38 protein-coding genes, 1 other RNA gene and 2 pseudogenes are annotated in these 44,756 nt (G+C 39.5%); 20 read left to right on the forward strand and 21 right to left on the reverse strand.

Annotation, left to right across the window (positions count from 1 at the left end; all coding sequences use genetic code 11):
- Positions 1–88: 88 nt before the first annotated feature.
- Positions 89–865, reverse strand: a complete 777-nt coding sequence (locus AC1M9D_RS10665) for a DcaP family trimeric outer membrane transporter (protein WP_481612149.1) — start codon at positions 863–865, stop codon at positions 89–91.
- A gap of 194 nt (positions 866–1,059) precedes the next feature.
- Between AC1M9D_RS10665 and AC1M9D_RS10670 the strand changes: the two are divergent.
- A pseudogene (locus AC1M9D_RS10670) lies at positions 1,060–1,992 on the forward strand (IS5 family transposase).
- 180 nt (positions 1,993–2,172) lie between these two features.
- Here the strand turns inward: AC1M9D_RS10670 and ssrA are convergent.
- Positions 2,173–2,533: a transfer-messenger RNA gene (ssrA, locus tag AC1M9D_RS10675) on the reverse strand.
- 132 nt (positions 2,534–2,665) lie between these two features.
- Here ssrA and glpK point away from each other — a divergent pair.
- Positions 2,666–4,150: a glycerol kinase GlpK gene (gene glpK / locus AC1M9D_RS10680; protein ID WP_481612150.1), complete on the forward strand. Its 1,485-nt coding sequence runs from the start codon at positions 2,666–2,668 to the stop codon at positions 4,148–4,150.
- A gap of 52 nt (positions 4,151–4,202) precedes the next feature.
- On the opposite strand, the gene AC1M9D_RS10685 is transcribed toward glpK, so the two are convergent.
- Positions 4,203–4,700, reverse strand: a complete 498-nt coding sequence (locus AC1M9D_RS10685) for a thioesterase family protein (RefSeq protein WP_035266285.1) — start codon at positions 4,698–4,700, stop codon at positions 4,203–4,205.
- 108 nt (positions 4,701–4,808) lie between these two features.
- Between AC1M9D_RS10685 and hemB the strand changes: the two genes are divergently transcribed.
- The gene (hemB, locus tag AC1M9D_RS10690) at positions 4,809–5,819 is read left to right on the forward strand and encodes a porphobilinogen synthase (RefSeq protein ID WP_481612151.1); all 1,011 of its coding nucleotides are present in this window, start codon (positions 4,809–4,811) and stop codon (positions 5,817–5,819) included.
- 200 nt (positions 5,820–6,019) lie between these two features.
- On the forward strand, positions 6,020–7,126 hold the full coding sequence (gene thiO, locus AC1M9D_RS10695) for a glycine oxidase ThiO (RefSeq protein WP_481612152.1): 1,107 nt from the start codon (positions 6,020–6,022) through the stop codon (positions 7,124–7,126).
- Here thiO and AC1M9D_RS10700 read toward each other — a convergent pair.
- Both AC1M9D_RS10700 and AC1M9D_RS10705 read right to left on the reverse strand, forming a co-directional pair.
- A pseudogene (locus AC1M9D_RS10700) lies at positions 7,123–8,033 on the reverse strand (TIGR01777 family oxidoreductase). The gene thiO and the pseudogene AC1M9D_RS10700 sit on opposite strands and share 4 nt — an antisense overlap.
- A gap of 64 nt (positions 8,034–8,097) precedes the next feature.
- A complete protein-coding gene (locus AC1M9D_RS10705) occupies positions 8,098–8,550 on the reverse strand; it encodes an ABZJ_00895 family protein (protein WP_035266293.1) in 453 nt (150 codons plus the stop codon).
- A 364-nt stretch (positions 8,551–8,914) separates the two neighbouring features.
- On the opposite strand from AC1M9D_RS10705, the gene AC1M9D_RS10710 reads away from it, so the two are divergent.
- From AC1M9D_RS10710 to AC1M9D_RS10720, 3 genes are all read left to right on the forward strand, one after another.
- Positions 8,915–10,048 carry a hypothetical protein gene (locus tag AC1M9D_RS10710; RefSeq protein ID WP_481612153.1) on the forward strand — a complete coding sequence of 378 codons (1,134 nt, stop codon included), beginning with the start codon at positions 8,915–8,917 and terminating at the stop codon, positions 10,046–10,048.
- 95 nt (positions 10,049–10,143) lie between these two features.
- Positions 10,144–11,391 carry an exonuclease SbcCD subunit D gene (locus AC1M9D_RS10715; RefSeq protein ID WP_481612154.1) on the forward strand — a complete coding sequence of 416 codons (1,248 nt, stop codon included), beginning with the start codon at positions 10,144–10,146 and terminating at the stop codon, positions 11,389–11,391.
- Positions 11,392–11,400: 9 nt separating this feature from the next.
- Positions 11,401–15,000 carry an AAA family ATPase gene (locus AC1M9D_RS10720; protein WP_481612155.1) on the forward strand — a complete coding sequence of 1,200 codons (3,600 nt, stop codon included), beginning with the start codon at positions 11,401–11,403 and terminating at the stop codon, positions 14,998–15,000.
- A 44-nt stretch (positions 15,001–15,044) separates the two neighbouring features.
- Here AC1M9D_RS10720 and AC1M9D_RS10725 read toward each other — a convergent pair whose 3' ends face one another.
- Positions 15,045–15,842 (reverse strand): thioesterase family protein, encoded by a 798-nt coding sequence (locus tag AC1M9D_RS10725; RefSeq protein WP_481612156.1) that lies wholly within the window; start codon positions 15,840–15,842, stop codon positions 15,045–15,047.
- Positions 15,843–15,958: 116 nt separating this feature from the next.
- Positions 15,959–16,645, reverse strand: coding sequence for a YggS family pyridoxal phosphate-dependent enzyme (locus AC1M9D_RS10730; protein WP_035267462.1), 687 nt, complete (start codon positions 16,643–16,645; stop codon positions 15,959–15,961).
- 122 nt (positions 16,646–16,767) lie between these two features.
- Here AC1M9D_RS10730 and AC1M9D_RS10735 point away from each other — a divergent pair, with 122 nt between their 5' ends.
- Together AC1M9D_RS10735 and AC1M9D_RS10740 are read left to right on the forward strand one after the other, a co-directional pair.
- Positions 16,768–17,805, forward strand: a complete 1,038-nt coding sequence (locus AC1M9D_RS10735) for a type IV pilus twitching motility protein PilT (RefSeq protein ID WP_092768204.1) — start codon at positions 16,768–16,770, stop codon at positions 17,803–17,805.
- 34 nt (positions 17,806–17,839) lie between these two features.
- Positions 17,840–18,964: a PilT/PilU family type 4a pilus ATPase gene (locus AC1M9D_RS10740; protein ID WP_481587875.1), complete on the forward strand. Its 1,125-nt coding sequence runs from the start codon at positions 17,840–17,842 to the stop codon at positions 18,962–18,964.
- 55 nt (positions 18,965–19,019) lie between these two features.
- Here the strand turns inward: AC1M9D_RS10740 and fur are convergent, their stop codons facing one another.
- A complete protein-coding gene (gene fur / locus AC1M9D_RS10745; RefSeq protein ID WP_035267453.1) occupies positions 19,020–19,457 on the reverse strand; it encodes a ferric iron uptake transcriptional regulator in 438 nt (145 codons plus the stop codon).
- A gap of 112 nt (positions 19,458–19,569) precedes the next feature.
- Here fur and AC1M9D_RS10750 point away from each other — a divergent pair, with 112 nt between their 5' ends.
- Positions 19,570–19,968 carry an outer membrane protein assembly factor BamE gene (locus tag AC1M9D_RS10750; RefSeq protein WP_092768200.1) on the forward strand — a complete coding sequence of 133 codons (399 nt, stop codon included), beginning with the start codon at positions 19,570–19,572 and terminating at the stop codon, positions 19,966–19,968.
- A 45-nt stretch (positions 19,969–20,013) separates the two neighbouring features.
- Here the strand turns inward: AC1M9D_RS10750 and AC1M9D_RS10755 are convergent, their stop codons facing one another.
- The 8 genes from AC1M9D_RS10755 to AC1M9D_RS10790 all read right to left on the reverse strand — a co-directional run bounded on the left by AC1M9D_RS10755 (position 20,014) and on the right by AC1M9D_RS10790 (position 28,404).
- Positions 20,014–20,337, reverse strand: a complete 324-nt coding sequence (locus AC1M9D_RS10755) for an RnfH family protein (protein WP_481612157.1) — start codon at positions 20,335–20,337, stop codon at positions 20,014–20,016.
- Positions 20,334–21,416: a hypothetical protein gene (locus tag AC1M9D_RS10760; RefSeq protein ID WP_481590779.1), complete on the reverse strand. Its 1,083-nt coding sequence runs from the start codon at positions 21,414–21,416 to the stop codon at positions 20,334–20,336. The genes AC1M9D_RS10755 and AC1M9D_RS10760 overlap by 4 nt, the downstream gene beginning before the upstream one ends.
- A 109-nt stretch (positions 21,417–21,525) precedes the next feature.
- Positions 21,526–22,374, reverse strand: coding sequence for a class II glutamine amidotransferase (locus AC1M9D_RS10765; protein ID WP_180028753.1), 849 nt, complete (start codon positions 22,372–22,374; stop codon positions 21,526–21,528).
- A 172-nt stretch (positions 22,375–22,546) separates the two neighbouring features.
- Positions 22,547–23,452, reverse strand: coding sequence for an acetylglutamate kinase (gene argB, locus AC1M9D_RS10770; protein ID WP_481612158.1), 906 nt, complete (start codon positions 23,450–23,452; stop codon positions 22,547–22,549).
- 22 nt (positions 23,453–23,474) lie between these two features.
- The gene (locus AC1M9D_RS10775) at positions 23,475–24,899 is read right to left on the reverse strand and encodes a phosphomannomutase/phosphoglucomutase (protein ID WP_481612159.1); all 1,425 of its coding nucleotides are present in this window, start codon (positions 24,897–24,899) and stop codon (positions 23,475–23,477) included.
- 195 nt (positions 24,900–25,094) lie between these two features.
- Positions 25,095–25,547, reverse strand: coding sequence for a dUTP diphosphatase (gene dut / locus AC1M9D_RS10780; RefSeq protein ID WP_481612160.1), 453 nt, complete (start codon positions 25,545–25,547; stop codon positions 25,095–25,097).
- A 24-nt stretch (positions 25,548–25,571) separates the two neighbouring features.
- Positions 25,572–27,611, reverse strand: coding sequence for a UvrD-helicase domain-containing protein (locus AC1M9D_RS10785; protein WP_035267404.1), 2,040 nt, complete (start codon positions 27,609–27,611; stop codon positions 25,572–25,574).
- Between the two features lie 139 nt (positions 27,612–27,750).
- Positions 27,751–28,404 carry a YiaD family glycine zipper/OmpA-like lipoprotein gene (locus tag AC1M9D_RS10790; protein WP_092768184.1) on the reverse strand — a complete coding sequence of 218 codons (654 nt, stop codon included), beginning with the start codon at positions 28,402–28,404 and terminating at the stop codon, positions 27,751–27,753.
- A gap of 244 nt (positions 28,405–28,648) precedes the next feature.
- On the opposite strand from AC1M9D_RS10790, the gene AC1M9D_RS10795 reads away from it, so the two are divergent.
- The 6 genes from AC1M9D_RS10795 to AC1M9D_RS10820 all read left to right on the forward strand — a co-directional run bounded on the left by AC1M9D_RS10795 (position 28,649) and on the right by AC1M9D_RS10820 (position 33,106).
- Positions 28,649–29,578 carry an acyltransferase gene (locus AC1M9D_RS10795; protein ID WP_035267399.1) on the forward strand — a complete coding sequence of 310 codons (930 nt, stop codon included), beginning with the start codon at positions 28,649–28,651 and terminating at the stop codon, positions 29,576–29,578.
- Positions 29,579–29,601: 23 nt separating this feature from the next.
- Positions 29,602–30,651 carry a hypothetical protein gene (locus AC1M9D_RS10800; protein WP_035267397.1) on the forward strand — a complete coding sequence of 350 codons (1,050 nt, stop codon included), beginning with the start codon at positions 29,602–29,604 and terminating at the stop codon, positions 30,649–30,651.
- Between the two features lie 116 nt (positions 30,652–30,767).
- Positions 30,768–31,481 (forward strand): septum site-determining protein MinC, encoded by a 714-nt coding sequence (minC, locus tag AC1M9D_RS10805; protein WP_180000266.1) that lies wholly within the window; start codon positions 30,768–30,770, stop codon positions 31,479–31,481.
- A 61-nt stretch (positions 31,482–31,542) separates the two neighbouring features.
- Positions 31,543–32,355, forward strand: coding sequence for a septum site-determining protein MinD (minD, locus tag AC1M9D_RS10810; protein WP_035267390.1), 813 nt, complete (start codon positions 31,543–31,545; stop codon positions 32,353–32,355).
- Positions 32,356–32,357: 2 nt separating this feature from the next.
- On the forward strand, positions 32,358–32,630 hold the full coding sequence (gene minE, locus AC1M9D_RS10815) for a cell division topological specificity factor MinE (RefSeq protein WP_035267388.1): 273 nt from the start codon (positions 32,358–32,360) through the stop codon (positions 32,628–32,630).
- A gap of 188 nt (positions 32,631–32,818) precedes the next feature.
- Positions 32,819–33,106, forward strand: a complete 288-nt coding sequence (locus AC1M9D_RS10820) for a PA4642 family protein (RefSeq protein WP_035267385.1) — start codon at positions 32,819–32,821, stop codon at positions 33,104–33,106.
- Positions 33,107–33,218: 112 nt separating this feature from the next.
- On the opposite strand, the gene AC1M9D_RS10825 is transcribed toward AC1M9D_RS10820, so the two are convergent.
- Positions 33,219–35,576 carry a YadA-like family protein gene (locus AC1M9D_RS10825; RefSeq protein WP_481612161.1) on the reverse strand — a complete coding sequence of 786 codons (2,358 nt, stop codon included), beginning with the start codon at positions 35,574–35,576 and terminating at the stop codon, positions 33,219–33,221.
- A gap of 359 nt (positions 35,577–35,935) precedes the next feature.
- Between AC1M9D_RS10825 and AC1M9D_RS10830 the strand changes: the two genes are divergently transcribed.
- Positions 35,936–36,913 carry a helix-turn-helix transcriptional regulator gene (locus tag AC1M9D_RS10830; RefSeq protein ID WP_481612162.1) on the forward strand — a complete coding sequence of 326 codons (978 nt, stop codon included), beginning with the start codon at positions 35,936–35,938 and terminating at the stop codon, positions 36,911–36,913.
- A 45-nt stretch (positions 36,914–36,958) separates the two neighbouring features.
- Here AC1M9D_RS10830 and AC1M9D_RS10835 read toward each other — a convergent pair whose 3' ends face one another.
- Positions 36,959–40,111: a DNA translocase FtsK 4TM domain-containing protein gene (locus AC1M9D_RS10835; protein ID WP_481612163.1), complete on the reverse strand. Its 3,153-nt coding sequence runs from the start codon at positions 40,109–40,111 to the stop codon at positions 36,959–36,961.
- 261 nt (positions 40,112–40,372) lie between these two features.
- Between AC1M9D_RS10835 and trxB the strand changes: the two genes are divergently transcribed.
- The 3 genes from trxB to AC1M9D_RS10850 all read left to right on the forward strand — a co-directional run bounded on the left by trxB (position 40,373) and on the right by AC1M9D_RS10850 (position 43,000).
- On the forward strand, positions 40,373–41,320 hold the full coding sequence (gene trxB, locus AC1M9D_RS10840; protein ID WP_035267378.1) for a thioredoxin-disulfide reductase: 948 nt from the start codon (positions 40,373–40,375) through the stop codon (positions 41,318–41,320).
- Positions 41,321–41,435: 115 nt separating this feature from the next.
- Positions 41,436–42,167, forward strand: a complete 732-nt coding sequence (aat, locus tag AC1M9D_RS10845; RefSeq protein ID WP_481594471.1) for a leucyl/phenylalanyl-tRNA--protein transferase — start codon at positions 41,436–41,438, stop codon at positions 42,165–42,167.
- A 17-nt stretch (positions 42,168–42,184) separates the two neighbouring features.
- Entirely contained in the window at positions 42,185–43,000 is an 816-nt protein-coding gene (locus AC1M9D_RS10850; protein ID WP_180028761.1) for an arginyltransferase, read from the forward strand.
- Between the two features lie 14 nt (positions 43,001–43,014).
- Here the strand turns inward: AC1M9D_RS10850 and rimI are convergent, their stop codons facing one another.
- The 3 genes from rimI to AC1M9D_RS10865 form a co-directional block, all read right to left on the reverse strand.
- On the reverse strand, positions 43,015–43,473 hold the full coding sequence (gene rimI / locus AC1M9D_RS10855) for a ribosomal protein S18-alanine N-acetyltransferase (protein WP_481610654.1): 459 nt from the start codon (positions 43,471–43,473) through the stop codon (positions 43,015–43,017).
- A 104-nt stretch (positions 43,474–43,577) separates the two neighbouring features.
- Positions 43,578–44,459 carry a metal-dependent hydrolase gene (locus AC1M9D_RS10860; RefSeq protein ID WP_481612164.1) on the reverse strand — a complete coding sequence of 294 codons (882 nt, stop codon included), beginning with the start codon at positions 44,457–44,459 and terminating at the stop codon, positions 43,578–43,580.
- 206 nt (positions 44,460–44,665) lie between these two features.
- The coding region (locus AC1M9D_RS10865; RefSeq protein ID WP_019509660.1) for an EF-Tu C-terminal domain-related protein at positions 44,666–44,756 on the reverse strand (91 nt) is incomplete at its 5' end.

The following is a 44,756-nucleotide window of genomic DNA, read 5'->3' on the forward strand; positions in this document are numbered from 1 at the left end:
ACTAAAACGTTTAGCCATTTCTTGAATCTCCAAAGATTAAAGTTACGTTATCTTTAGAGGGACGTGCTGTCCATTATTTTGGCTAGGATCAATCCGCTAAATGTGCTCGTTTTTCATTAACAAATCCCTGTACGAGCCCTGTAATGTCACCATGTTTATAAGTATATTTTGCTGTTAGTGCTGGTAGCTCAGAAGAACGGCTGTTCACATATTCCAAAGCAACTTTTAAATTATGATGTTCATCCAAAGTAAAATTATATCTAACCTGAGGTACGCGAACCCATGCTGTACCAAGAAATGCCGTATAATCAACGCTTTCTGTAGCTGTTTCCAAATTTCCTGTTAGAGAAACAGTTTGACCTAATAGCCAATTATTATAATCGATATAAGCATGACGTATTCTTAGCTTGCCATCACCTGAACCGCCATCCCAAAAGTCGGTTTCGATCTTAGCGTTTAAATCCTTACCATTGATATTTTTCTTTAAATCCACACCTAATCTTGAAGCTGTTAAGTTAAATTCTGATCGGTTTCCATTTGTTCCTTCTAATGGCACCGAGTTTAACTTCCCAAATGTCCCACCGTTAGATGACTCGAAATCAATTGCTCCATCTAAACGTAATTGTCCGTAAAATTTCAAATCATGTTCTGAAAATTGTGACTTAGAGTTATTATTTTTAAGTTGATCTTTTTTAATTTCCTGCTGTTGACTAACTAGAGACTGGCGAACTTTACGATCTTCCTCCATTTGCTGTTTTAATAATAAAATTTGATTTTCTAATTCTAGAATCTTTGAGTCGACCTGATTAGCATATGCTGGTGATACCATAATTCCCAACATACAGATAACGAATTTTTTCTTCATCACATATTCCTTAATATTTTCTATCCATTTCTATGCTTTGCATAGACAAACATAAGATCAGATAAATATAGGCCTAGTGTCTAATATTGTTTGGATATCATCTAAATATTGATTTAGTATTTGTTTTATTTATAGAAAAGGGCTTTGTTGCACAAAGCTATTCTTAAGGGCTTCTTCAGCCATATAATTTTCAAATGAAGAAGCCTACACACAAAATCTACCGCACAACCAATTGGCCCGCATATAACCGAGCACTCATTAATCGCGGAAATATTGCCATTTGGTTTGATCCTACTACGCAATAGTATGCTCTATCAAAAGGCAAACAAGGACGAAATAAAACCTACTCCGACGCAGCTATCCAATGCTGCTTAATGATTAAATCCTTATTTCGTCTGTCTTTACGTATGGTCACTGGCTTTGTGCAAAGTCTGATTAAACTTTGCGGATTAAATTGGACAGCGCCAGATTACAGTACGCTTTGTAAAAGACAAAAGTATATTGATATTGCAATCAGCTACCAAAAAAGTTGCTATGGGCTGCATCTACACATGGACTCTACAGGCTTGAAGTTTCTAGGTGAGGGCGAATGGAAACGCAAGAAACATGGACCTGAATATCGTCGCCAATGGCGTAAGCTACATATTGCTATAGATGCTGAAACTCTTCAAATACGTGCTATTCAGCTCACAACCAATAATATCAGTGATTCACAGGTACTAGGTGATTTACTTAATCAGATTCCACAAGATGAGCAGATTGACTCTGTTTATACCGATGGAGCTTATGACACCAAGCAATGCCGTCAGGTCATTGCAGATCGGCAAGCGCATGCGGTGATTCCACCTAGAAAAAATGCGAAACCATGGAAAGATACAAAGAGCAGCTCGCTAAAGCGAAATGAATTACTTCGAACAGTTAAGCGTTTAGGCAGGACACTATGGAAAAAATGGTCAGGCTATCATCGCCGAAGTTTGGTTGAGACTAAAATGCACTGCATCAAATTATTAGGAGATAAACTCAGTGCAAGGAGCTTTGATAGCCAAGTCAATGAGGTTCATGCACGTGTAGCGGTCCTCAACAGATTTACGGAATTAGGTCGACCACTTACCCAAGTTACGCCTTAAATTTGGCTCAATTAGGGGCGCTTTGCCTTTCAAATCTTTGTGCAACAAAGCCCCCACTAAAGGCAAAAATTGGGTCACACAGCTTAGGATAAGGTCGGATAAGACAGCCAATAAAAAAGCCCTTAAACTTAATGTTTAAGGGCTTTTTTACATTCAGTCAAACTTCTCTGAATTGAATTTTGGTGGAGATGGCGGGAGTCGAACCCGCGTCCGCAAGCACTACACTCGAGATTACTACATGCTTAGATATCGTCTATTATTTTAACCCTCAAAGACCCGACGAACAGGGTTAAGAGAGCGATCCTTTAAGTTTAGTACAACACCCCAAGGCTTGATGTTATACGGACTTGTGTGCGTGCGCTTCAGTCGGGATCTCTAACCACAAGTATTCAGAGATGCGGACAAGCTGCCCTTAGGCAGCTAGAGCGTAAGATTCGTCGTTTGCGACTATTTAAAATGCAAATTTTATTTACGAGAGAAAATGCGCTCTCGGCATGCATCTATGAGTTTCATCACCAGCGTCGAAGCCAGGAACATCCCCAAAGTACAACGCAATCATAGCATAAAAGTTTGAAAATACGACCTCTAATTTCACAACAATTAAACATACACATGCGCTTATTCCAATAATTGAGATAAAATCTCTTTTTTCAAGTTCAAAATTGCATATTTTATGAGTTATTTACTTGCACTAGATCAAGGGACGACGTCAAGTCGTGCGATCATTTTTGATGAACATGGAAACGTTCATGCAACAGCTCAAAGAGAAACTAAAATACGAACACCAAAGTCAGGCTGGGTAGAGCAAAATGCACAAGAGATTTGGAGTTCACAAATCGCAGTAGTGCAGCAAGCAATTGCTGATGCGCGATTACTGCCTAAAGATATCAAAGCTTTAGGCCTAACCAATCAACGCGAAACGACAGTGATTTGGGATAAAAAAACTGGTGAACCTCTAGCCCCTGCGATTATTTGGCAAGATCGCAGAGCAAGTGATTGGTGTAATTCCCTCATTCACCAAGACTTACAAACCAAGATAAATTACACCACAGGACTCCGCATTGATCCTTATTTCAGTGCTGGAAAATTAGTGTGGTTACTTGAAAATATTGATGGTTTAAGAGCTCGTGCGGAACAAGGCGAAGTGGCTTTTGGCACCATTGATAGCTGGTTAGTTTGGAATCTCACTCAAGGTGCTGAACACGTAATTGAGGTCTCTAATGCTTCAAGAACCATGTTAATGAATTTGCATACCCAGCAATGGGACGACGAGTTACTCGCACTATTTAACATCCCAAAAGCAATACTACCCAAAATCGTAGCCTCTGATTGCCATATTGCCAATACAGCCAAAGGTCTCTTAGGTGCAGAAATTCCGATTACAGGGATTCTAGGTGATCAACAATCAGCGTTATTTGGTCAATCATGTTTTGACGTAGGCTCAGCTAAAAACACCTATGGTACTGGCTGCTTTATGTTATTCAATACAGGTGATCAAATTCAACTGAGTCAAAATCAACTCCTCTCCACTTTAGCTTGGCAATGCAAAGAACACACCTCGTATGCGCTTGAAGGTAGTGTTTTTATGGCTGGTGCAATTGTACAATGGTTACGTGATGGACTTCGAATTATTCAAACTAGCCAAGAAGTTGAACAATTGGCGTGTCAAGTTAACAGTACCGATGGTGTCGTACTTGTTCCTGCCTTTACAGGCTTAGGAGCACCTCATTGGGATACGGATGCCCGCGCATTATTATGTGGTATGTCTAGAGGGACAAATAAAGCACATATTGCGCGAGCAGCTCTCGAGTCAATCGCGTTTCAAGTCGCTGACGTTTTAAATGCTATGCAATCTGATATTCAAAATCCTTTAAAAGAATTACGTGTAGATGGTGGTGCGAGTCAAAATGATATGTTGATGCAGTTTCAAGCCGACTTACTGAATGTTCCTGTATTAAGACCGCAACTTTTGGAGTCAACGGCTTGGGGAGCTGCGGCAATGGCGGGTTTAACTGCAGGTGTATTTAAAAATCCGTCTGATATTGCAGCATCATGGAAATTGGAAAGAGCTTTTGAGCCAACAATGTCTGAAGATCAACGTCAATTCCATTTACATCAATGGAATAGTGCTTTAAAACGTTCAAGATCAGATATTTAGTATAAAAAACCGCCTACAAGGGCGGTTTTTTTATAAGAGATACATAGATTTTTCAATATGCGTATGAAGCAATACCTGTTGCAATTGCTTTACCTTCATCATTCACCATATTCATACGCATCGTACAACCTTTGCGACCCATGCGTAGCACTTCAGCAGTGGCAATAAAATACTTTCCGCGCCCTGGTGATAAATAATCCACTCGCATATCTACTGTTGCTAAACGTGAAACTTTCTTTAAAGTTTCAGGCAACATATCAGGTTCTGCACGCTTGTAAAGCTCCCCCATTGCAACAATCCCGCCAATACTATCGAGTAATGTTGCCGCTACACCGCCATGCAAAATCTGGAAAGAAATGTTACCAATGAGATTAGGTTTCATCTCAATATAACCTTGGATTTCACCTTCTACGACACGCATTTGCATTTCGTTGTAAGCGAAATAAGGAGAGGTATTAAATACTTGAGTGAGTTGATTTAATACCACTTCAAGATCTGGTTTAGCACCTAAATGGAGGTTACCCATCCATTTTTTTTGGGAATCGTTCATACAAAACTCAAATTAACATCATGAGAAAAAACCATCAGCATTTTCCCAAAAACCGCCTTAAGGAGGCTACAATTAGACCCAAGTAAAATACCAAACATCGAGATTGTGATGACTTATACGTTTAATCGCCCTGCTTTTCCTGCAACACGCATGCGCCGTATTCGAAAAAATGACAAACTCAGAGCGATGGTGAGAGAAACACATCTTTCTGCTGAACATCTCATTTATCCGGTATTTGTTCTACCAGGTCAAAATCAAACCCAAGAAATACCTAGTATGCCAAATATTCACCGTCTTTCAGCTGATTTGTTGTTAAACAAAGCTGAAAAACTTTTGGAATTAGGTGTATCTAAATTAGCTTTATTTCCAGTTACCCCACAAGAAGACAAAAGTTTAACTGCTGAAGCAGCATGGAGAGATGATGGTTTAGTTCAAAGCACTGTCCGTCTTCTAAAAAAAGAATTACCAGAAATGGTACTCATCACTGATGGCGCTTTAGACCCTTATACAACACATGGTCAGGATGGCATCATCGATGAAACAGGTTATGTCCTGAATGATGAAACTGTTGAGTGTCTGATTAAACAAGGTTTAAGCCATGCAGAAGCAGGAGCCGATGTTTTCGCACCGAGTGATATGATGGATGGTCGTATTGCTGCGATTCGTCAAGCATTTGAAGCAAATGGTCATATTTATACCAATATCATGGCTTATTCTGCCAAATATGCATCAAGCTTCTATGGTCCTTTCCGTGATGCTGTGGGTTCAGCTTCTAATTTAAAAGGTGGTAACAAGTACAACTACCAAATGGACGTTGGCAACCGAGCTGAAGCTCTTCACGAAATTGCACTAGATATTCAAGAAGGCGCAGACATGGTGATCGTAAAACCAGGGATGCCATATCTAGATATTGTACGTGAAGTTAAAGACACATTTGGCATTCCAACATTTGTTTATCAAGTGAGTGGTGAATATGCCATGTTGGCAGCAGCACTCCAAAATGGCTGGCTTTCTGAAAGTGTGATTTTAGAATCATTGATGAGCTGTCGTCGTGCTGGTGCAGATGGAATTTGGACCTATTTTGCTGAAGATGCTGCAAAAATGCTTAAAGATCTGTAATACACTATTGAATCAAAAGCGCTTTTCCATAAAGCGCTTTTTTTCTACTAAAATCATCATCATTGTATTCGAGACCCAACTTTTAACTCACTCATTTAACATCTTACATCTCATCGATCTCTTTACATCATTGAGATTATTTGCACGATTAGAGCTTGAATATGGTCTAATACACCCCGTCATTTTGAAGGTGGATAAAAATGCACGTTGCCATCATTGGATGTGGAATTAGCGGCTTACTAACAGCGCTTGAATTACTCGAACAAGGTTGTGAAATTACCCTCATTGATCAAAAACAAGCAGCTAAAGCTGCATCTTGGGCAGGTGGTGGTATTTTGTCACCTATGTATCCTTGGCGTTATCCCAAAGCAGTCAATCAATTGGCACAACATGGTAAATCGTTATATCAATCTTGGAATCAAAAAATTCAACCATTGAGTGGCATTGATTTCGAAATTCACGATTCAGGCATGTTAATTTTTGATGAAGATGATTTTGAGATTGGACTCAGTTATAAGGCGCAATATAACGAACCGATGCAGCATTGCGATTTACTCGACGAGACTCAATTAAGAAATCTGAATCCACGAGTTTCTAATACTTTCAAGCAGGCTTTGCATTTTCCACAATTGTCTAATGTTCGTAATCCTCGTCTTTTAAAGTCTATTCTGACTTATCTTAAATCACATTCAAAAGTAAAGATTATCGAGCATAAGTGGGTAGAAAAATTACTGATTCAAAATCAGCAAGTGCAATCCATTGTTCTGCATGATCAACATCAAATTAAAGCTGATCAGTATGTTATCGCTACTGGAGCTTGGTCGGCACATTGGGCATCACAACTTGATTTCAATATTCCTGTTCAACCTGTTCAGGGGCAGATGATCCTATTCAAAACCCCTGAAAACTGGCTACCCACAATGTGTATGTATAAGGTCATGTATATGATTCCACGTCGAGATGGCCATATCGTCTGTGGTTCCAGTATGGCGGAATTAGGTTTTGAACATCGCCCAAATTTGAAAACACAACAATCCATTTACCAAGCATGCATTCAACTCATACCTGAACTTAAAAATTTCCCGATTGTGCAACAATGGGCAGGCTTGAGACCTAGTTCACCTGATGGAATTCCATATATTGGTTTAATGCCTGAAATGAAAAACTTATGGGCGAATTTTGGTCATTTTAGAAATGGTTTATGCATGGGGCCAGCTGCAGCGCAGTTACTACGACAACTCATACTGAATCAGACCACCCTCGTTGATCCTAGACCCTATGACCCATCTTTGAAGTTTCAAGTTTAATGTGATGGAAGTAGTTGCTCCAACGCCATTTTGAGTTCTGGATACTGAAATGTATAACCTGCTTGAATAAGTGCTTCTGGTATAACGTATTGTCCATTTAAAACCAATTGAGACTGCTCACCTAACATGATTTTAAACAATGAATCAGGCAGACTTAAAAGCGGTTTCTTGTTTAAAATTTTTGCTGCGGTGCGAACAAAATACACCTGATTCGTTTGTTCAGGAGCAACGAAATTAAAAACTTCGTTTGGAGTGTCATTCAACATCAGAAATTCAATCGCCTGAATCACGTCCTGAATATGAATCCATGCTAAGGGCTGCTGACCTGAACCAATTTTACCCACCAGATTAAATCGAATCGGTAAGAGTAATTGTTGTAAAATTCCTCCGCCATGCCCAAACACCACGCCTAAACGAATGACCTTAATATCAAACTGATTTTTGTATTGGAGCGCCGACCTCTCCCACTCTTGGCAAAGTTCGGACATAAAGATCGGTTGAGATGATCCCTGCTCATTGTTTTTTTTGACCATTCTTGATCAGGATCAATACCATAATATCCTACAGCAGAACCAGAAATAATTCGCTTGGGATGTTGCTGATGGGTCAGCAGATAATGAAATAATGCATCGGTCGTATTCACTCGGCTGTCGATGAGTTTTTGTTTTCGCCTTTGCGTCCAGCGACCATCACCAATACTTTCACCCGCTAAGTTAATAACATAGTCAATTTGAGCGTGTTGGATATCATCGAAAGATTGAACCCATGTCAAACGTGGATGCTTCATTTTTGGATTGGACTGTCGGCTTAAACCAATCACTTGATAATCTTGATCTAGCAAATATGCAACCAAATAAGATCCAATAAAACCTGTTGCACCAGTAACCAAAACGCAAGGATGATACATAGAAATACTCTTATGATCTGATCTCTCTATCATGGTGAAAGATGCCTTTGAGCTCAATTCATGATTACTTATTTACCACCAATTTATTCGCCATGCGCTTCGCTTGTGGACCATAAAACCAAAAGGTAATTAAATATAATGGTATCGCCAGCATCAAAATCATAATTGCACTGAGACTTAAGAAACTGGAATTTTGGACATAGAGTAAAAAGTTCTGCCAAATTTCAGGGTCTTTTCTCGAAAAAAATAAAATACTTAAAAAAACACCAAGAAAGTTATAGCCCCAAAAGATCAAGGTAAAACCTAATGTGAATTTTTTACGTTCTTGATCCGAAGGTGCGCGTTGTTGTTGATGAATAAATTTATATAAAACAACAATCATCGCTATTAAATATGGAAGTGCAGTGACTATTCCTGCAATTGCCGAAGGCAATAACGCTGCCAATATACCTGCAACCAGCGTTAATCCTAAGCAAAGTAAAAAGAACCATAAAAAATATTTTCTTAAAGAAACCATAACTCTCAGACGCGATAAAATCCTGTCACAAAGCATAACCGAAAATAAATCAAATATTTTTAATTTTCTTGTCAACCGAATCACAACCTTATGCGTTATATAAGGTACAAGGTCAGTAGCAACCGCGTAGTCATTGCACCGGCATCCGCAATGATACACGGTGACCTTATACCCCAATGAGACCTATAAATCATGCTTCTTGCAGAAAATTTAGTTTAGCAGCCTAAATTTGAATGACTGAAGTATTTTGGCCGACGATTTCACATCACTCGAATCGTCGGCTTTATTTTTGTAATTTATAAATTTTCTAAATATACTTTTATCCATAGAGATGAGATAACAATCAGAATAAAACCTAGTCCAAATGCATAAAGAAAAAATTAAACATAAAATAAGTCTAAAAAATCGTCTAAATTTTAAATCAGACTTTTGGGATGTATTGAATTATCCCTTCACTCGCTTTCTTATCGGTATCGTATTAATTTGCTATTGCTTTGTTTTTCTTAAAGCTTTTCTTAATCATCAATTTCACATACCGCTTACAATCATCAGTTTACTCTGTGGTGTTTTTTATCAAAGTTATCAAATCATTAAAAACAAAGAAAAAATCTTAATTTATTCAATTTTAAGTCTATTTGTGAGTGCACTTTCATTTATTTCTATACAGAATTCTAGCTCGAATCCATTAATAATTTGGGTCTATCTCTATCTTGGTGCTTACTTAATGATTTTTTCTGTAGAGCATCATCAGAGTTTAACCACACCTTTTGGTGAAGGGCTTAGTTTTTTATTCGCACTTGGAATTTGCTATTGGTTTTTCGAAAAACAGATGCTTAGTGTTGATACAGTATTATCGACATTCATCACAATAATCTTGTTAATATTTTTACTCTATTCGATTTTACATGCCTTTTTTGAAATTAAGCATCATCATTTAAGCCGTTTTCTACTGAGTTTCTTTACTTGTTGTTCAATTTTAATTTTGTCTATTAATCAAATTATAGAACTTTATTCACAGGGCGATATTACATCTGAGCATCGTTGGGTTGAGCGTTTAATTTTATTATTTCGATATTTTTTACTCGGTTTATCGTCTTTATATCTTTTTCAAAACTTAATGCTGCTTCTCAGCTATTTTCCCAATAAATACACGCGTTCTTATTTTTCAGATGTCAAACAAAATACGCTGATCCATATCAAACGTTTTTCAGAAGATCAAAGTTCTAAAACAGAAGCTTGGTTTGCACTCATTTTTACGGTTTCAGTCTATTCTTTAAATTATATCTATCAAATAATTCCCATCAATATGAGTATTTGGCTAAGCATTCTATTGGTACCCTTAGTCATCCAATCTTTTTTTCATCATAAAATAGATCAATCGTTAACAGCAGCTAAACTGCATGCATCCTCTTCTCATAAGCAAATCTCGATCAACTCGAGAATCAAAAATAGAAACAAGAGAAAAAGACGAAAAAAGAGTAAATCGAATAAAAAATAGCGATTAAAAGCTGTCTTATAGAGATGTTAAAAATTTCGATGTTTTAAAGTCCGATATTGGATAAGATGACAATTGAGATGTTTTGGGGTTCGGTAATGGCAGTGCGTTTTTTTCATACTTCAGATTGGCATTTGGGGCAATTTTTTCACAATCATGATCGTGACTATGAACACACACAATTTTTAAACTGGCTACTTGCGCAAATTCAACAAAAACAACCGAATGCCCTGCTGATTGCCGGTGATATTTTTGATGTGGTCAATCCTGCATCATCTGCTCAAAAACAGTTATACCAGTTTCTCACCGATGCCCATGCCATTGCCCCGCATATGCAAACCTTAATGATCGCAGGTAATCATGATTCCGGTTACCGCATTGAACAGGTTGAACCTTTTTTAGCGAAATTCAATGCCAAAGCGGTCGGTATTATTGGCAAACAGGATGGTGAATTTGACCTCGATCGTTTGTTGGTACCTATTTATGATGCTGATAAAAATATCGTTGCTTGGTGCTTAACCCTGCCTTTTTTACGCAGTGCCGAAATTACAGGCTTAAATGAAAATACCACCAACAGCCAAAATGCCATTGCCTATTTACACCAACAACTTATTGCGGAAGCTAAAGCGCGTAAACAACCCAATCAAGCCTTAATTTTGATGTCACATGCCCATATGCAAGGCGGTGAAACCTCAGATTCCGAACGTCCGATTGTGATTGGTAACGAAGAGGCTTTATCCACTGCATTATTTGATGATGTCATTGATTATGTGGCACTCGGTCATTTGCATAAACCGCAAAAAGTTGGACAGGAACATATTCGCTACAGTGGCTCACCTATTCCACTGTCTTTTAGTGAACGCAACTATAAACATCAAGTGGTTGAAGTCACCATTGACCCCGAAGCTGATGAACAAAATCATTTTCAATATCAAGCGCACATTATTCCACGTACCGTGGATTTGATTCGAATTCGTGAACCCTTGTCTGAATTAATCACTACGGTACATGCCCTGCCAAAAGGCGAAATTGACAATCTCAATGCACGACATTTTCTAGAAATTGAATATACGACAGATGCCCCACCGCCTGTAGACTTACGTCAGCAGATTGAACTGGCACTGCCACCAAATCGTTATCGTTTACTGCGTATAGCTCGAATTTATCAAAAAGCAACGGAGCAAAACGATGAAAGTCACAAAGTCGATTTAGCGCCCCCCACCCCTGAAAAATTATTTTTAAGCTTGTGGGAAAAAATGGGCTATGAGCAGGATGAATCGGTGAAGCGTGATTTCTTCACTTTACTTGAAGCGGCACAACACGATTTGGATCAAAAAGCGCACTAAGGACAGGTCATGAAAATTATTCGACTCAGTTTAAACAACTTGGCCTCTTTAGCCGGTGAACAACATATCCATTTTGAACAAGCGCCATTGGCTCAGGCAGGTCTGATTGCCATTACTGGTAAAACAGGTGCAGGAAAATCGACGCTGCTCGATGCCATGTGTTTAGCTTTGTACGATGAAATCCCACGTTTACGTGGCGCAGCTGGCAGCATGAAAGATGTAGGAGGTAAAGACATTTCAATTAAAGATTCGAAGAATATTCTGCGTCGTGGTACCACCGCTGGTTTTTCTGAACTTGAATTTCTTGCCCTTGATGGTAAACGCTATTTGGCGCGGTGGGACATTAGCCGTGCGCGTAAAAAAGTTGATGGCAATTTAAAAGTCGAGCGCTTTGTTCAATGTTTAGATGATGGCGCGACCTTAACGCAAAAAATCTCGGAAGTGACGCCACTGATTGAAAAGCTGATTGGTCTCAGTTTTGAGCAATTTACCCGTGCAGTCCTGTTAGCACAGTCTGAAGTGGGGGCATTTTTAAAAGCCAAAGACCATGAACGTGCAGACTTACTCGAATATTTAACCAATTCGCAAATTTTTAGTGAAGTCAGTAAAAAAGCCGCTGATAAATTTAGTGAAATTAAACAGCAACGTAATGAATTAGAAAAAGATATTGGACGCATTGATATTCTCAGTGAAGAACAACTTGCGGCTTTAAATCAACAACATCAGCAGCTAAAACAACAACTCGTGCATTTAGCACAATCAGAAAAGCTGCTTGAAAATGAACGTAAATGGTATCTTGAGCGTGATCAATTGTATGCTGAAGTCCATGGCAAAAAAGAGATTTATGAAGTTCAGCTTGATGCCGTAAATAAATCCGCAGCACAACAACAATTGCTACAACAGCTTGATGCATTTCAAGCCATTCGTGAACAATATGTACAGCGTGCACGTTTAGAACCACAAAAACTTGAGGTGCAACAAAAACAACTGGCCTTTCAAGCTGAGTTTGTCTCTTTACAACAACAAGCTACTACTGAACAACAGCGCTTAAAAGCCTATGAACATGCCCAAGCGCAATTTGAGCAGCAACGTTTGGATATTAAGCCTCATCTTGAACAAGGCTTAAAGTTGGATCATGACATTCACAGTATTTCTGAACAGTATAAAAAACTCAGTGTAGATAAAGATCAGCTTGTACGCAATGAATTAGAACCGTCAAAACATGCTGTTGAGCAACAACAGACCAGCGTATTGGCTTGGCAAAACAAACAGCAACAAATCAACTTTGAGTTAACCCAAAGCCAATTTTTACAATGCTTTGACCAAGAACCACAAAGTACTTTGCAGGCGCTACAACATTATGTCGAGCAATATCAGTTGCTTCATCAACAAGAGCCAGAACTATTACAACAATCCTTTGCAACGTTAGAACAGCAACAGCAAACCATTGTACAACGTCTGCAAAGCTATGTGGCTCAACATGAAAGTCTTGGCGCTTTGACACAATCGCTAAAAAACATCCAACAACAGCGTGAACATCAGCAAAGTACGGTATTACGACTGCAACATCAACAGCAGCAGCTTGATCAAGTCATTACCCATATCAGCGAAATACACGACCTGACAGGCTCAATCGCTGAACAACAAAAGCAACTGCAGATTATTCAACAGACCCTTGAAAAACGCCTGAGCGAAAAAGCCACACAAGAAGCTGCTTATACTCAACTACAACGCATCTTGGAGGCACAGCGTCTATTACATAGCGAAAACGTGCAGCATTTACGTGAACAGCTAAAAGCCAATCAACCTTGTATGGTCTGTGGTAGCCATGAACATCCGTTTTTAGACCATCATCAACGCTTAGAACAAGGTTTATTGCAACTACACGAGCACCAATTGCAAGAGGCTCGTCAACAATTGGAACAGGTCAATCATGAGGTACAGCAAGCACAGATTGAGCAATCCAAAGTACAGACCTTACTTGAACAGCAACAACAGCGTATGGAACAGCTCACGCAATTCACTCAGCAACAGCTCGAGCACATTCAAGCAGCATTACAACAACTGGGTTCAAATCTCGACACGGCAGACCCGATTCAGTTGCAGCAGCGCATAATGCAGCAGATCGAAACACTGCAATCGCACATTGAACAACAACAGGTGCAAGAACAAGAACTTAGTCAATTGCTTGAGCAATGGCGTAAAGATCAGCAGCAACAACAGCAATTACTATTGAATATTCAACGTCGTGTACAGCTTGAACAAGGTATTCAACCTATTGTGCAGTTACTGCCTGCTCGCTATCAGCAAGACACACCAATACATTGGATTGCCGAATTGCAACAACAGCTGCAGCAGCGTGTTGCATTGCTCACGACGCAAAAACAAGTAGACACATCACTGCTGCAAGCACAGCAAGAACTTGAAAAAATGACGCTACGCTTTGAAGCAGCACAAAAACATGAACAACGCCTGACACAACAGATTGAGCAACTGATTGAGCAAGGCAAAATGTTACGCTCGAAACTTGCTGAACTGACCCAAGACTATGCCGGTCAAAGCTATCGTTATGCTGCAGATTGGCAAAAACATTTAGAAGAAACAGCTGTTGCTCATGCCAATGAGGTGCATGCACAACGCAGTAAAACTGCATATGCTGAACAACAGCTAAATGCAGCCAATCTACAACAGCAGCAGTTGCTCAGTGATTTACATCATCTTGAACAGGCATTACAGCAAGTACAACAGGCTATTCAGCAATGGCAACTGAGCCATCCAACCGTAACCACAGATCACATTGCCACATGGTTAAGCATTGATTTAGCGCAGCATCAACAAATACGCCATGAGTTAAATACTCAGCGACAACTTTTAGAGAATGCCAAAACCGCTTGGCAAGTTTTAGAAGAACGTTATCAGGCACATTTAAAACATCAGCCTGAACATGATCTCAGCATGCTCGAGCAGCAACTTGCGAACTTGCAAACGGAAAAGCTCGCTCAACAAGAAGCGCTCACCGATACAGAAACTCAATTACGCATGAATTCCGCCAATCAAGCCAACTATGCCAAGTATCAAAGCCAAATTGAACAAATTAAAGCGGAGGAATATCGTTGGGGTCGTATCTACGATTTGATTGGGCATAAGGAAGGCACCAAGTTTAAAAAGATTGCTCAAGAGCATCATTTAGATATTTTGGTGGAATATGCCAATCAGCAATTACAGCCGCTTGCGCCACGTTATCAGTTGCATCGTATTCCTGACAGTTTAAGTTTGGCCATTATTGACCTAGATATGAACAGCGAAGTTCGACCTGTGTTGTCCTTATCAGGTGGTGAAACTTTCTTAGTGTCTTTAGCCCTTGCTTTAGCGATTGCTAACATGGCATCAGGTTCAATGAAACTTGAATCACTGTTTATTGATGAAGGCTTTGGCACGCTCGATCCTGCATCACTACATATGGTGATGAATGCCCTCGATCATTTACAAAGTCAGGGACGTAAGGTCGTGCTCATCTCTCATGTACAAGAAATGCATGAACGTATTCCGGTACAGATTCAAGTCAAACCTGTAGGTGCAGGTGCGAGTACCATTAATATTGTCGGTTAATGGTTAATGATAATAAGTTGAAGCCGTCAAATGACGGCTTTAATCTAAGCCAGTTTTCTTAAAGTTAAAATTTGCTCAGCTCGTCCAAAAGGTCCGTTCAGATCATGAAGAATAGATGAAGTTAACCCGATACCGTCATCACCATATTGTTGCACTGTTTCCAGACCTAGCCACTTACCTATTGGCATACGATAGAGATGTATCTGTAAATCTAAATTTGGGAAAGTATAGTTAAACGGCCAACCTTGTCGTGTGACAATTCCATTCGCTGTATCGACCATTCCCATCAACTTCACAAAGTCTGAATGTATTTGTCCTTCAACCATGTCATAAGGATTGGTTAGCCATACAATGCCCTTGCCTGCCCGTCGATCTAAACGGCGTGCCTCAAGTGATTGAATATAGCCTCCAGGCCAGTTTCTAATTTCTTCCCATAAGATCCCCTCGTCAGGATCAGCAACTTTTTGATCTTCTAATCCTGCGACTGCCTGAGTATCACTCATCATCATTCGCCAAGTACGTGCCTGAATGCAGCTTTTAGCATGTGCAGACATGGTCGACTCGATCAATTCAATGGTTTTTCCAGGTCGAATAATTCGAGTTTCAATTTGAAACTCCCCAGCGGGTATCAGGCCCAAAATATCTAAACTTATACGTCCAATCCGTAGGTCAGACCGAGCAGAAAAGTGATCCAACTCTGCACAAATAATCCCTGTTGCGGGCGCCATATGCTGTTCATGCGCATTCCATGCGCCTTGAGCATGTATAGTCGACTTATACTTAGCCAGTACTGATCCATCATCACACAATTTTCGTTCTAAAAGCTGATAATACGAACTCATCCAATTCTTCCCTGTTTTATGATTATGTGAAATATATTGGTTTATTTTTATACATAAAAAGTTGTATTTACAATAACAGTGACTGAACCCGAAAGTTCAGTGCAGACTGAATCCAATCATTTTGAGTAATCTCGCGCCCCAAATAAGGCCGTCCCTATGCGAACCATAGTCGATCCAGCGCTAATCGCATCTTGTAAATCACCCGACATTCCCATACTCAAGGTATCCCAATCAGAAGGATGTGCATGATGCTCTTTCATCTGATCAAAAAGTGTCTTGGCATCATAGAGTGCATCTACATTGCCAGGTGCTGGAATGACCATTAATCCTCGTAATCGAAGTCGAGGTAATATGCTCATTTGAGCAACCAGATCTTCGACCTCTGAAACTGCACAACCATCTTTGCTTTCTTGAGCATCAATATTCACTTGAAGACAAATATTGATAGGCTCCTGTTCGATTGTGCGTTGATTAGAGAGTCGCTCTGCGATAATAAAGCGATCAACCCCATGCACCCATGCAAATTGTTCAGCCAACTGTTTGGTTTTATTGCGTTGTACATGACCAATAAAATGCCATTCGATGTCTAAATCATTCAGCGCTTTGATTTTATCTAATGCTTCTTGCAGGTAATTCTCACCAAATGCTCGTTGACCAGTCTGATACATTTCTCTCAAAATATCCGCTGGATGCGTTTTGGAAACAGCAAGGAGTTTAACCTCGTTAGATTGTCGTTGAGCAACTTCACAGGCTTGTTCAATTTGTTGAATGACACTATTTCTCGCTTGCTCTAGACTCATCATGTATAGCTATCTCAGTTAATTCATCTTTTTTTACTTTCTTGCACGCTAACTGTTGGTTAAGCTGTAGGAAAGCCTTATTATTCTATCAAAATAATTACGATTTTAATGCGTTCGGGGAATTTATGGATATTACAGAATTACTGGCATTTTCAGTGAAAAACGGGGCGTCTGACTTGCACCTTTCTGCAGGAATGCCACCGATGATTCGTGTTGATGGTGAAGTTCGTCGTATTAACTTACCAGCCTTAGAACACAAAGAAGTACACCGCTTAATCTACGACATCATGAATGATAAACAACGTCGCGATTATGAAGAAAAATTAGAAACCGATTTCTCATTTGAAGTACCTGGTGTAGCACGCTTCCGTGTCAACGCATTCAACCAAAATCGTGGCGCTGGCGCGGTATTCCGTACCATTCCTTCTCAAGTGATTTCTATGGAAGACTTGGGCATGGGGCAAATTTTCAAAGACATTTGCGCCTATCCACGAGGAATTGTTTTGGTCACAGGACCAACAGGTTCAGGTAAATCGACTACGCTTGCGGCGATGATGGATTACATTAACGACAACCGTTACGACCATATTTTAACCGTCGAAGATCCAATTGAATTTGTGCACCAATCCAAAAAGTGTTTGATTAACCAGCGTGAAGTGCATCGTGACACACACGGTTTTAATGAAGCGCTACGCTCTGCACTGCGTGAAGATCCAGATATTATTCTCGTCGGTGAAATGCGTGACCTCGAAACCATTCGACTTGCACTCACTGCTGCGGAAACTGGTCACTTGGTGTTTGGAACACTGCATACCACATCTGCCGCAAAAACAATTGACCGTATTATCGACGTGTTTCCTGCCGATGAGAAAGACATGGTTCGTGCCATGCTTTCTGAATCGCTTCAAGCCGTCATCTCTCAAACACTTTTAAAGAAAACAGGTGGCGGTCGGGTAGCTGCTCACGAAATTATGATTGGAATTCCAGCGATTCGAAATCTCATCCGTGAGAACAAAGTTGCACAAATGTATTCTGCAATACAAACCGGTGCAAATTATGGCATGACCACTCTCGATCAAAGTCTCAAAAATCTTGTCGCGAAAGGCATTATTACCCCGCAAGTTGCACGTACTGCGGCTAAACAACCAGAATCATTTTTATAAAAAAGTGAACGTCATTTGATTTAGGGGAATCAAAATGGATTTTAATGACCTGCTCGACATGATGATTGCGCGCAAGGCTTCAGATTTATTTATCAGTGCAGATATTGAACCATCAATGAAAATTAATGGTGAAATTGTGCCTGTAGTTAAAACAAAGCTCACTGGTGAAATCATAGGTCAATTGATTCACTCGATTATGAGTGAAAGACAACGAATCGAATTTGCTGCAACACACGAATGTAATTTTGCTATTGCCAATCGCGATAAAACTGCACGTTTTCGTGTCAGTGCTTTTCAGCAACGTGATCAACCTGGCATGGTTTTACGTCGGATTGAAACTGTCATTCCAAGTATTGATGAGCTGAAACTACCGCCCGTACTTAAAGATCTGGCAATGACTAAGCGCGGGATCATCTTATTTGTAGGTGCTACTGGTACAGGTAAATCCACTTCGCTTGCCGCAATGATCGGTCATCGTAATCAAAATTCTAAAGGTCACATCATTACCATTGAAGACCCAATCGAATTTATTCATCAACATCAAGGCTGTATCATTACTCAACGTGAAGTTGGCATTGATACAGACTCTTTTGAAATTGCACTGAAAAACACACTCCGCCAAGCACCTGATGTCATTCTTATTGGTGAGATCCGCTCACGTGAAACCATGAACTATGCGATTAGTTTCGCTGAAACAGGACATTTAGTATTTGCGACCTTACATGCAAATAATGCCAACCAAGCCTTAGATCGTATTATTCATTTCTTTGAGACAGATCGTCACAGCCAACTGTTTATGGACCTCTCACTTAATTTGAAGGCGATCATTGCACAACAGTTAATTGCGACTCCTGATAAAAAATCACGTCATCCTGCAATTGAAATCTTAATCAATTCTCCACTGATTTCAGACTTAGTGCGTAAAGGCGAAGTTCATGAAATTAAGGAAGTCATGAAGCGTTCCCGTGAAATTGGAATGCAGACGTTTGATCAAGCGCTATTTGACTTATATAAAGCTGAGAAAATCACTTATGACGAAGCATTACGTCATGCTGACTCTGCCAACGATTTACGCTTACAAATCAAACTCTCTGAAGAAGATCCAAACTATCTGTTGAATTCTGGCCCCCGCCTCACTTTTGATGGTCAAGATGATTAATCAATAGTGAATAAAAAAGGAGCAATCATTGCTCCTTCTTTAATGCAATCAAGATTTATTTTTTACGGTATGCTTCTTGGCATTCAGGCGCATCGCAATAACCATATAAATTCAAAGAGTGACCTGTTAAAACAAAACCAAGTTGTTCAGCAACGTTATGTTGTTCTTGTTCAATCAAATCATTGTGGAATTCAACAACTTTGTTGCAGTTCTGGCAGACCATATGATCGTGGTGATCATCTTGCATGATTTCGAATACAGAGTGATTATTCTCGAAATGATGACGTTGGATAATACCAGCAGCTTCAAACTGAGTTAACACACGATATACAGTTGCTAGACCGACATCTTCGCCCTGCTCAAGTAAGGTCTTATAGATATCTTCCGCGCTCAAATGATGCTGTCTTGAATTTTCTAATAATTCCAAAATCTTGATTCGTGGAAGGGTAACTTTAAGTCCAGCTTTGCGTAAATCTTGATTTGAAATAGGCATATAAAAAGGTCTCTCAACAAATTTTAAGTTGGAATATGCAACAGAGTTGAGATGCAGTATGATCTATCCTTGGATCAATTGCATCATAATTAATTTGGGATAGTGTAGCAAAATGCAAAAAATCATGCTGACGTTATTCGTCGCTTCTTTACTGGGTGGTTGTTCTGTCTTTGGTGTATACAAAGTTGATATTCCTCAAGGAACACCATTAACCCAAGCGCAAGCTTCAAAAATTCAAGTCGGGATGACTTACCAACAAGTTCGTTTTTTACTTGGTAGCCCAACCATTTCAGATCCTTTGAATCCTTTACGTTGGGATTACATCTACAATTATACCCCAGGTACATATGCTAAAAAAGCAAATATTCCTGCAACTCAAGGTCAGCATCTAAAAGTATATTTCGATGGTTCTGGCGTCGTGAATAAAATCGAAGGTTTAGAAACTATCCCAGAAACTCAACCTGGTTTACCAGGTTCGAAAGATGCGATTTTGAACGCGCCACCACTATAAAGAATTAGACATAAAAGAAAACCCCTCAAAGAGGGGTTTTTCATATCATTTCAATTGTTTAAAGCGATTGCCACGACAATAGCGCCCAACTGGATTCGCTGCCGCTCGCTTACGGCGAATATCTTTTGGATTAATCGTTAATGCCCGATAGATTTCCACCCGATCACCCGCTTGCAGAACATACGATTGATCTTGTACTTTCATCCCAAAAATTCCAACAGCATACTCATCTGGCAACTGCGTACACGACGCAATACCACTTTGTGTAATAGCATCCGCAACAGACATGCCTTCCACAAATTCAAGTTCAATGTGAAACTGCTGGTCTACAGCAGCATAAGCAACCCAAACTTTTGCATTTTGGATCATGGTAATAATTGACCTAAGTAAGAAATCATAGCAACCACAATTGCTAAAGGTGTCACAATACGCACAGCCACACGCCAGATATTATAAAAAGCTTCATTACTAAAATTCAGCGCTTTACGTAAATGACTAATTTTCATGATCCAACCCACGAAAATTGCATAGATTAAACAAATGCTTAATCCCCAAAGCATTAAAATCGGAGTTAAAAATAGATCGGCTGCAGGGAATACCCAAATTAAAAGTGGTGCAAGCAATAAAATATATTGCACCGCTTGAGCTAATCCACGATGTACGAGTTGTTCCTTGCCAAGTTGCAGGAGTAAAGCTACTGCAAATATTGTCGCGATTAAAACGATATATGCTGGAATTGCAGCACTAATTGCAAAATATCCAAATCCAGCCACAGCCACCAGTTGCGCTAGCCAAATCGGTAAAGTTTTTGGCGTTGCAGCATCTTGTTTCTCTTGATTGAGATTTGTCTGCCAATATAATCCAAGCCCGAGACCAGAAGCCACTAAAGCGAGAATAGTTGCATTGCCCCACTCTTTAAACTCAACAGGAGTCAGCTGCCAATCATTGACTTGGACACCAAAAACTTGAGCCGCGATTAAACTTGCAATCGTTGCAATCGCAGTAAGTACAACCAATACAGAACGTTGAAGAAATGATAAACCAAATGCAATGAATGCTGCGATACCCATCAAAATATTTGAACCAATACCAAAATCATTTTGTTGTGCTACAGCATTAGAAGTATTAAGTAATATACCGCCTGCTAAGAATGGAATAAAAATAACAGCAAGCCAGCCCACTACTCTCCAACGTTGGTTTGCATCGGCTTCACGGGTCAATTTTGATAATGCGTTCAGCGCTGAAGTTTGAGCTCGTTTCGCCAATCCAATTTCTAAATAAATAATTGGCAACGCTAAAAACAACATCGTTGCAAACCAAAGTAACCAAAAATCGAGTTGTCGATCAATTTGCAAGCCTAAGCTTGGTGCTAGACCCACAATAATGATAAATGACAAACAAAATGCCATCAGCGGCGATAACCATCGTGACATAGCGGTGTCCTGCATGAGGTATTCCATTAAAAAGTTTTACGCTATTTTGCCTAGCTCAATCATTAAAATCAAAGTCTAGCGTAAAAAAAATAAGTGTAGATCTTAGCCACTTCAAATTAAATTTTTAATACTGATCCGCGCGAGTAACACGCTTCAAGCTTGGGTCACGAGCTTCTCTGACCAATCGCTCAACGTGAGTTATGGTACGTAGTGTTGGCTTACCATCCTGAAATAAAATCATTTCGCCGGGCGTATATGCAAACCAAGCTTCATTATCTGTTAATGGTTCTGTCGTGATCACAGCCACACGATCCTCAGGTGTCGTGACCTGACTAAAATCGACCTCAACATCAATATCAATTAATCGTGCAGGTTGAAATGGATATTCGCGAACAATCCAGTGTAATTTTGTGGTCGCATAACTATACAAAGCCTGTCCATTTGATAAACAAAAATTGAATGTCCCATGTTCTGCTATTGTTGGTGAAATTTCTTCTAAGGCATGAAATACATCTTGGACACTTGGCTCTACATAACTAAACTTTTGTACGAGATGTTCTAATAAATAGCAAAATGCAAGCTCACTATCTGTATTACCTACTGGTGTGAACTGTCCCGACAACCTTGGATGAAAATCATGCAAATCACCATTATGCGCGAAAATCCATTGTCTCCCCCACAATTCACGAATAAACGGATGAGAATTTTCTAAAGTAATTTTTCCCTGTGTTGCTTTACGAATATGGGCAATGACATTACGCGATTTAATCGGATAATTACGAACGAATTCTGCAATTGGAGACTCGACTGCAGATTGGTTATCAACAAATAAGCGGCATGCCTTATCCTCAAAGAAAGCGATGCCAAAACCATCTGAGTGATCTGACGTTATTCCAGCGCGCTGAGAAAAACCACGAAAAGAAAACGTAATATCCGTAGGGGTGGCACAATTCATTCCAAGTAGTTGGCACATAATCTTTCATTTTGCTTTAGTTATCAGTTTTATTGTGCATCAGCCTTATAGATGTTGCAAATATGAATATGGCAATTGAATATGTTTTATGCTGGATATATGGGACATAAAACGATTATTCTTATCAAACAAAAAAAGCCACCGAAGTGACTTTTTATGATGTGATTATGAATTAGTACGCCGACTTAGAACGATTGGTAATCAATGTTCCAACACCGTGATCCGTAAAAATTTCCAACAAAGTCGCATGTGGAACACGACCATCCACAATATGCGCGCTCACTACACCACCTTTCACCGCATCAAGCGCACATCCCACTTTCGGAATCATACCGCCGTAGATCACACCTGTATCGATCAAGCGATCGACTTCTTGTGTTGTTAGTCCAGTGAGTAGGTTTTTATTCTCATCCAATACACCACTGATATTCGTAAGAAGAATTAACTTTTCTGCACCCAAAGCTTCAGCAACTTTACCAGCAACTAAATCTGCATTGATATTGTAAGTATTACCTTCCTCATCAACACCAAGTGGAGCAATCACTGGAATAAAATCACTTTGAGTGAACATTTCCAGAACGTCAGTTTTTACACCGACCACTTCACCCACTAACCCAAGATCAATTTGTTGAACAGATCCATCCTCTTGGGTTTTTTCCATCAACAACTTTTGAGCACGAATTAAGTTACCGTCTTTACCCGTTAATCCAATTGCACGACCACCATGTTGATTGATCAAATTCACAATAGACTTATTTACACTTCCGCCCAACACCATTTCTACAACTTCCATAGTTGCAGGATCAGTTACACGCATTCCATCAATACGGTCTGATTCACGCCCAAGTTGTTTCAAAAATGAATCGACTTGAGGACCACCACCATGAACCACAATCGGATTAAGACCAACTGTTTTCAATAGCACGATATCACGGGCAAACGAACTTTCTAATGCAGGATCAGTCATTGCATTGCCGCCATATTTCACTACAAGTGTTTTACCTGTAAATCTTTGGATGTATGGCAAAGCTTCTGTCAAAATTTGAGCTTTGTCGATGCCAGTTTGTTGGTGTGGCATTCGCCTCTCCTTCATTCCTACATTAGTGTGCATTCAAAATACTTTGAGCAAGCACAGGATATTTTTCATTTAAAATTTTTACAAAATGCTGGCGAATTTCATAAAGTTTCGATGGGCTATCTGCATCAAACCGTACCGTGAAGTATTCACCAGTATTTGATGCTCGCATAATGCCAAATCCGTAGTCAAAATCAAGGCGAATACCATCGATTTTACTCATTTTAGCCCCAGTACTTTTACAATTCTGCTCTATCAAGGCTAGGACGTCTTGCGGATTTGCATCTTGCGTTTCAATATAGGTATCTTCAGTACCAAAGCGATCTGGGAATTGAGCGAGATATTCAGATAGCGTGATATTAAGTTGACTCAATGCCTCCATGACCCGTAATGCTGCATAGATACCATCATCGTAACCAAAACCACGACCATCATTGAAGACATAATGACCCGCATATTCTCCCCCAAAAACAGCTCGACCTTTGGATTGGGAAATATAACGGCGCATGAAACTGCTGCCAGTACGAATCATTTTTGCGATGCCTTGTAATTGTTCAATGGTTTTTGACACCATCGTTGAACATTTTACGTCATAAACAATTTCATGATGCGGATGCTGAGTTAAACACAATGATGCGAATAATGCTAACAAGCGATCAGCAGACACAATGTGAGCATTCTCATCCAAAATGACGGCACGATCACCATCACCATCAAGAGCAATCCCCAAATCCGCCTGATGCAACAAAATTTTTTCTTTTAGCTGCGTCAAATGCTTCGCTTGTGAAGGGTCTGGAGGATGATCAGGAAACTCTCCATTTTCACGACAACGTATTGAAATGACTTCACATCCCATTTTTTGTAGTACTAAATCAGCACAACGCCCAGCGGCACCATGCATACCATCTAATACAACCTTGAGTGGACGCTTTAATTGAATATCCTTGAGCAAAGCATGCTGATAAGCCAAGCAATACTCTGATTTAATCTGATGTGTCAGTTGAGGTGGCGTTGGAAAGTGATCATGTTGAAAATAGAAACCTTCTGCATACTCCCCAACATTTTGAATCATGTCTGGACAAGGTGGTTCGTATTCAATAATCCATTTAATCCCATTATCATGTTTAGGGTTATGACTCGCGGTCACCATGATGCCATTGCCATTTTTATGTCGAGCAGCAAAATACATTTGTGGGGTTGAACAACATCCAATGTTCTCGACATTCATCCCTTGGTTTTTGAAGACTGATTCAATAATCCAAGCAAAAGTAGGCCCAGTCAATCGAGCATCGTAACCTAGCACAATACTTTTCTGGCCACGTGATTGATACTGAGCAGCAAGCCCATGCGCAATCGCATAAATTGTTCTTGTATCCAATTGACTGACTTTTCCGCGAATATCATAAGCGCGGAAAATTTGTCTTGGAAAAATAAGTGGTTGGGTATTCATTCTTAATTAACACCGTTGACTGCTGAGTCAGAACAGCGTGATGAGAGTTGATCCAAATAAATTTTGAATATATTGAGTAATAAAAAATATCGTTATTCTTTATATAACGTGTACCAATTTCAATTTATATAATCTTTGTTAATATTTTGCAACATATAAATAAAAGCCTGATTTTACAGGCTTTTATCCAAAATACTATTGTTTTCCAGTGTGTCCGAATCCACCAGCTCCTCGCTCACTTGCCTTGAATTCGTCAACTAAATCAAATTTAGCTTGTAAAACAGGAACCAATACGTATTGAGCCAATCGCTCACCCGGCTCTAATGTAAATGCATTTTGACTGCGGTTCCAAACTGAAACCATTAATTCACCTTGATAATCTGAATCAATTAGACCGACGAGATTTCCTAATACAATCCCGTGTTTATGACCTAAGCCAGAACGAGGCAAAATCAAACCCGCATAACTTGGGTCTTCGATATAAATTGCCATACCTGTTTTAACTAAAACAGTCTGACCAGGCTCAATAGTGATCGCTTCATCTACACATGCACGTAAATCTAAACCTGCCGATCCTGTTGTTGCATAAGTAGGTAATGGCCATTCTTGACCAAGTCGTTGGTCGAGTACTTTCACTTGAACTTTCATATTCAATCCTGTTTTAAAATGTAATTAACGTTTGAGTAAAGCTTTCAGATTTTGCAGATAATGCTGTGCCTGTAATTTTGGATCGATATTTTCAGCCAATTTCTTTTTTCGACCTAGCCAATCGACTTCATCTTGTGGCAATTCATCCAAGAAGCGACTTGGTGTCATTTGTTTCATCTGACCGCCATTTTTACGCTGTTCTGCAAGCGTCAAAGTCAGACCTTGTTTGGCACGGGTAATACCAACGTACATCAGTCGACGTTCTTCTTCGATGGTATCAGCCACAATTGAATTCTTGTGCGGAAGCAACTCTTCCTCAAGCCCCATAATATAAACAAATGGGAATTCCAGGCCTTTAGAAGCATGCAAAGTCAGTAAGTTTACTTTATCGATATCTTCATCTTCTTGCTGTTGCTCCAACATATCCAGCAACACCATCTTACGAATGACACTTTCGATATTTTTTTCATCGACATCTTCAGCACGATTGATCAAACTTTGAATACTGCTATAAAGCACTTCAATATTGTCAATTTTAGTTTTTTCTTGTGCTGGCGTCGCTGCCGTTTCTTTGATGTAGTCGATATATCCTGCCTCAACCATCATTTGGCGGACTTTAGGCACAGGTTCATCATCATCTAACAGTTCACGCGTAAAACCTTCGATAAAATCAGCAAACTCAGCCAATTGAGATGTCGCCTTCTTCGGTAATACCATACTTAGGCGCTGATCATTCGCGGCACCTAGTAAAGAAAGATTATTCTCTTGCGCAAATAAACCTAGTTTTTCTAAAGTCACAGGTCCTATGGCACGTTTAGGTGTGTTAATAATGCGTAAGAAAGCACTGTCATCTTCAGGGTTAATAATGAGACGTAGATAGCTCATAATATCCTTGATTTCAGCACGACCAAAGAACGACTGACCACCAGAAAGTTTGTAGGGAATCTGCATCTGACGAAGTTGTGTTTCTAAAACACGTGCTTGGAAGTTTCCACGGTATAACACGGCGTAATCTTTCCAATTTTTACCATTCATCAATTTATGAGTCAGCAAATCTTTAACAACGCGTTCCGCTTCATCATCATCATTACGACAAGTAATAATGCGGATCACCTCACCATGACCTTTATCACTCCACAATTTTTTATCAAAAATATGTGGGTTATTCTCAATCACATGGTTTGCAGCTTTTAAAATACGACTGGTTGAACGATAGTTTTGCTCAAGCTTAATGACTTTTAAATTGGGGAAATCTTCCTTCAATAAGGCCATATTTTCTGGCTTTGCCCCCCGCCAAGCATAAATTGATTGGTCATCATCCCCTACAGCCGTAAATTGTCCCATGACACCAACAAGCAGTTTGACCAAGATATATTGGGCGGTATTGGTATCTTGATATTCATCAACCAACAAATAACGTACACGGTTTTGCCATTTATCACGGACTTCAGCATTTTCTTGAAGAAGGCGTGTCGGCATTACGATTAAATCGTCAAAATCGACCGCATTATAGGCACGTAAATTACGCTCATAAAGTTGATAGAGATGCGCAAATTGAACATCTTCAGCCGTTTCACAAGTCGTATGTGCTTGCTCCGGCAAAATTAGATCGTTTTTCCAATCTGAGATCATCTTCATCGCTTTTGCGATCAGCTCTTTACTTTCTGCACCAGACAAATTATCTCGGTGCATTAAATCCATTAAAATACGCTTACAGTCATCAGCATCTAAAATGGAAAAGTTTGCTTTAAGTGGCGTATGTTTTAATTCTAGTCTTAATAAATTCAAACCAAAGGTGTGAAAGGTAGAAACAGATAAACCCTTTCCATCCTCTTTACCAAGCAATTTACCGACACGCTCTTTCATCTCTCGTGCAGCTTTGTTGGTAAAAGTCATCGCAGTAATACGATGTGCTGGTATACCGCATTTTTTGACTAAATATGCAATTTTCTGTGTGATTACAGAGGTCTTACCTGAGCCTGCCCCAGCAAGTACTAACAAGGGTCCTTGAGTGTATTTCATGGCTTCAAGTTGCTTGTCGTTCAAATGACTGGCTGATGACATATTCTTTCCTCTTTTCCTTCAGCGCTCGATTATAGTCATCTGCTTCGAATATGACTAACGTTAAATTTAATGAAGGTATATTTGAATAAATTTCAGACATAAAAAAACCACCCGAAGGTGGCTTTTTTAAGATCATGTATTATTGAACTGCGTAAACAGCAATCTCTACACGACGGTTTTGTTCTTTACCTGCTGCAGTTGTGTTATCAGCAATTGGGTTTGAAGAACCTAAACCTTGAGCATTAATACGTGCTGTAGAAACACCCTTAGATGCTAAATAGCTAGCAACAGATTGAGCACGTGCTTGTGACAATGGGATGTTAATCGCATCATTACCTGAACTATCAGTATAACCAGTTACAAGGATACCGCTCTTGTTGTCTTCAGTTAAAACTTGTGCAACACGGTTTAAAGTGTCATAGAAGTTTGGCTTGATATTTGATTTATTTGTATCAAACGTGATAGCACCTGGCATTACTAAGTTAATAGAGCCATCTGGATTACGGTTTACATCAATACCTGTACCAGCAGTTGCTTGGCGTAATTTTTTCTCTTTATTGTCGAGATATACGCCTGCAGCACCACCTAATACAGCACCAATCGCTGCTGCACGGTTATTTTGACGGCTAGTGTTCGCATTACCTTTAGAAACACCGTAACCAGCTGCTGCACCAATTAAAGCACCCAATGCAGTTTTGTCATACTCGACGCCACCAATATTGTTACCAGTTGTTTGACAACCAGAAAGTACCATTGCCCCAACCACTGCAGCTGAAATAGCTAATGCACGCATGGGATGACTCCTTTTATATGTTTTTGTATGTGATGAATAATGATTTGTTAGAAACAATTTAACCATTACTATTTTGTTAATAATAAACAGTTTATTAACAATATGTAATCTTTTGTAGCATCTTTCGTTAATGCTTCATCATATTTTATACATAGTTAAGAAAACGGGCTTTGTGATTTGAGCGACTCGATTTATAGTGTTTTAAAAATTTCAATCACATGCAATCACTTTTTAGGACTGTGCAATGGCAGCAGAGAAGCAGAAACAACCTATTTTAAAAAAAATTTCTAAGGGTTTAACCGTAGGTTCTGTGATCACAGGAAGTACATTTTTTCGTGGCCCACCTATTCTTGCATTAGGTTTGACTAAACTCGTAAAAAAATCATCAAAAATCGATGAAACCAATATCAATATCGCCAATGGTTGGATTGGTACGAATAACTGGCTCATTGAAAAAGTTCTCCCTGAGCTTAAATGGCACATCACGATTGATGAAGATCTAGATCTCAATCTACAAGGTCGTTACATCATGACCTGTAATCACCAAAGCTGGGTAGATACAACTGTTACTCAATATTTTGGTCTTAAACGTATGCCGCTCACACGTTTTTTTACGAAATGGGAACTCATTTTTATTCCTTTTGTTGGGCAAGCATTCAAGATCCTTGGTTTTCCTATGATGAAGCGTCATACCAAAGCGCAAATCGAAAAAAATCCTGCGCTGAAATATCGTGATATGGAAGAAGCGCGTAAATCGTGTGAACAACTGCTCAGCCAACCTTTTACCTTATTAAATTATTTAGAAGGTACGCGCTATACGCCCGAAAAACATGCTCAACAAAAATCTCCGTATAAAAATTTACTCAAGCCTAAAGCGGGTGGTCTAGCACTTGCCCTAAATATTCTAGGAAGTGAAATTGATGCACTAGTCGATATGACCATTGTCTATCCAGATGGTGTGCCAGGTTATGGAGATTTTTGGTTAGGAGAAGTTTCTCAAATTGCCGTGAATTTAAGAAAAATTGAAATTCCTGCTTGGGTTCATAGCGGCAATTATGAGGATGATGCCGACTATCGCGCTCGTTTCCAAAAATGGGTTGATGAGCTTTGGACAGAAAAAGATCAGTTAATTACACAGTTAAAACAACAGCTTCAAGCTGAATCTGTAAATTAAGCTGTCCTCAGAATGTATTGCATATGACAGAACGCATGACTAATTCTCGAAAAACTTTCCGTCCACAGCGTCACGATACGTTATTTTGGAAGATGTTCCTGATTTATGACATCTTTATGATGCTCATTATTTTAGTCAATTTGTTTTGTCTATGTGCCAATGCATTTTTAATGAGTAATTTTGGCTCATGGGTATTTGACACGGTTCAATTACCTCAAATTCTGGAGTTTTATAAATCCGAGCTTCACCCATGGGTCATCATTACTGAAAGTTGGTTTATCACATTTTTAATTGTTGAACTCGCTGTAAGATGGCTGATTGCAATCGTCAATAAACATCATCAGCGTTGGTTTTTCTTTCCCTTCATTCATTGGTATGAAATATTAGCTATTATCCCTTACCTTCGCTTTTTACGTTTAATTCGCGTCGGAGTGATTGCCTATAGACTGCATGAGCTAGGCTATAAAGTCATACCTAATAAATGGTTCAGACGTCTTAATTTTTACTATAACGTGATCATGGAAGAGCTCTCTGATCGTGTGGTGATTACTGTCATTGATAGTGTAAAAAAAGAGTTAGACACTAGCTCAACCCATAAAAAAATCATTCATGATCTGGTGAATCACCATCGAGACATGTTTGCCACGACATTAGCGCAAGTCTTACAAGAATCTTTAGCAACCGAATTAAAACTTCAAAAAGATAATATCTCGCAAGGCGTTGGTCACATTGTCATTAAAGCAATTGAAGACACACCAGAGCTAACACAGCTCTTAAAGCTGATTCCATTGGTGGGTGGTCGTATAGAACAGCAAATCCACAACATTGGTCAACGATTAGGTGAAAATATTACCGACGGTTTAGTTGAACCTTTTATTTCTGGAACCATTGATAAACCGAATGCGCATTATCAACTCATTGCTGAAAAAATTAGCCAGCTCAATATTGATAATCATGCATTAGAACAACTCGTTGAATCTGTCGTTTATGAAAGTCTTGAGTCTTTAAGAAAACAGGTGGCAGTAAAACAATGGCAAATAGAGTTATCAAAAAACAATCAAGTCAAGGAATGATCATTTCTCTATTAATTTAATATATCCGCTAGAGAATTCTTGAGAATTGAACTAGCATTTGCACAATTAACAATTTTTACTTCGATTATAAAGCGCGAAGCAAGCAAGGAATGAATATGGCAGATATTCGGATTACCGGTAGAATGGTGAATTTTACCCGAATTACCTTTGACACCAATGATCATAATGTTATCCGCCAACAATTAAGTGCCATGATGAGTGAAACCTCTTATGAAGGTGCGCTTGTCATTCTAGACACAACCGTTGAACAAGAACTCATTGGACTCATTCAATTGGTCATCAGTTTAGGGTTACAGCCCATGGCTGTCGTTGATGGTTTAATGGGTGATGAAGCACGTGCGATCCAATTCCCAGTTCTTGCGGCTGATCGTCCTTTGCAGCGCATCAAAGCAACAAAAGAACAAGTGGTAGAAGCCCCAGCAAATACCCCTGAAGCTGAGAAGGCTCCAACACACATAGCTCCTGCAACCACACATAAAACTTCGTATCACGATGAAGTGCTTAGAACAGGACAATGTCTGGTACAAGATCACGGCGATATTATTTTAACTGCTGGAATTAATAGTGGCTCTGAAATCATCGCTTCAGGAAATATACATATTTATGGCTCTGCTCGTGGTAGAGTCATCGCCGGCGCCGGTGGCAATACAGCAGCACGAATTTTCTGTCATGTTTTAGAAGCTGAATTAGTATCTATCGCAGGAACATATTGTGTTGCAGATGATATTCCACCACATATGCTAAAAAAGTCAGTACATATCTATTTAAATGATGCTCAAGAGCTTGTCTTTGAAGCACTCGAATTTTAATGTATAACTAAACATGAGAACCCCTATAGTATTGGGGATAAACATAACAGGAGTGGATTCGGTGGCGAAAATTGTTGTCGTAACATCAGGTAAAGGTGGCGTAGGTAAAACAACTACCAGTGCATCTTTTGCAACAGGTTTAGCCCTTCGTGGCCACAAAACTGTTGTAATCGATTTTGACGTAGGTTTACGTAACCTCGACCTTATCATGGGTTGTGAGCGTCGTGTTGTTTATGATTTTGTGAATGTATTAAATAACGAAGCGAGATTACAACAAGCACTTATTCGCGATAAAGAAATCGAAAATCTATATATTTTACCTGCATCACAAACCCGTGATAAAGATGCGTTGACCGATGAAGGTGTTGCACGTGTTATGGACGAACTTTCTCAAGAGTTCGACTACATCATTTGTGACTCTCCTGCAGGTATTGAACGTGGTGCGATTTTAGCAATGTACCATGCTGATGAAGCAATCATTGTAACGAACCCTGAAATTTCATCTGTCCGAGATTCCGATCGTATTATTGGTATGTTGGACAGTAAAACGAAGAAAGTAGAAAATAACGAAGGTCGTATTCGTAAGCATCTTTGTATCACACGCTTCAACCCTGAACGTGCTGACAAGCAAGAAATGTTAACAGTCGATGATATTTCTAAAGATATCCTTCGCGTGCCAACGCTCGGTGTAATTCCTGAATGTAAAAGCGTGTTACAAGCTTCGAATGAAGGTAAGCCTGTTATTCTTTATACTGAAGAAGCAGCTGGACAAGCTTATGACGATCTTGTTGCACGCTTCCTTGGTGAAGAACGTCCATATCGTCACATCTCTGTGAAGCCGAAAGGCTGGTTAGCACGTTTATTTGGAGCATAAAGATGGCAGGATTCTGGAGTAAACTTTTTAGTAGTGATGACAAACCATCAAGTGCACAAACAGCTAAAGATCGCTTAAAAGTTATCGTGGCATCTGAAAATGGTCTAGGTAAGCGTTTAAGCCAAGATAAAATTGATTTAATGAAAAAAGAAATCATGCAAGTTGTGAATCGTTATGTGCGTGGTGTAGATGAACAGCATATACAAATGTCGGTTCGCTCAGAAGCAAATATCGAAATGCTAGAAATGAATATCAATTTGCCTGAAGAACGTTAATCTGATTTTTGATTAGTCAAGCAAATTGAATCAGGGCAAAATATGAGAGTGGCAGAAATAGGCTATTAGCTATATTCCGCCCACTTGAAGCAGAGCTTCAAGTCTTGCGACTAGACAAAGCAGTGCTTTGCTCATCTAGTCTCATATTTTGCCCTTTTTTATTGATTAAAAATACCAAGGAGATTGTGATGGCATTATCACAGCCAGCCACGTTCAATGAAGAATGGTCAGACGAGCGTGTTTTTGCCTATTTAAATCAGTTACCTCCTGAAGGTGTAAACGCTGATTTTCATGTTCTCTATCATGCTTTTAAACATATGCGTGCTAATGACTATGAGCGTTTACTCACTAAATTTATAGCAGATGGTCGTGATCTTAACGCTCAAAATCCTGAAGGCAAACGTATTCATGATGTGATCGCAGAATTCCCACGCCAAAGTGCAGAATTCCTTGCTGTTTTAGCAAAATTTGCCTAAAAAACAGATAAAAAAGCCTGCTTGAGCAGGCTTTTTTGATTTAAATCTATCTTATACCTGTTAAAAAATAGTTTCGTATTAAGGTTACTTTTACGTTTGGGTGAAACTTAGATTATTTCCATTGCCAACCCAATGCAATAGCACCACCAACATCACCTTGTGAACTTGCGGTTCCAGATGCTTTATAGACAAAGCGATTCGTTTCAGAAACCCCACTAAATCCAATGGCAATACCTTGCTCACCATCCCATGTACCAGCAGCTGCACTGAACATACTTGCACCAGCATAAGTTGGCTGGGGTAATGAAGCGACAGCCAAAGATGCTGCAATAGCTGCTCGAGTGTCACGTCGTTCATCGGCAAAACTCTGTTCTAAAGCATTTACACGTCGACTAGTATACTCATTGGCCTGATTCAATATTTCATTGGTTCGTATATTCGTATATTCCTGTGCATCGCTCAAAACTTGCTGATCTGCTTGACGCATTTGTTTTACATTGACTGCGTCGGTATCCGCTGTACCTGCTGCCACATTAACAATTTGGCGTTGTTGCGTAGAGGAACCCACTGAAACCGTATTGTCCCGATCGGTAGACGAAGCATTTCCTAAAAGAACAGCATTATTTGCGTCAGACGTTATATTATTCCCAAGAGCTACAGTACTATTTCCTGAAATATTGTTGAAATTACCAACTGAATGCGTATTTTCACCCGTAACCGTATTGTGATTTCCTAAAGCTGTTGCATGTTCACCAGCGACTTGTGATTCAGCCCCAATTACAATACTCTCACGACCCGATGCTACTGATGAACTTCCGATTGCAAGAGCATCTTCACCTGTTGCATTTGGTAATATTGCATTTTCACTAGGATTTGTTCCAACAGATATTGCGACAGTTCCACCACTAGCCAAAGACGTTAGCCACTGTTGTTCGGTGCCATTAAAGCCATTTTGTACAGCAATCTCAAAAGCACTAAATCCTTGATCACCTTTGTCACCTTTTAAGCCTTGAAGTCCTTGATCACCTTTATCGCCCTTGTCGCCTTTTAAGCCTTGAAGTCCTTGATCACCTTGATCTCCCTTATCACCTTTCAATCCTTGAGGACCTTGGTCACCTTTATCTCCTTTGAGTGACGTCAGCCAATCTTGCTCTGTTCCTACAAATCCATTATTCACCGCCACTTGGTAAGCACTATCACCTTGTGGTCCTACACCGCCACCAGGTCCACCGCTTGTACCTGGTATACCTTGATCCCCTTTATCTCCCTTATCGCCTTTTTCACCTTTTAATGATGTAAGCCAATCTGTTTCAGAGCCCTCAAATCCATTACTCACAGCAACCTCGTACGCACTTGCTCCAGCTGGTCCTGTTGCACCCGTGCCTGCTCCACTGCCTGCACCATTATTTTCGAGTGCAGACACACGGTCTTTTAACGCTGTAAATTCAATATCAATCCCTCTAATTGTTTGATTTACGTTTTGGTATGTATAGCCTTGCATTTCAAATGAAAGGGGCATCACACTCCCCTGAAACATAGTCACCCCAGTACCCAGAATTCTTTGTAAATTGTCTGTCAATTGATCAACATTAATAGCATCATGAGTATCTAATCCCCATGCTAAGTTCATGATTCGGCGTTTTAATTGATCACTACCGACTGAAATAACATTCTCTCGATCTGCAACCGATGCACTACCTAAAGCAACAGAATTGCTCGCATAAACCTGACTCAGCTCACCAATCGCTACTGACTCTCTTACGGATGTATAATTTGGTCCTGGTCGAATAATAATAGAACCACCGACAGCCACATTAGTGTGACCTTGCACATTACTGTTGGAGGCAAATATATGAGAACTCGTCGCACCAACCTCATTAAATCCACCAAAAATCATCGAGCCATTAGTGTTGACGTCGTGAATATTATTCATACCAACAACAACAGATTTTACAGACGAGTTTAAATTTGAAATACCTATAGAGATGCCCCCTTCAGCAGTATTTGAACTACCGATCGCAATACTCCCTTCCCCCTTAACCACTTGATTATTACCAATGGCAATATTACTTGTATGATGCGTTGTGTTTTGATTTCCAATGACCACATTATTTTGCGTTGTCATTACAGCGTTTGGTGTAACGGTATTATTCAAACCAAAAACAGTATGATTCATCCCAATATTGACGTTATTGCTTTGTCCCATAACCACACTGTTCGGTGCAACCACTGAATTATTTTCACCACAGATGAAAGACGTAGTATCTGAGTTCGTCGCTGTGCCTGTTGAGCCCTCACATTCATCAGCTTGCACCTGACTCGTCATTGCAGTTAATGCCCCAATTAAAATCAGATAACCTGTCGTCATTCCAATATTTTTTAAAGATTGTGCAAAACGTGTACGTCCAAGTTCCCCTGTTACGACTAATTTTCCATTACGATTACGGATAACTCGGTATATATGGTTCATGTAATTCCCCTTAGTTTTTGACATGGTCATGTCACTTGCAGGTTTTCCATAGTTTGCAAGAAAGACTTTTTATAATGAGGAAAATCAAACCATAAAGCTGATAATCTAGAAGCCCCCCTTTAAGGGGGGATGAAAAAAATATTTTTGTGAAAAAATGATTAATATTTACTTTTTTATCTCAATTTTTTTAAAAAAATCTATAATTTGAATTTGTTATAATCAAAACAGTTCAATCGAAGATGAATTCAATAAGTTTTCGTAAAAGTGATCGAACAAGGCTCGGCACCCTCCATCGCCTGAGAAATCTTTGCTGTACTCAACTTCCGCTCCTTACCATTGCGCCCAGTATTTTTGACTATTTGAATTTTTTGATTCCACATGATGCCTACGGTATGGCACTGACCTATCCAAATGGTGAACCTTATATACTGTATTACAAAAATCTTAACCCTCAGTCGATGAGGTATGTCCAAGAAAATACTGAATTATTCTTAAACTTAAAAACCGAAAGCCATATCCGCTGGCTCAACTGCCCTATGTTACCCAAAGTCGGAAATCTTTTACGCCCAGATGATCCGTATTTTCATAGCTTAACCTACCAGATGATTGTGCGCCAAAGCGGTCTTCACCATACACTAGATTTAAGATTAGAACGCAATCATATTCCTGCAGGAGGTATTACCCTCTATAGGCGTATGTCACAACCCTTCCAATTACAAGATCATCGTTTATTAGAACAAGCTGGTGTCTATATCGAATATGCGCTTAACAATCAAATGGAGGATGGCAACGATGTAATTGAATCAGATCAAGCGTTGTTAATCGTGAATTCTCAAAATGATTTAGTCATGATGACTGATGCTGCAAAGGATTTACTGAATCTCTTCCCGATACATTATGAATTTTGGGAACCATATAAAGCGTTGCCAAAATCATGCTATCAAGTCATCAATGAGCTTAAATATGGGCAACAAATCCCCAAGCTTAGTTTGACCATTCCTAATGGAATATTAACCCTTCGCGCTGAATGGTTAAGTAGTCAAAATACAACCGATACAAATATCGCCTTATACTTAAAGCGCTCATTACCACGCTCCCTCATTATTTTAAAAAAACTAGAAGCACTTGATCTATCCCCCCGAGAATGCCAAGTGGCTTTTTCGTTAATTACAGGCATGAATAAAAGTGAAATTTTACAAAAATTATCCATTAGCCCTGCGGTATTTAAAGATTGTGTCAAGTCAGTTTATCAAAGCTTGAATGTTCACTCTGTGAGTGAACTGATCACATTTGCCAGCCAATGGATTACCCCCAAAAACAACACTTTTTTGAGTTAAATAAAAAAAAGCAACCTATGGTTGCTTTTTCTGAGTCAGTCTTCGTTAAACTAAAATTTCACGTTTACCATTTGCGCCCATTGCACTCACGATACCGTTTTCTTCCATTTGGTCAATAATACGTGCGGCACGATTATAACCCAGACTAAACTTACGCTGTAAAGATGAAGTGGATGCTTTGCGGGTTTCTAAAACAAAAGCAACACATTGATCATAAAGTGCGTCACGGTCAGAAGCACCATCACCATCCTCAAAGCCACGTGATGCTGGCTCTTCATCAAATGGGGTGAGAATTTCATCCACATAGTTTGGTGCACCACGCTCACGCCAGGCATCACAAATACGGTTCACTTCGTCATCGGCAATAAATGCACCATGCACACGCTCAGGCTCAATTTTACCTGGTCCTAAGAACAGCATATCACCATGTCCAAGCAAATCTTCTGCACCACCCGCATCCAAAATCGTACGCGAGTCAATTTTAGAGTTTACACGTAGCGCAACACGCGTCGGTATATTCGCCTTAATTAAGCCCGTGATTACATCGACGGATGGACGCTGTGTCGCAAGTAATAAATGAATGCCAGCAGCACGTGATTTTTGAGCTAAACGAGTGATCATTTCTTCCGCTTTCTTACCCACCTGCATGATCATATCTGCGAATTCATCTGCAACAATCACAATCGAAGGCAATGGTGTAAGTCTAGGTGCACGTTCTCCAGCAACTGACTCACTGGCTTTCCAAGTTGGATCAAATAGATCTTCACCATTGGCAATTGCTTCTTCAACTTTACGGTTATAGTCACTCAATTTACGTATTTTTAAGAACGACATCAGCTTATAACGACGCTCCATCTCATTCACACACCAATTTAAAGCACTGACTGCATCTTTCATGTCAGTCACAACAGGCGTGAGTAAATGCGGAATATCGTTATAGTTCGCCAATTCAAGTTGTTTAGGATCAATCAAAATAAGACGCAATTGATCTGGCGTATATTTTAAAAGCATCGATAGAATCATCGAGTTTACAGCAACAGATTTACCTGAACCTGTGGTACCGGCAACCAACATATGTGGTGCCTTGCCCAACTCAGTAATGACTGGGTTGCCAGAAATATCTTTACCCATGGCCATGGATAAGATTCCATCTGGATCTTTAAATTTTGGAATTTGTACCAATTCAATCAGGCGCACCATCTCACGTGTACTATTCGGAACTTCAATGCCAATGTAAGGTTTTCCAGGGATCACCTCAACAACACGTACTGATGCCATCGACATTGATCGTGCTAAGTCACGAGAAATATTAGTTACTTTCGAGGCTTTCACACCAGGCGCAAGATCCAGTTCAAATCTGGTCACGACAGGACCCGGTTGAGCTTCAATCACTTTCGCTTTGACATTAAACTCTTGTAATTTAATTTCTAACAGTTCTGATAATCTTGATAATTGCTCTGCAGTGAAGTTTACTTTTTTGTTTGGGTCTACTTCATCAAGTAAATCCAAACCAGGAAGTGGTGATAAATCTTTACGGCGCTCAGCAACTTGCATTGCACGAGACATTGGACGACCAGCAGCATCTGTTAATGGCGCATCGAAATCAAACTCATCCTCTTCAACTTCGGGCTTACCTACCGTTTCTTGCCAAGCTTCTCTAAAAGCATCCTTATCTGAAGATATACGTTGTTTTTCCTCATCACTCACTTTAGCAACAGGAATTAATGATCCCTCTTGCTCAACCATATTTTGTGGTGATGGAGCAATAATACCTTGCTCTGATTCATATTCTGCGACTGTATCTGAATTAGGTGAAGTCATAAATTTAATATTTGGCGTCACCAAATTTGGACGCTTGACCTCTGGATTAGACAAAGCTTCTGCTTCATCCGCAAGTGATGCAAGACCATCAAGCTCAGAAGCTAACAGATCTGCTTTAGTGATCGCTTCCGCCGCTGCGCTCGATTGACTTGCGTATACAGCACTTACACCAATAGCTGAGGTATTTTGGATTAGGGATGCTGTATTTTGATCATCAGCAGATTGACCTGAAGGATTTGTTTGATGATGAAAAGGAGTATGAATATCTTTGGCGTGCTGTCCTTGTGGAACAACTTCAAGCAATTCATCAAAGATTTGATCATCATTCCAGTCCAAAGCAGTATCTTGAACAGTTGAGCGCTGCTCTACTCGAACGTTTTTACTTAAATCATTAATTTCTGAAGTACGTTGATCAAGCTGATCCTCCTCTGCTGCACGCAAAAGCTCATCAATTTCTCTTTTATGATCTTCATCGCTATGCAAGGCTTTCCAAACTTCACCCGTTGGAACAATACGTTGACTCTCACGCTCTAACTCATGCGCTTTCGCGATGGTACGCTCGAGCTCTGCCTCATCATCTTCATCAAAACGATGATTTTGTTGAGACACTTGGAAACGCATATCTTCAAATAGTTTTTCAGCAGTACGTTCATGACGCGCTTGTAATTGATCTATTTCTTCTAAATGACTGACATCATTGAGCTCAGCTTGATGAGGGACTGGAGCTGAATCTTTTACAGGAGGTTCAATTTCTTTTTTCGCTTTTGGCTGAGTCGTCAAATCATAAGCTGATTCAGTCTCAGGTACATTTTTATAGAATAAATCTTGCAAATAAGCGGGTGTCGCCTTCAAAGTAGACCATGTCTTGTTCCACTGAATACCAAAAGCCAGTGTGATTAGAACGATGCTGAGTACGATCAGAAAAAAAACGGCGCCATAAATCGTCAAAAGCTGTTTTAAACTCTCACCCAATTCGTAACCAATGATTCCACCTGAAGCGTTAGCAAGCGTATCTGCAGGCACTGACCAAAGTAAATAAAACAAACTCGCGACGGTAAGTAGAATGAAAAATTGAGCAGCAAAACGAAATGGACGACTCAAAAAACTTCTTGGCCACCACACTTGAATCGCTTCAATGAATAAATAAATTGGGATCAGTAAACTTGCCCAGCCCAGAAATCCAAATAAGAGATCTGCAATCCAAGCACCTGCGACACCACTTGCATTTGAAACTTGTTGAGTATCACTCGAAATATGCATCCAACCCGGATCAAATGGCGTATAAGTCACTGTTGCTAAAAACAGATAAATACCAAATGATATTAAGAAGAATGTTAAAACTAAGCGCTGTGCATATACACTCGACACCGCAGTCATATACTGTCCTGTAAACGATTATTCATTAATGTTCTAATGTTGAAATGGAACAATTTCTTCATTATAGAAAACTTACTATTATGCACCTGTTCATTAAAAAAAGGTGCAGCTTTCTAAGGTTTCCTTGTTAACACTTTTAACTATATAGCTCAATTCGATTTAGTTGATCAATATAATCCACATTCATTCCACACAACTGTGGTGAAGTTTCACGTATAATTTTCAGTAAATCGATATATCAAATTAAAAGGATGCTTATACATGAGCGCTCGTCACTCAAGATTGATTATTTTAGGTTCTGGTCCTGCAGGTTATAGCGCAGCTGTATATGCTGCACGAGCAAATTTAAAACCAACTTTGATCGCTGGTATGCAATTGGGTGGTCAGCTCACCACAACTACAGAAGTTGATAACTGGCCAGGTGATCCTGAAGGCTTAACAGGTCCTGCTTTAATGGAGCGTATGCAAGCTCACGCAGAACGTTTTGGTACTGAATTGGTTTACGATCACATTAACGAAGTTGACTTAAATGTACGTCCATTCGTTTTAAAAGGTGATATGGAAGAATACACGTGTGATGCTTTGATCATTGCAACAGGCGCTACGGCTCAATACTTAGGATTAGAATCCGAAGCTGCTTATATGGGTCAAGGTGTGAGTGCGTGTGCAACTTGTGATGGTTTCTTCTATAAAAATCAAAAAGTCATGGTTGTCGGTGGTGGTAACACTGCGGTTGAAGAAGCGCTTTATTTATCAAACATTGCTTCACATGTAACACTTGTACATCGTCGCGATAAATTACGTTCTGAAAAAATCCTTCAAGATCATCTTTTTGCAAAAGAGAAAGAAGGCAAAATCAGCATCATCTGGAACCATGAAGTTGAAGAAGTACTTGGTAACCCTCAAGATGGCGTTACTAGTGTTCGCTTGAAATCTACAACTGATACTACAACACAAAACGTTGAAGTGACTGGATTGTTCGTCGCTATAGGTCACAAACCTAATACTGCAATGTTTGAAGGTCAGCTTGAACTACGTGATGGTTATATCCAAGTTCAAAGTGGTACACGTGGTAATGCAACTGCGACTTCTGTTGAAGGCGTATTTGCTGCAGGTGATGTTGCAGACAATATCTACCGCCAAGCAATTACATCAGCAGGTTCAGGTTGTATGGCTGCTTTAGACGCTGAGAAATATTTAGACAACTAATATTTATTTAAAAACCCAAAAAACCACCTTCGGGTGGTTTTTTTATTCTTTCAACTTGGCATAATCATTTTAAACATTTTTATCTTCGGTTTTTCATTATTATTTTTAGAACTTAATCCCTATGCTCCCTCCTTCTGAATTTATTTTCCCTAATCCAATTGAATCCGATCCCGAAGGTCAAGGACTAATCTGTATAGGTGCTGACCTCTCCCCTTCTACATTATTTGAAGCTTATACACATGGTTTATTTCCTTGGTTTTCCGAAGGTGAGCCGATCTGCTGGTGGAGTCCAGAACCTCGCTGCATTATCTACCCTTCGTCATACCATCCAAGTAAATCACTCATTCGTAACATGAAAAAACATGATTATACGATTACCATTAACCGTGATTTTGAACATGTGATACGTTCTTGCTCATTACCACGAAGTTATGCCAATGAAACATGGATTACTGAAGATATCATTCAGGGTTACTGTTCATTATTTGAGTCAGGCTATGCATATAGTGTCGAAGTACGCAGAGAAAATTCGATTGTCGGCGGGCTCTATGGTGTCTCTATAGGTCAGGGTATTTTTGGTGAATCCATGTTTAGTCGAGAGACTGATGTTTCAAAAATGGCTTTTTATACCCTCATGTTGATTAGCCTTGAAAACCAGGTACCCTGGGTTGACTGTCAATTGGTGAATGATCATCTCATGAGCTTAGGTGCTTGCACAATTTCTCGCCAAGACTACCTTAATTCGTTACAAGATGTGATAAAACAGCCTCAGATTGATTGGCAAAAGTATAAAGACGGTGTATTTTCAAGTAAAACAATAGCATTTGATCAACGACTCATGGATTGAGAAATAGGAGGGACAATATGAATTCTTATCAACCCCAGTCCCTATTAAATGAATTGCAGTATTACATTACACCACCGCATGACTGCAGTTATCTTCCCGAGAAATCAGCACGGATGGTCTTTTTAGATCCTGCTCATAAAATCGACGTTGTAACTTTATCAGAATTGTCTCGTGTAGGATTTCGAAGAAGCGGAGATTTTGTCTATCGACCTGAATGTCATTTGTGTCGACAATGCCTTTCATGTCGTGTACCTGTTGATGCTTTTAAAATGAACAGTCAACAAAAGAAAGCTTGGAAACGTAATCAAGACTTAGAAGTTAGAATAACCCAAACTCAAGATGCTACTGATTTACACTATCAACTCTATGAACGTTACATCAATGAGCGTCATTCAGATGGAGATATGTTCCCCCCTAGCTATGATCAATTCGAGAAGTTTTTGATTCACAGTTGTAGCAATAGTTTCTTTATAGAACTTTGGAAAGATGATCGACTCATTTGTGTCTCAACCTGCGATGTATTAGATGATGGAGTATCCGCCGTCTATACATTTTTTGATCCAGATGAATCCAAACGTTCTTTAGGCGTTTTTGCAGTCCTTAAGCAAATTGAATATGTAAAGCAGCACAATCAAGAGTTTGTATATTTAGGATATTGGGTACCCCATTCATTCAAAATGAACTATAAGTCCCAATATGCGCCTTTTGAATTATTACTGGATGGTCAATGGCGACGTGTTAATAAAATGCTCAGCAACGAAGAAATCGATCAATTAGGTCATATGCTGATGACGACACTTCCCTCTGAATGGAATAACTTTATCGTAAAGTAGGGTATTGAATTTTGTCACTTGAATAAATCTGCAAAATTATCACTGCATGCCTTTACCATAATGATGGCATGCTCTTTTCCACCAGCTAATGTTGGATAATAGTTTTTACGCATATCAATTTGATGAAATCCGGATTTCTCATATAGTGCAATCGCAGCCTTATTACTTTCTCGGACCTCTAAAAAGATTTGTACGGGATCATTATTGAGTTGAGCCATTGAAGCTTCAAGCAATTGATATCCCAACCCTTTTCCACGCATTTTCGGATGAACTGCCATCAACAGCAAATTTGCTTCATCCAATACAGGCTGTAAAATACAGAAACCAACAACACGATTCTGGTATTCAATCACTGTGGATTGATATGAATCAACCGCTTCTGAAAATTGTTTTTTTGTCCAAGGATGCGTCTGCCCCAAACTTTCAATTTCATATACCACCTCAACATCTGATGTCAGCATCGGTCGAATCATAATCATTACATTGCATTTTTTAAGTTAGTACATTATAGAAAGTTCGAAAATAAATGAAATAAAAAAAGGCAGCTTACGCTGCCCGAATGCACAAAAGTAAATACTTAAAAACCGAGTTTTGCTTTCCATGTTACCAATAAACCCACGGTATCCAAATCATTCGGATGGAAGCCTGGTTTAAAATAAGCCAACATTTCCTTACCCATACCAGAAATAATTCCTTTAGATGGACTATATCCATAGGTATAGATATCTTTCAAAGATGCAATATTTAACTGTTTATCGTCTTTCAATAAACGCGCTACAAAATAAGTCTGCACCATGAATAGCACAACCATTGCTGCCACTAAAGAAGATGTTCGAGCAAGATAAGATTTGATTCCTTTACCGAACACACCTTCAAATACATCATATGCGACAGCCTTATGCTCATTTTCTTCAACGGCATGCCAAGCCCACATCGTCGCCATTGTTTCATCAGTCATTAATGCTTGAATATGTTCATTACGCAATAATTCTGAGGCAATGGTTGCTGTAAAATGTTCAAGCGCAGTCGTTCCCATCAGATCGATCATTTCTTGTGAAATACCAAATGGTTTCATAAGGGTGCTAGCTGACTTACGAAAAGTTTGAATGACCGTATCTGTGGCTTTTTCAAGTGCAGCAACATCATGACCAAATTTTTGTGCTGATGCATTAAAGCCAGCATGCTCATGTGTATGCATTGCTTCCTGACCAATAAATGCTGAAATCTCTTTTTGGAGATCTTCATTATCTTTAATGGCTGGATGTTGGCGAACTGCACGGACTGAATCGATAAAGAATTTTTCACCTGCAGGAAATAATGCAGATAACGCTGTCATGAAATGAGTTAGTCCTGCTGAACCACTCATCCAATATTCTGGTACGTGATCAAAATCAAATTGCATACGACGTACTGGAAATGATGCACCGGCACGATTTGTAATATTTACTTTAGCATTCATTGCTGGACTCCTATTCGGGATCTATCCAAATCTAGTTTTATGATTCTTTTCATTACTTCATCTTAGTGATTTATTATTTTTATGATAAATGCCTTATAGGTCACATCATTATCAGTTAAGGACAGCTTACAATTCTTATTGTCTAACAATTTATAGATTACATAAAAAAACGCCCCAATGGGGCGTTTCTTTCACACAATCAATACTTATGCAGTTACTTTAGCAACAACACCAGCACCAACTGTACGACCACCTTCACGGATCGCAAAACGTAGACCTGGGTCCATTGCGATTGGG

The sequence above is a fragment of the Acinetobacter sp. ANC_7682 genome (assembly GCF_056779795.1).

Bases quoted from the DNA above. Each gene is read 5' to 3' on its own strand.
- AC1M9D_RS10665 (WP_481612149.1), bottom strand. From the start codon at position 865: ATGAAGAAAAAATTCGTTATCTGTATGTTGGGAATTATGGTATCACCA.
- glpK (WP_481612150.1), top strand. From the start codon at position 2,666: ATGAGTTATTTACTTGCACTAGATCAAGGGACGACGTCAAGTCGTGCG.
- AC1M9D_RS10685 (WP_035266285.1), bottom strand. From the start codon at position 4,700: ATGAACGATTCCCAAAAAAAATGGATGGGTAACCTCCATTTAGGTGCT.
- hemB (WP_481612151.1), top strand. From the start codon at position 4,809: ATGACTTATACGTTTAATCGCCCTGCTTTTCCTGCAACACGCATGCGC.
- thiO (WP_481612152.1), top strand. From the start codon at position 6,020: ATGCACGTTGCCATCATTGGATGTGGAATTAGCGGCTTACTAACAGCG.
- AC1M9D_RS10705 (WP_035266293.1), bottom strand. From the start codon at position 8,550: ATGGTTTCTTTAAGAAAATATTTTTTATGGTTCTTTTTACTTTGCTTA.
- AC1M9D_RS10710 (WP_481612153.1), top strand. From the start codon at position 8,915: ATGCATAAAGAAAAAATTAAACATAAAATAAGTCTAAAAAATCGTCTA.
- AC1M9D_RS10715 (WP_481612154.1), top strand. From the start codon at position 10,144: ATGGCAGTGCGTTTTTTTCATACTTCAGATTGGCATTTGGGGCAATTT.
- AC1M9D_RS10720 (WP_481612155.1), top strand. From the start codon at position 11,401: ATGAAAATTATTCGACTCAGTTTAAACAACTTGGCCTCTTTAGCCGGT.
- AC1M9D_RS10725 (WP_481612156.1), bottom strand. From the start codon at position 15,842: ATGAGTTCGTATTATCAGCTTTTAGAACGAAAATTGTGTGATGATGGA.
- AC1M9D_RS10730 (WP_035267462.1), bottom strand. From the start codon at position 16,645: ATGATGAGTCTAGAGCAAGCGAGAAATAGTGTCATTCAACAAATTGAA.
- AC1M9D_RS10735 (WP_092768204.1), top strand. From the start codon at position 16,768: ATGGATATTACAGAATTACTGGCATTTTCAGTGAAAAACGGGGCGTCT.
- AC1M9D_RS10740 (WP_481587875.1), top strand. From the start codon at position 17,840: ATGGATTTTAATGACCTGCTCGACATGATGATTGCGCGCAAGGCTTCA.
- fur (WP_035267453.1), bottom strand. From the start codon at position 19,457: ATGCCTATTTCAAATCAAGATTTACGCAAAGCTGGACTTAAAGTTACC.
- AC1M9D_RS10750 (WP_092768200.1), top strand. From the start codon at position 19,570: ATGCAAAAAATCATGCTGACGTTATTCGTCGCTTCTTTACTGGGTGGT.
- AC1M9D_RS10755 (WP_481612157.1), bottom strand. From the start codon at position 20,337: ATGATCCAAAATGCAAAAGTTTGGGTTGCTTATGCTGCTGTAGACCAG.
- AC1M9D_RS10760 (WP_481590779.1), bottom strand. From the start codon at position 21,416: ATGCAGGACACCGCTATGTCACGATGGTTATCGCCGCTGATGGCATTT.
- AC1M9D_RS10765 (WP_180028753.1), bottom strand. From the start codon at position 22,374: ATGTGCCAACTACTTGGAATGAATTGTGCCACCCCTACGGATATTACG.
- argB (WP_481612158.1), bottom strand. From the start codon at position 23,452: ATGCCACACCAACAAACTGGCATCGACAAAGCTCAAATTTTGACAGAA.
- AC1M9D_RS10775 (WP_481612159.1), bottom strand. From the start codon at position 24,899: ATGAATACCCAACCACTTATTTTTCCAAGACAAATTTTCCGCGCTTAT.
- dut (WP_481612160.1), bottom strand. From the start codon at position 25,547: ATGAAAGTTCAAGTGAAAGTACTCGACCAACGACTTGGTCAAGAATGG.
- AC1M9D_RS10785 (WP_035267404.1), bottom strand. From the start codon at position 27,611: ATGTCATCAGCCAGTCATTTGAACGACAAGCAACTTGAAGCCATGAAA.
- AC1M9D_RS10790 (WP_092768184.1), bottom strand. From the start codon at position 28,404: ATGCGTGCATTAGCTATTTCAGCTGCAGTGGTTGGGGCAATGGTACTT.
- AC1M9D_RS10795 (WP_035267399.1), top strand. From the start codon at position 28,649: ATGGCAGCAGAGAAGCAGAAACAACCTATTTTAAAAAAAATTTCTAAG.
- AC1M9D_RS10800 (WP_035267397.1), top strand. From the start codon at position 29,602: ATGACAGAACGCATGACTAATTCTCGAAAAACTTTCCGTCCACAGCGT.
- minC (WP_180000266.1), top strand. From the start codon at position 30,768: ATGGCAGATATTCGGATTACCGGTAGAATGGTGAATTTTACCCGAATT.
- minE (WP_035267388.1), top strand. From the start codon at position 32,358: ATGGCAGGATTCTGGAGTAAACTTTTTAGTAGTGATGACAAACCATCA.
- AC1M9D_RS10820 (WP_035267385.1), top strand. From the start codon at position 32,819: ATGGCATTATCACAGCCAGCCACGTTCAATGAAGAATGGTCAGACGAG.
- AC1M9D_RS10825 (WP_481612161.1), bottom strand. From the start codon at position 35,576: ATGAACCATATATACCGAGTTATCCGTAATCGTAATGGAAAATTAGTC.
- AC1M9D_RS10835 (WP_481612163.1), bottom strand. From the start codon at position 40,111: ATGACTGCGGTGTCGAGTGTATATGCACAGCGCTTAGTTTTAACATTC.
- trxB (WP_035267378.1), top strand. From the start codon at position 40,373: ATGAGCGCTCGTCACTCAAGATTGATTATTTTAGGTTCTGGTCCTGCA.
- AC1M9D_RS10850 (WP_180028761.1), top strand. From the start codon at position 42,185: ATGAATTCTTATCAACCCCAGTCCCTATTAAATGAATTGCAGTATTAC.
- rimI (WP_481610654.1), bottom strand. From the start codon at position 43,473: ATGATTCGACCGATGCTGACATCAGATGTTGAGGTGGTATATGAAATT.
- AC1M9D_RS10860 (WP_481612164.1), bottom strand. From the start codon at position 44,459: ATGAATGCTAAAGTAAATATTACAAATCGTGCCGGTGCATCATTTCCA.